This is a genomic window from Vibrio bathopelagicus (assembly GCF_014879975.1).
Taxonomy (GTDB): Bacteria; Pseudomonadota; Gammaproteobacteria; order Enterobacterales; family Vibrionaceae; genus Vibrio; species Vibrio bathopelagicus.
On the sequence record NZ_CP062500.1, the window covers coordinates 1,672,472 to 1,730,142 of the forward strand.

General features: G+C 42.3%; 52 protein-coding genes and 3 pseudogenes (1 of these 55 cut by a window edge). 30 read left to right on the plus strand and 25 right to left on the minus strand.

All coding sequences use genetic code 11. The features are described 5' to 3' along the window. Both IHV80_RS07295 and IHV80_RS07300 read right to left on the minus strand, forming a co-directional pair. A protein-coding gene (locus tag IHV80_RS07295; protein WP_102437562.1) for an amino acid ABC transporter permease crosses the window boundary here: on the minus strand, window positions 1–765 show its 5' portion. 441 nt of this gene lie to the left of the window's left edge; only the first 765 of its 1,206 coding nucleotides appear in the window; the start codon lies at window positions 763–765; its stop codon lies beyond the left edge, outside the window. Window positions 766–836: 71 nt separating this feature from the next. After that, complete coding sequence (locus IHV80_RS07300; protein ID WP_004733634.1) at window positions 837–1,865, minus strand: amino acid ABC transporter substrate-binding protein; 1,029 nt, start codon at window positions 1,863–1,865, stop codon at window positions 837–839. Window positions 1,866–2,346: 481 nt separating this feature from the next. Here IHV80_RS07300 and IHV80_RS07305 point away from each other — a divergent pair. After that, a pseudogene (locus IHV80_RS07305) lies at window positions 2,347–3,286 on the plus strand (NAD(P)-dependent oxidoreductase). A 202-nt stretch (window positions 3,287–3,488) separates the two neighbouring features. Here the strand turns inward: IHV80_RS07305 and IHV80_RS07310 are convergent. After that, window positions 3,489–3,971: a YajQ family cyclic di-GMP-binding protein gene (locus IHV80_RS07310; RefSeq protein WP_004733632.1), complete on the minus strand. Its 483-nt coding sequence runs from the start codon at window positions 3,969–3,971 to the stop codon at window positions 3,489–3,491. A 12-nt stretch (window positions 3,972–3,983) separates the two neighbouring features. Then, window positions 3,984–5,042: a 3-deoxy-7-phosphoheptulonate synthase gene (locus IHV80_RS07315; protein WP_192890610.1), complete on the minus strand. Its 1,059-nt coding sequence runs from the start codon at window positions 5,040–5,042 to the stop codon at window positions 3,984–3,986. Between the two features lie 207 nt (window positions 5,043–5,249). Here IHV80_RS07315 and IHV80_RS07320 point away from each other — a divergent pair, with 207 nt between their 5' ends. Then, complete coding sequence (locus tag IHV80_RS07320) at window positions 5,250–6,137, plus strand: putative PEP-binding protein (RefSeq protein WP_192890611.1); 888 nt, start codon at window positions 5,250–5,252, stop codon at window positions 6,135–6,137. Between the two features lie 135 nt (window positions 6,138–6,272). After that, window positions 6,273–6,758, plus strand: coding sequence for a PaaI family thioesterase (locus tag IHV80_RS07325; protein WP_017082222.1), 486 nt, complete (start codon window positions 6,273–6,275; stop codon window positions 6,756–6,758). A gap of 82 nt (window positions 6,759–6,840) precedes the next feature. Here the strand turns inward: IHV80_RS07325 and IHV80_RS07330 are convergent, their stop codons facing one another. Continuing rightward, a complete protein-coding gene (locus IHV80_RS07330) occupies window positions 6,841–8,196 on the minus strand; it encodes a hypothetical protein (protein WP_192890612.1) in 1,356 nt (451 codons plus the stop codon). Between the two features lie 28 nt (window positions 8,197–8,224). Between IHV80_RS07330 and IHV80_RS07335 the strand changes: the two genes are divergently transcribed. Beyond that, complete coding sequence (locus IHV80_RS07335; protein ID WP_192890613.1) at window positions 8,225–9,133, plus strand: CvfB family protein; 909 nt, start codon at window positions 8,225–8,227, stop codon at window positions 9,131–9,133. Window positions 9,134–9,441: 308 nt separating this feature from the next. Here IHV80_RS07335 and rsmF read toward each other — a convergent pair whose 3' ends face one another. The 4 genes from rsmF to IHV80_RS07355 all read right to left on the minus strand — a co-directional run bounded on the left by rsmF (window position 9,442) and on the right by IHV80_RS07355 (window position 16,831). Continuing rightward, window positions 9,442–10,863: a 16S rRNA (cytosine(1407)-C(5))-methyltransferase RsmF gene (gene rsmF / locus IHV80_RS07340; RefSeq protein ID WP_192890614.1), complete on the minus strand. Its 1,422-nt coding sequence runs from the start codon at window positions 10,861–10,863 to the stop codon at window positions 9,442–9,444. Between the two features lie 150 nt (window positions 10,864–11,013). Then, entirely contained in the window at window positions 11,014–13,671 is a 2,658-nt protein-coding gene (locus IHV80_RS07345) for an MlaD family protein (RefSeq protein WP_192890615.1), read from the minus strand. Beyond that, a complete protein-coding gene (locus IHV80_RS07350) occupies window positions 13,658–14,968 on the minus strand; it encodes a PqiA/YebS family transporter subunit (RefSeq protein WP_192890616.1) in 1,311 nt (436 codons plus the stop codon). Before IHV80_RS07350 ends, IHV80_RS07345 begins: the two co-directional genes overlap by 14 nt. Before the next feature lie 66 nt (window positions 14,969–15,034). Then, a complete protein-coding gene (locus IHV80_RS07355) occupies window positions 15,035–16,831 on the minus strand; it encodes an ABC transporter ATP-binding protein (RefSeq protein WP_192890617.1) in 1,797 nt (598 codons plus the stop codon). A gap of 89 nt (window positions 16,832–16,920) precedes the next feature. On the opposite strand from IHV80_RS07355, the gene IHV80_RS07360 reads away from it, so the two are divergent. The 14 genes from IHV80_RS07360 to rmf all read left to right on the plus strand — a co-directional run bounded on the left by IHV80_RS07360 (window position 16,921) and on the right by rmf (window position 38,567). Next, complete coding sequence (locus IHV80_RS07360) at window positions 16,921–17,412, plus strand: GAF domain-containing protein (protein ID WP_065104250.1); 492 nt, start codon at window positions 16,921–16,923, stop codon at window positions 17,410–17,412. A 97-nt stretch (window positions 17,413–17,509) separates the two neighbouring features. Continuing rightward, on the plus strand, window positions 17,510–18,133 hold the full coding sequence (gene proQ / locus IHV80_RS07365) for an RNA chaperone ProQ (RefSeq protein ID WP_192890618.1): 624 nt from the start codon (window positions 17,510–17,512) through the stop codon (window positions 18,131–18,133). 17 nt (window positions 18,134–18,150) lie between these two features. Then, window positions 18,151–20,145 carry a carboxy terminal-processing peptidase gene (gene prc / locus IHV80_RS07370; RefSeq protein WP_192890619.1) on the plus strand — a complete coding sequence of 665 codons (1,995 nt, stop codon included), beginning with the start codon at window positions 18,151–18,153 and terminating at the stop codon, window positions 20,143–20,145. Between the two features lie 266 nt (window positions 20,146–20,411). Then, window positions 20,412–21,095, plus strand: coding sequence for a hypothetical protein (locus tag IHV80_RS07375; protein WP_192890620.1), 684 nt, complete (start codon window positions 20,412–20,414; stop codon window positions 21,093–21,095). Window positions 21,096–21,313: 218 nt separating this feature from the next. Next, window positions 21,314–23,920 carry an aminopeptidase N gene (gene pepN / locus IHV80_RS07380; protein WP_192890621.1) on the plus strand — a complete coding sequence of 869 codons (2,607 nt, stop codon included), beginning with the start codon at window positions 21,314–21,316 and terminating at the stop codon, window positions 23,918–23,920. A 325-nt stretch (window positions 23,921–24,245) separates the two neighbouring features. Next, a complete protein-coding gene (locus tag IHV80_RS07385) occupies window positions 24,246–24,464 on the plus strand; it encodes a DUF2835 domain-containing protein (protein ID WP_004733645.1) in 219 nt (72 codons plus the stop codon). A gap of 228 nt (window positions 24,465–24,692) precedes the next feature. Next, window positions 24,693–29,534, plus strand: a complete 4,842-nt coding sequence (locus tag IHV80_RS07390) for an NAD-glutamate dehydrogenase (RefSeq protein WP_192890622.1) — start codon at window positions 24,693–24,695, stop codon at window positions 29,532–29,534. A gap of 371 nt (window positions 29,535–29,905) precedes the next feature. After that, window positions 29,906–30,916 carry a quinone-dependent dihydroorotate dehydrogenase gene (gene pyrD / locus IHV80_RS07395; RefSeq protein WP_004733647.1) on the plus strand — a complete coding sequence of 337 codons (1,011 nt, stop codon included), beginning with the start codon at window positions 29,906–29,908 and terminating at the stop codon, window positions 30,914–30,916. 194 nt (window positions 30,917–31,110) lie between these two features. Then, window positions 31,111–31,659 carry a cell division protein ZapC gene (locus IHV80_RS07400; protein WP_004733648.1) on the plus strand — a complete coding sequence of 183 codons (549 nt, stop codon included), beginning with the start codon at window positions 31,111–31,113 and terminating at the stop codon, window positions 31,657–31,659. Window positions 31,660–32,195: 536 nt separating this feature from the next. Further along, entirely contained in the window at window positions 32,196–34,316 is a 2,121-nt protein-coding gene (gene rlmKL, locus IHV80_RS07405) for a bifunctional 23S rRNA (guanine(2069)-N(7))-methyltransferase RlmK/23S rRNA (guanine(2445)-N(2))-methyltransferase RlmL (protein WP_192890623.1), read from the plus strand. Between the two features lie 67 nt (window positions 34,317–34,383). Then, window positions 34,384–34,602, plus strand: a complete 219-nt coding sequence (locus IHV80_RS07410) for a glutaredoxin family protein (RefSeq protein ID WP_032500367.1) — start codon at window positions 34,384–34,386, stop codon at window positions 34,600–34,602. After that, window positions 34,580–36,496: an ABC transporter ATP-binding protein gene (locus IHV80_RS07415; RefSeq protein ID WP_065104257.1), complete on the plus strand. Its 1,917-nt coding sequence runs from the start codon at window positions 34,580–34,582 to the stop codon at window positions 36,494–36,496. Before IHV80_RS07410 ends, IHV80_RS07415 begins: the two co-directional genes overlap by 23 nt. A gap of 9 nt (window positions 36,497–36,505) precedes the next feature. Continuing rightward, window positions 36,506–38,233: a DUF3466 family protein gene (locus tag IHV80_RS07420; RefSeq protein ID WP_192890624.1), complete on the plus strand. Its 1,728-nt coding sequence runs from the start codon at window positions 36,506–36,508 to the stop codon at window positions 38,231–38,233. Between the two features lie 160 nt (window positions 38,234–38,393). Further along, window positions 38,394–38,567 carry a ribosome modulation factor gene (rmf, locus tag IHV80_RS07425; RefSeq protein ID WP_017074275.1) on the plus strand — a complete coding sequence of 58 codons (174 nt, stop codon included), beginning with the start codon at window positions 38,394–38,396 and terminating at the stop codon, window positions 38,565–38,567. 251 nt (window positions 38,568–38,818) lie between these two features. Here the strand turns inward: rmf and fabA are convergent, their stop codons facing one another. Both fabA and IHV80_RS07435 read right to left on the minus strand, forming a co-directional pair. After that, window positions 38,819–39,334, minus strand: coding sequence for a bifunctional 3-hydroxydecanoyl-ACP dehydratase/trans-2-decenoyl-ACP isomerase (fabA, locus tag IHV80_RS07430; RefSeq protein ID WP_029223508.1), 516 nt, complete (start codon window positions 39,332–39,334; stop codon window positions 38,819–38,821). A 70-nt stretch (window positions 39,335–39,404) separates the two neighbouring features. Then, window positions 39,405–41,057: an AAA family ATPase gene (locus IHV80_RS07435; protein WP_192890625.1), complete on the minus strand. Its 1,653-nt coding sequence runs from the start codon at window positions 41,055–41,057 to the stop codon at window positions 39,405–39,407. Between the two features lie 188 nt (window positions 41,058–41,245). Here IHV80_RS07435 and matP point away from each other — a divergent pair, with 188 nt between their 5' ends. From matP to IHV80_RS07455, 4 genes are all read left to right on the plus strand, one after another. Continuing rightward, window positions 41,246–41,701, plus strand: a complete 456-nt coding sequence (matP, locus tag IHV80_RS07440; RefSeq protein WP_017106977.1) for a macrodomain Ter protein MatP — start codon at window positions 41,246–41,248, stop codon at window positions 41,699–41,701. A 20-nt stretch (window positions 41,702–41,721) separates the two neighbouring features. Next, a complete protein-coding gene (locus IHV80_RS07445; protein ID WP_192890626.1) occupies window positions 41,722–42,030 on the plus strand; it encodes a DUF3634 family protein in 309 nt (102 codons plus the stop codon). Between the two features lie 104 nt (window positions 42,031–42,134). Continuing rightward, window positions 42,135–42,446 carry a hypothetical protein gene (locus tag IHV80_RS07450; RefSeq protein ID WP_192890627.1) on the plus strand — a complete coding sequence of 104 codons (312 nt, stop codon included), beginning with the start codon at window positions 42,135–42,137 and terminating at the stop codon, window positions 42,444–42,446. 175 nt (window positions 42,447–42,621) lie between these two features. Continuing rightward, on the plus strand, window positions 42,622–43,842 hold the full coding sequence (locus tag IHV80_RS07455; RefSeq protein ID WP_192890628.1) for a hypothetical protein: 1,221 nt from the start codon (window positions 42,622–42,624) through the stop codon (window positions 43,840–43,842). 95 nt (window positions 43,843–43,937) lie between these two features. Here the strand turns inward: IHV80_RS07455 and IHV80_RS07460 are convergent, their stop codons facing one another. Continuing rightward, entirely contained in the window at window positions 43,938–44,540 is a 603-nt protein-coding gene (locus tag IHV80_RS07460) for a DUF2971 domain-containing protein (RefSeq protein WP_192890629.1), read from the minus strand. 1,327 nt (window positions 44,541–45,867) lie between these two features. On the opposite strand from IHV80_RS07460, the pseudogene IHV80_RS07465 reads away from it, so the two are divergent. The 5 genes and pseudogenes from IHV80_RS07465 to IHV80_RS07480 all read left to right on the plus strand — a co-directional run. After that, a pseudogene (locus tag IHV80_RS07465) lies at window positions 45,868–46,167 on the plus strand (M15 family metallopeptidase); the annotation flags it as partial. A gap of 5 nt (window positions 46,168–46,172) precedes the next feature. Then, window positions 46,173–46,544 (plus strand): hypothetical protein, encoded by a 372-nt coding sequence (locus tag IHV80_RS07470; RefSeq protein WP_404818323.1) that lies wholly within the window; start codon window positions 46,173–46,175, stop codon window positions 46,542–46,544. After that, window positions 46,541–46,699 (plus strand): hypothetical protein, encoded by a 159-nt coding sequence (locus IHV80_RS07475; protein WP_192890790.1) that lies wholly within the window; start codon window positions 46,541–46,543, stop codon window positions 46,697–46,699. Before IHV80_RS07470 ends, IHV80_RS07475 begins: the two co-directional genes overlap by 4 nt. Further along, window positions 46,692–46,826, plus strand: a complete 135-nt coding sequence (locus tag IHV80_RS25315) for a hypothetical protein (protein WP_264158426.1) — start codon at window positions 46,692–46,694, stop codon at window positions 46,824–46,826. Before IHV80_RS07475 ends, IHV80_RS25315 begins: the two co-directional genes overlap by 8 nt. A gap of 179 nt (window positions 46,827–47,005) precedes the next feature. Next, window positions 47,006–47,638 carry a hypothetical protein gene (locus tag IHV80_RS07480; protein WP_192890630.1) on the plus strand — a complete coding sequence of 211 codons (633 nt, stop codon included), beginning with the start codon at window positions 47,006–47,008 and terminating at the stop codon, window positions 47,636–47,638. A 90-nt stretch (window positions 47,639–47,728) separates the two neighbouring features. Here the strand turns inward: IHV80_RS07480 and IHV80_RS07485 are convergent. Continuing rightward, window positions 47,729–48,271 (minus strand): annotated as a pseudogene (locus IHV80_RS07485) (ISNCY family transposase); the annotation flags it as partial. A gap of 187 nt (window positions 48,272–48,458) precedes the next feature. Here IHV80_RS07485 and IHV80_RS07490 point away from each other — a divergent pair. After that, entirely contained in the window at window positions 48,459–48,833 is a 375-nt protein-coding gene (locus tag IHV80_RS07490) for a phage protein (protein ID WP_171733223.1), read from the plus strand. 114 nt (window positions 48,834–48,947) lie between these two features. On the opposite strand, the gene IHV80_RS07495 is transcribed toward IHV80_RS07490, so the two are convergent. After that, a complete protein-coding gene (locus IHV80_RS07495; RefSeq protein WP_171733224.1) occupies window positions 48,948–49,184 on the minus strand; it encodes a hypothetical protein in 237 nt (78 codons plus the stop codon). A 192-nt stretch (window positions 49,185–49,376) separates the two neighbouring features. Here IHV80_RS07495 and IHV80_RS07500 point away from each other — a divergent pair, with 192 nt between their 5' ends. Beyond that, entirely contained in the window at window positions 49,377–49,991 is a 615-nt protein-coding gene (locus IHV80_RS07500) for a Fic/DOC family protein (RefSeq protein WP_171733225.1), read from the plus strand. A gap of 692 nt (window positions 49,992–50,683) precedes the next feature. Here the strand turns inward: IHV80_RS07500 and IHV80_RS07505 are convergent. From IHV80_RS07505 to IHV80_RS07555, 11 genes are all read right to left on the minus strand, one after another. Then, window positions 50,684–51,130: a hypothetical protein gene (locus IHV80_RS07505; protein WP_102579540.1), complete on the minus strand. Its 447-nt coding sequence runs from the start codon at window positions 51,128–51,130 to the stop codon at window positions 50,684–50,686. After that, the gene (locus IHV80_RS07510) at window positions 51,114–51,461 is read right to left on the minus strand and encodes a hypothetical protein (RefSeq protein WP_076670880.1); all 348 of its coding nucleotides are present in this window, start codon (window positions 51,459–51,461) and stop codon (window positions 51,114–51,116) included. Before IHV80_RS07510 ends, IHV80_RS07505 begins: the two co-directional genes overlap by 17 nt. A 131-nt stretch (window positions 51,462–51,592) precedes the next feature. Then, on the minus strand, window positions 51,593–53,017 hold the full coding sequence (locus IHV80_RS07515; RefSeq protein ID WP_192890631.1) for a zonular occludens toxin domain-containing protein: 1,425 nt from the start codon (window positions 53,015–53,017) through the stop codon (window positions 51,593–51,595). Window position 53,018: 1 nt separating this feature from the next. Further along, window positions 53,019–53,363, minus strand: a complete 345-nt coding sequence (locus tag IHV80_RS07520) for a hypothetical protein (RefSeq protein WP_192890632.1) — start codon at window positions 53,361–53,363, stop codon at window positions 53,019–53,021. A 3-nt stretch (window positions 53,364–53,366) separates the two neighbouring features. After that, a complete protein-coding gene (locus tag IHV80_RS07525) occupies window positions 53,367–54,431 on the minus strand; it encodes a hypothetical protein (protein WP_192890633.1) in 1,065 nt (354 codons plus the stop codon). A gap of 187 nt (window positions 54,432–54,618) precedes the next feature. Beyond that, window positions 54,619–54,834, minus strand: a complete 216-nt coding sequence (locus tag IHV80_RS07530) for a hypothetical protein (protein ID WP_017089180.1) — start codon at window positions 54,832–54,834, stop codon at window positions 54,619–54,621. 19 nt (window positions 54,835–54,853) lie between these two features. Beyond that, window positions 54,854–55,081 (minus strand): hypothetical protein, encoded by a 228-nt coding sequence (locus IHV80_RS07535; protein ID WP_019350627.1) that lies wholly within the window; start codon window positions 55,079–55,081, stop codon window positions 54,854–54,856. A gap of 16 nt (window positions 55,082–55,097) precedes the next feature. Continuing rightward, window positions 55,098–55,439, minus strand: coding sequence for a DUF1293 family protein (locus IHV80_RS07540; protein WP_065099874.1), 342 nt, complete (start codon window positions 55,437–55,439; stop codon window positions 55,098–55,100). After that, on the minus strand, window positions 55,427–56,539 hold the full coding sequence (locus tag IHV80_RS07545) for a replication initiation factor domain-containing protein (protein ID WP_065606962.1): 1,113 nt from the start codon (window positions 56,537–56,539) through the stop codon (window positions 55,427–55,429). Before IHV80_RS07545 ends, IHV80_RS07540 begins: the two co-directional genes overlap by 13 nt. Next, a complete protein-coding gene (locus tag IHV80_RS07550) occupies window positions 56,529–56,729 on the minus strand; it encodes a hypothetical protein (RefSeq protein ID WP_061038267.1) in 201 nt (66 codons plus the stop codon). Before IHV80_RS07550 ends, IHV80_RS07545 begins: the two co-directional genes overlap by 11 nt. A gap of 2 nt (window positions 56,730–56,731) precedes the next feature. Next, window positions 56,732–56,935, minus strand: coding sequence for a hypothetical protein (locus tag IHV80_RS07555; protein WP_076670476.1), 204 nt, complete (start codon window positions 56,933–56,935; stop codon window positions 56,732–56,734). Between the two features lie 209 nt (window positions 56,936–57,144). Here IHV80_RS07555 and IHV80_RS07560 point away from each other — a divergent pair, with 209 nt between their 5' ends. Beyond that, window positions 57,145–57,516: a DUF3693 domain-containing protein gene (locus IHV80_RS07560; protein WP_192890634.1), complete on the plus strand. Its 372-nt coding sequence runs from the start codon at window positions 57,145–57,147 to the stop codon at window positions 57,514–57,516. The last annotated feature ends 155 nt before the right edge of the window (window positions 57,517–57,671 follow it).

Sequence of the window (57,671 nt, forward strand, 5' to 3'; positions counted from 1 at the left end):
TTTTAAAACAGGGTATTCAGCAGAGATAGGCATGCCCATTACAAAGTAAGTGACCAGTGGTAAACCGACAATTAATGCTGCAGCGATACGTACCATCGGTGTTTGCTGACCAGTTAATTTCTGCTTGTTGTTAGCCCAGATGTTGATAACAAACGTAGCGATGATACCGGCAATTAGTGATGCGATAACAATGCTGCTGCCTTGCTCCATGACAGGAGCCGGGAAGTACAGACCACGTACATTCAAGAAAATAGCTTCACCAAGGCTCATACTTTGACGAGCGGAAGGCAATGCTTGTAGAACGGCGAAATACCAAAAAAATATTTGTAGAAGAAGAGGGATATTTCGGAATATTTCTATGTAGACAGCCGCAAATCGGCTCACTAGCCAGTTTGAAGAAAGCCTAGCAATACCCATACTGAATCCGAGTACTGTGGCCAACATGATGCCTAGCACAGAAACTAAAGCGGTATTGAGAAGACCAATAAAGAAAGTACGACCGTATGAGAACGTTTCGTCGTATTCAATGAGAGTTAAGCCGATACCAAAACCAGCTTCTTGGGAGAGAAAATCAAAACCAGTGGCGATACCACGGGAGTCTAAGTTAGTGAGTGCATTATTTACAATCGTGTAAAAGAAAGCACAGAGTGCTCCGACAGCGAGAATTTGGAAAATAACTGAGCGAAAAGTGGGGTTGTAAAAAAGGTTGGCACTTTTGGGCTGTGGCTTTGCCTGAGCTGGAGAAATAGTTTCATTAGGTTTCATACTGCTATAACCTCAAATCCATTTAATAAATAGGGCGGAAAAGTCCGCCCTAATTGATGCTTGGAAATTTATTAACGGATAGGTGGAGCGTACATAAAGCCGCCCGCATTCCATAGTGCGTTTACGCCACGAGAGATCTGTAGTGGTGAACCTGTACCAACAGTACGTTCGAAGCTCTCACCGTAGTTACCAACTTGTTTAATTACTTGGTAACCCCAATCGTCACGAATACCTAGGCCTTTACCTTTAGGACCGTCAACGCCAAGAATACGCTTGATGTTTGGATCTTTTGACTTAAGCATTTCATCAGCGTTCTTAGAAGAGATACCGTACTCTTCCGCGTTAATCATCGCTGAAAGCGTCCATTTAGCTACGTTGAACCATTTGTCATCATCTTGACGAACAACAGGACCTAGTGGCTCTTTAGAGATGATTTCAGGAAGTACTTGCGCAGATTTAGGATCGGCTAGGTTCAAGCGAAGTGCATATAGGCCAGATTGGTCTGTTGTAAGAACATCACAACGACCGGCATCAAAACCTTTAGACGTTTGTGCTGCAGTATCAAATACTACTGGTTTGTAAGACATACCACTGTTACGGAAGTAATCAGCTAGGTTAAGTTCAGTCGTTGTACCTGATTGCACACATACTGAAGCGCCATCAAGTTCTTGAGCACTTGTAAGGCCAAGTTCTTTCTTAACCATGAAGCCTTGGCCATCGTAGTAGTTAACACCTACGAAGTTCAGACCTAGAGCTGTGTCACGATGTAGTGTCCATGTTGTGTTACGAGATAGTACATCGATTTCACCCGATTGAAGGGCAGTGAAACGCTCTTTCGCAGTTAAAGGTACATACTTAACTTTAGTCTTGTCACCGAGTACAGCCGCTGCAAGAGCTTGACAATACTCAACATCGATTCCTTCCCATTCACCTTTTGAGTTAGGGTTAGAGAACCCTGGAAGACCTGTACTTACACCACAAGTTAAAAAGCCTTGAGATGTGACTTTGTCCAGAGTGCTTTCTGCCGCTGACGCTGATGTTGCCATCATTGCAGTTGATGCAGCTACTACTGAAGCAAGAAGTGTTAGTTTATTTGTCATTTGTATCCTTCCTTGTTAACCAGGTGACACCTGATACTCGTGCTCATTTGAGTTTTTCTATATGTGTCGCGTTTTCTATGACCTTGTTACTCAAATCAAACTGGTTGCATTATGCAAATGAAACTGTGTGCGATTTAAACAACTGTTTATAAGGTTAGGAAAGGATCTGCATTTTCACAAATGTATAATTTAAAAAGAATTTTGAATGAAATCACAAATCCGAACACAATTAGAATGACCAAATGTTAAGTTAATGTAAATAGTGCAGCGCTTCACACTGTTGGTGCAACGAGATTTAGATTTTTATATTGACAATTGACTAGGTAAATATTCTGAATCAACATCACAATGATGAAACATTAAACTTCAGAAAGATTGAAATTTGGTGAATAAATATTTTTATTGCACTTGGAGAGTTATTAATATGCTCCAAATTTGGTAGCATGGCTGAATAGTTATTGAAGTCATCTCAAGGAAGAACATGCGTTATTTCCCAATGTTTTTAGATGTAGAAAATAAGCCGATCTTAGTGGTGGGCGGGGGCGAGGTTGCTTGCCGAAAAGTAGATAGCTTGTTAAGAGGGGGCGAACGTCACTTTAGTGTCTCCCAAGGTAGAGCCTTACTTAAAGCAGCTTGTTGATGATAATAAAGTCCATTGGGTTCAAAACTTTTACTCTTCACAACTTATCTCGAAAAACTACTTACAAGTGTGGGCAACCACAGACAACCCAAACCTAAATCATCAAGTACATAATGATGCAAAAAAAATGGGTATTCTTGTCAATGTGGTCGACGACTTACCCTATTGTGACTTCATCACTCCCTCAATGATAAATCGCGGAAGAATCCAAATTGCGATCTCAAGTGGCGGTGCATCACCTGTTTTGGTGAGAAATATTAGAGAAAAACTCGAAACCGTGTTACCTCAGAATATTGGTTTGATCGCAGACTTTGGTGCATCAAAACGCAATTCGATTAAAGAGTCTTTTCCTACTGTTGATGAACGCCGCAAATTCTGGGAGCGCTTTTTGTCTTCCAGTTTTATCAATCAAGTAACGGAACGCGAGCAACTGGAAACTTATTATCAGCAATCTTTGGCGGAACCTGTCGATAATAAAGGGCAAGTGACTTGGATTGAATTCGAGCAAGATGTAGAACTTCTCTCAATGAAGGCGCTGCGCTTGATGCAAGAAGCAGAACTCGTACTATCGCCAAAAGAGTGCCCATTTGATTACATTGATTTGTGCCGCAGAGACGCTGAGAGAGAAAGTTTTAGCGATAGTGGCGAGTTATCGACAAAGCTTGAGAAGGCAAGGGCAGAGAACTTACGCGTGTGCGTGTTTATTCCACCAGCAAGCGTTGAGTTCAATCTTTTAGTCGGCCGTGATTTGAAACTGTCTACAGCAAAGGTCATAAGCTAATAAAGTATGTGTCAGTTAACTGCGGCATGTTTAGGTTGGTTCTTGTAAGCTAATTTACGACTTGCGGTAGCACCAAAGATATAAAAAAGCCTCTGCTTTATTGAAGCAGAGGCTTTTTAGTATTTGAAATTCAAAGTGTTAATTCAACCCAACCAACTCTACAAACACATCCATCATTGACGGCTTGTAGTTCTAGAGCGAATTAGTCACGGAAATTGTCAAATTGGAAAGGTTGACCAAGTTCACCGCTACGAACTAGAGCCATAACAGCTTGTAGGTCATCACGCTTTTTACCTGTTACGCGAACTTTGTCGCCTTGGATAGAAGCTTGAACTTTCACTTTGTTGTCTTTAATTAGCTTAACGATTTTCTTCGCAACATCGGTTTCGATACCTTGCTTAAAGATAACCGTTTGGTGCCAAGTGCGACCTGTTTGATCTGCTGCTTTCGCTTCCATCGCGTTAGGATCAACGTTGCGCTTCGTTAAGTTGCTACGAAGAATGTCGCGCATCTGCTTTAGTTGGAAGTCATCTTGCGCTGTCAGTTTTACTGATTCGTCTTTGTAATCGAAGCTAGCTTCAACGCCGCGAAAATCGAAACGAGTCGATAGCTCACGGTTTGCGTTGTCTACAGCGTTACGTAGTTCTACTGCTTCTACTTCAGAGATAATGTCAAATGATGGCATTGTGTTCGTTCCTTAAGCTAAATTTCTATCTTTAATTGCAGTTGCAAGCATGTCTAGCATGGTTGCAGTATCTTCCCAGCTTAGGCAAGGGTCAGTGATTGACTTACCGTATTCTAGGTTATTGATATCCGTCATTGGCTGGTTACCTTCTTTAATGAAGCTTTCTGCCATGATGCCTGCAATTTGGTTCTTGTTAGATTTGATCTGGTCACATATGTTTTGTGCCACTTCTAACTGCTTACGATGCTGCTTTTGGCAGTTTGCGTGGCTAAAGTCTACAACTAAACGTTGAGGTAGATCGAATTCAGCCAGTTGCTTACATGCGTTATCTACAGATTCAGCATCGAAATTCGGGCCTTTATCACCACCACGTAGAATTACGTGACCGTATGGGTTACCAGAAGTACGGTAAACCGTCATACGGCCGTTCTTATCTGGCGAGTAGAAGTAATGTGAAGCATGCGCAGCACGAATTGCATCAATAGCAATTTTGATGTTGCCGTTAGTTGCGTTCTTGAAGCCAACTGGGCAAGACAATGCAGAAGCCATTTCACGGTGAATCTGAGATTCAGTTGTACGAGCGCCGATCGCGCCCCAAGTGATAAGGTCCGCAATGTACTGACCTGTGATCATATCAAGGAATTCAGTCGCGGTAGCTAGGCCAAGCTTGTTGATATCTAGCAGAAGCTTACGAGCTTTGTTCAAGCCTGTTTCAAGTGCGTATGAACCATCAAGGTTAGGATCGGTAATCAAACCCTTCCAGCCTACAACTGTGCGAGGTTTCTCGAAGTAGGTTCTCATTACAACGAACAGTTCATCTTTGTACTGGTCTTGAATCTGACTTAGACGCTCAGCGTAATCAAGTGCCGCATCTGTATCGTGAACAGAGCAAGGACCTACGATAACTAATAGGCGGTTATCACGACCAGTTAAGATATCTTCGATTTGGCGGCGAGAATTTTTAATGCGCTCAGCAACGTCGTCAGTAATAGGGTGTGCATTGCCTAGTTCGGCAGGAGTTGGCATAGGACCCAGAGCTTGGGTTCTCAACTCATCAGTTTTTAATGGCATGTGATAGCTTTTTTATTCTATTGCGAAGTGGTTAAGATAACGGAATTGAACAGAGGAATAAACTCTCTTGAGTCAAAGTTATCTCTGTTATTGCTAATATTCTAATTTTTATCAGCAGGCCAGCGTCAAATAAGGGATTTTCACTTGTATTAACAGGCAGCTATCGGTATTTTCGTTTGAACACAACATAAAAATGCTGGAGCAGCAATGACTCAAGAAAATCAAAGCACTTTGCACCCAGAACTTGTTTTAGGTGATGTGCTGCCTTCTTATAACGATAATAATAATTCCAACCACTTGTACGTTTCCCTGTCTGAATTGGTCATGGATCGTGTGTTCTATCATCCAAGTATTGAAAGCCACTTAGATACGCTGTCTGATATTGAGAAAACCTCTTTAGACGCTATTCTTGGTGATAAAAGTGTTGATGAACATTTTGTTTCAACCTTAGTTGTTGCTATTCAAGCCGCAGTTCAACCAAACCATAATTCGGTTCGTGTTGCATTGAGCAGTGCCGACAGCTATGGGTTCCGCTCTTTACTTGGCGGCAACTGCGAAGTTGAAGAAGTAAACCCGGCACTGGGTGTACGGGGCGTAGCGCGTTATGCGACACCTGAATACAGCAAGGCTTTTGCGCTAGAGTGTCAGGTGATTAAAACTCTGCGTGAACAAGGCATCAACGTTGAAATCGTTGTTCCTTATGTTCGAGCTCTGAGTGATGCCGCGAAAATCATTGATCTGCTAGCTGAGCAAGGTTTACCACGCGGCTTAAATGGCCTAAAAGTGCTCTTCTCGTGTGATGTCCCTTCTGCGGTTCTACTTAGTGAACGACTTCTGCATTACTTTGACGGTGCGGCGGTGAATGTTGATAGTCTGACTCAATTTGCGTTGGGTGTTGATAAGCAGAATGAAGCTCAGCAACATGCGTTTGATCCACAGAATGAAGCTGTGATTACGTTGATTTCTAACATCGTAAAAGCAACTCAACACGCGAAGAAGCCTGTGCTAATCGTGACTCAAGGTTTGGTCGATTACCCAAGGCTCCAGGGTTATATTGCGGATCTGGAAGGTGTTGATACCGTTATTACGGCTTAATCTTCCCTTGTTGCAAGAGTTTGAAAATGAAGAGATATCATGGAGACGTGATATCTCTTTTTTGTAACATTTTTTTGACATCTCTATCGCTAACGGATTAACTGGTCTGATGACTGATTTGATTAGGTAATCCAAATGTTGACCCCTCTACAAAAAGCAAATTTCTATTTGAGCATGTTTGGCTTTTTCAAAGTGCCATTGATCTGGTTGTGTCGCCCAAAGCTGCTCGCACTGGACAACCAACATGTTGAAGTGAAAATTCCTCTTAAAAGGCGAACGAAGAATCACCTTAATAGTATGTATTTTGGTGTGTTGGCCGTTGGTGCTGATGTCGCAGGTGGCTTTCTTGCAATGAGTAAGTCGCAGCAACAAGGTGAAAAAATCTCGCTGGCATTTAAAGAGGTGACGGGCAATTTTTTGAAGCGCCCTGAGGGAGATGTGCATTTTACGTGTAACGATGGAGAGCTAATCAATACCATGTTGGCTGAAACTATGTCGACTGGAGAGCGTGTAAATCAACCTGTAACGATTATCGCGACTTGTCCATCTCTACATGGTGATGAACCGATGGCTGAATTCACGCTAACGCTTTCTATTAAAAAAGTGCCTTCTAGAAAATAGCTAAAAGCTTTGTGGAAGCAGTAAGAAACGGTTAAGGAATGAAAGAGCGGTATATGGATTCTATATCCACATACCGTAAGTACTATGACTCTTGAGTGATCTGCTCAATATCAACGATTTTTGAACGGTTCATTACGATTTTCCAACGGTAATAAGTCGGTTCGTTATCATGATTGTTCTCTTTGATGATCAAGTTCAGCAGGTGTCGTTTTTCTACCGACTCACGACTTACTTGACCTTCATTTAGTCGATATACGTTGTTTGAACCCTTATCCATCAAACGAGTGAGAGCTCTTAGACTGACGGACAATGTTTCACGCGTCTCTTCGTAACCACTCATAAATGTCGATGTCGACATTTCGGTTTGAGAGCGATAATGCAAAATTTGTTCTTCGCGCTGAACAACTCGTTTTTTACGAATCAACTGAATTTTGTCCGCTAACTTAGAGAAATTGGCGTAATCCAACCATTCAAGTTTGTGACCGACTGATTTATTCGTTGTCGGGTCAAAGTAGCGACGCTTCCACTTTGGTTTTCCTTTGCGGAGCCAGCGCCAAAGTATATCCCTTAAATCATCCTTGAAGATTTCACGCAAAGCGTAGATGAATGACATGGACACGATGAAAGACGCGGTAATCTCTCCTAGGAAGTCACGAGCCAATATGACGGTCGTGGTAACCACCACCATAACCAAGCCCGTTGCAATGCCTTTAACGGCTCGCTTCACGTTCTTACCCATTGATGTCGTCTTTTCTTTGAGGACGATAGGGTGCTCAATCAAACGACGCAGCAATCGCATTTTGTTGCTCAAACGAGTGACATCTTCTCGAACCTTGGCCGAGTTATATCGATTAAGCTTGCGGTGGGCGGTTTCTTTATCACAAAGCGTTAATAGGCGTTCTTTGATGGTTGAATACTCACTGCCGCGTGGCATGTGTGAGACCAGTGATAAAAACTTTTGTTCTGTGTACCAAGATAGGTAGTTATCTATATTGGCATAGTAACGTTTAAGGTTTTCTTCATAAGGAATACTTCGGCGCAGTTTCTTTAATATATCGAGAGCCAGCTCGATGACTTCATCAACTTCATCTGCCGTGACATTGTCACTCTCATTTTTATTCAAGCTGCTTACGGCTTTGTCTAACGCGATAACATATTGATAAGCGAACAAACTCAAACTGACACGATATTGCGTGATGGAGAGTCGACCACGTTTTGCTAAACGGCTGTGTACCAGAGGTAGCAGTGTTTTATCACTGTAGTAAGCGCGTTTCTGAGTAATTGAGCTGTAGAAAAATGCGCTTTCAGAAAGGACTTCAGGCGTCAGTCCGAGTTCACCGGGAATGAATAGATAAACGTCCATGTCGAGCTTTTTTGTCTTAGCCATCGCATGGTTAATTTTAAGTGTTATCGCATCTTGTTTATCAACGGTGATCAACGATGTCTCCTAGAATATAAAAATATGAATGAAACTAGCGAAAGCATATCAGAGATCACGTATAATCTCCGCCAAATTTAAAGTAGAGACAACCTTGATGATTAATATTGGTCAAATAAACAACTTAGAAGTAGTAAAACAAGCAGACTTCGGTGTATTCCTTGACGCTAGCGATTATGGAACCGTGTTGCTGCCGAAACGATTTACTCCTGAAGGTGTTGAAATTGGTCAAAAGCTAGATGTTTTCTTATACATTGATTCTGACAACCAGATCGCTGCAACCACTGAAAAACCTATCGCTCAAGTAGGCCAGTTTGGCTTGATGACGGTTGAAGGTGTAAACAGCACCGGTGCATTCATGAGCTGGGGTGTGAAAGGCAAAGATCTTCTGGTTCCTTTCAGCGAGCAGCGTGGCCGTTTGAACGAAGGCCAGTCAATCTTAGTATATGTGTATATCGATAAAGCATCGAGCCGTATTGTTGGTACAACTAAGTTCAACAAATGGTTAGACAACACTCCAGCGACTTATAAGCAAAACGAACAAGTTGATCTTATCATCGCAGAGCGCAGCCAGTTGGGTTACAAAGCGATCGTTAATGGCGAACACTGGGGAATGATTTTCCCATCAGACATTATTGGTAAGCTATTCATTGGTAAATCACTCAAAGGCTACATCAAAAACATTCGTGAAGAAGACGGTAAGATTGACTTGTCTCTTCAAAAAGTCGGTGTTGCGAAGATGGATGACTTGAGCACTAAGATTCTAGATCTGCTTGAGAAGAAAGGCGGCTTTTTACCACTGAACGACAAGTCTTCACCTGAAGCGATTTTCACGGCATTCAGAACCAGTAAAGGTACGTTCAAAAAGACCATCGGTGGTCTGTACAAGTCAGGTAAAATCTCTATTGATAAAGAAGGCATTCGCTTAGCTGAATAAGCGATCCTCTCGGTCAAAAAAAAGCCCAAACCTTCCTGTTTGGGCTTAGGGGAAAGGGCTCCGAAGAGCCTACACTAATCGTTGTAATTCTTTGTCTGATAGACTGAAGTCTAGTTTAAATTTCGCCACATGCGATTTTCTATAACGCAAATAGTGACTTGAATTGATATTTATGTAATTAAGTGTTGATTCGACATTATTTTTAATCGCACTGAGTTATCTGATATGAATAGAAAAAGCCCAAACAATTTTCGTTGTTTGGGCTTTTTGTTTATTCGCATGTTTTAAGCAGTTAAGCATAAGCACAATTAGAACAGGTTCTTATCACGTACTAGTTCTCGCGGTAAACCGTTCTTCACTCGGTTGCCAACCCACTTACCAAGGCCAATGATCGCGCCGTTGTATTTAACCAGCACTTCGCCTTTACCTGACAAGCCTTCTGGGCGAACATCTCGTCCCATGAACCACTCACGCGCGTCTTCAATGTTAAGCTCTACAACGTTGGCTTCGTTGCCCGTCGCGAGTGTTGTCGCTACCTGATGCTGCCAGCGGTAGCCTTTTTTATGAGTCTCAGCGATCTTAATGCCCATACGAGAGAAACGGAACTCGCCAATCATCGGCTCTAGTGCTTCAGGGAATAGCCAAACGTCTTTGTCTCGAATCCATACCTGAGTGTCACTTGGTAATTCGATATCTAGTGCGCTTAGAAGTTGTTCAGCGACTTCTTGTTGCGCTTTCTTATTGGCTTTTTCAAATGGGAATTTACCCAAACGTTTTTTCACTTCTGGTGGTGTCACAGAAGCGAGTTTACGGATACGTGCAACGAAGAAACCTTCCGAGTCATAAACCTGCGGGAAGATGTGAAGAAAGCCTTCCTCGGTCGTCGTCGCTTTTGCATTGTCGAACAAGTTTTCTAAAGATTCGAACTCAACTGCATCACCAAAGGTCTCTTTTAGATGGTGACACACTTGTTGGTTCTCTTCGGTACTTAGCGTACACGTTGAGTAAACCAGCACGCCGTTAGGTTTGAGAGCGTGAAAAGCACTTTCAATCAGATCTTTTTGAGTGTCAGCAATATCGACCACAGACTGATACGTCCAGTTTTTCATCGCGTCAGCGTCTTTACGAATTGTACCTTCGCCAGAGCAGGGTGCGTCTAACAGTACGGCATCGAATTGCTCTGGCAGCCAACCGCCGAAGACTCTGCCATCAAAGTTACTCAGTGCTGCATTACGCACGCCACAGCGCTCTATGTTAGCGTGAAGGACTTTCACTCGGCTTGCTGCGTATTCATTAGCAACCAGTACGCCACGGTTATCCATTAAGGCCGCTATTTGAGTCGTTTTCGACCCTGGCGCAGCAGCGGTGTCTAACACGGCTTGATAATTCTCTTCACTTTGGAATAGAGCTGACGGTGGCATCATAGAGCTGGCTTCTTGAATGTAGAATAGGCCAGACATGTGCTCCGCTGTATTGCCTAAAGGCGCTTCACTTTCATCTGTAGTGATCCAAAAACCCGTTTCACACCAAGGTACTGGTTCCAGTTCCCAACCTTTGTCTTTCGCGCGTACGAGGAAGTCATCAACACTGATCTTCAGTGTGTTCACTCGAATACTTTTACGAAGTGGCTTTTGACAAGAAGCGACAAACGAAGCCATATCTAGATGGCTTGGCATGATGCCTTCAATATGAGTCAGGAATTCTTCTGGGATATATACGTTAGCGTGCAAAAGGGTATCTCGATTTATAGCGTTAATGCGCGCAGTTTAAAGCAAAATGAGATTGTCCTAAACCAAATTTGCTTTAAACAATAAAAATGCAGCCGTTTGGCTGCATTTTAAGTTAAATCATGTGTGTTTTCAGTGTGGAAACTTAGTTCACTAAGGGCGAGGTATGGCGGTTCTCCAAGATTTCCATTCATCTTCGGCTTGAGGATATAAATAGAAAGATTGGTCTTCTTCTGCCAACGGTTGGAGTTCATTCGTTGGTGGCGTAGAGAAAGTAATCCCGCCTCTTAACAAGCTATCTACTGTACCGGCCTTGATATTTGCACCCGACAAACCGATAGAGACATCAACCCCAGACACATTCCAAAAAACGCTGTTTGAGCGAATCAGATAGGCGTATTCAGGTTTGATCTGAATGGTTGAGATAATACGGTCTGCAAATTCACCCAGTTTCACGTCAATCACAGAGCCAATCTCTAGCTCTCTGAATAGAATCGGTGTGCCTTCAGATACGGAACCTCTTGTTTCACTCTGCAACGTAAACACTTTGCCTTCAGGTTTAACTGGGCCTTGGCTAAGCTTAAATGCCGTGGTTTTGTCGCCTTTTCCTGGTTCAACATTGATGTGTTTAGAGAGCAGTGCCGATACGTTTTTGATACCGTTTAGGCCGATCTCCGGTTCTGCTAACCAAAAGTGGCTGTTTGCGACTGCAATTTTCTCAACGTATTCCGGTAAAACGCGAGCGGTAATTTCGATCCCACCTTTGTCAAAGTTCGGAATCACGAGAGTCACTTCACCAACCGTGACACCCTGATATTTGATCGCCATGCCTTTGCTGACTTCTTGGTCGCCAGAAGAGGTGATGGTAATCGCGCGGCCAAACTTTCTCGCAGATTTCGAATCGGCGTATAGCTTCCAAACGTTACCAAGCTTGTTGTCGATTCCTGGTAGTGAATCAAAGGCTATACCACCTTGAATCAGCGTTTTAACCGGAGCAGCTTTAATGCTGATACCTGATAAAGAGGCATCGACTTCAACTCCTGAACGATTCCAAAAAACCGTGTGTTTGTTGATCAAGTGTGTGTAACGGTTTTCGATCGTTACTTCTATTCTTACGCCACCATCCGCTAGCTGAAAGTTAGAAATACTGCCGACTTGAAGGTTGCGGTAGAGCAGAGGGCTTCCTTTCGAGATAGAAGGCAGTTCACTGGCAAACAATGACATCTTTTTAGAGCCGGTTTGATTGAACTTGGCGATCTCTGCTAATGACTTACTTTGGAATAATTGATAGTTAGAGCGAGACTTACTGTTGCCTTCACTCACAAAGCTAATAGAACCACTCAACAGCTGTTTGGCTGGCGGTACTGTAACGCTTAAGCCTGACTCTGTAAGCTCTGCAGTCGCGCTGCCTGTAACGAAGAAGCGGTTATTACTTTTGATAAGGTGTGCATATTGGTTGTCGATCAGCGCATCCATGAATACTTCATGCTTGTCGCTACCGGTTCCAACACTTTCAACTAACCCAACATCAATGATTGAACCAACCGCTATGCCTTTGTAAAGCAATTGGGTTCCGACATCCAAACCAAATGAATTGCTAGAGGTTAGACGAATCGCAACAGACTTTTCTTGCTCCTGACTGAACTCGTTCTTGCGAATAGCGGTAAACCGACGAGATTTTTCACCTTCACCAGGTACTAATGTCAGGAAGTTACCTGTTACCAAGTTAGCAATGTTCTTCATACCTGTTAGCGACAGTTCCGCTTCTTCCAGAACGAATTTACTTCCACTGTTCAAAAAGTCACTGAATGCAGGTTGGATAGCGGCAGAAGCCACCACGTTTTCACGGCCTTTGCTCAGTGATAAATCGGTAATCTGACCAATTTCGATGCCTCGGTACATGATAGGCGCACCGGTTGCGCTGATCTTGTTGTCGTCTGGCACTGCGATCTTGATTGAGATACCACGACCCGCGGTCTTTAGATCGGGGTAGAGTTTGAATTCAGTGTTCATCTCAACTGGCTGGCCTTCTCCCGGGGAGTCAACCGCAATCGAGCCGCCAAGTAGGGCACTTAAGCTCTCTAATCGTACGTCAACACCTGAGAAGCCAATGCTCGCCCCTAAGCCGCTTACATTCCAAAAACGGCTTTGGTCGGTAATGATATGACTGTATTCGTCTTTGATGGCTGCTTGAATAGTTACCGACTTAGCATTTTCATTGAGTTGATAGTTATAAACTTCACCAATCGGGATCTTGCGGTAAACAATTTGTGAACCAACAGATACGCCGCCAAGATCTTTGGTGGTCAACGATATATTGAGACCTTCTGAAGCCAATAAGTCAGAAGGTGACGATTCCAAGGCGTGAAACACCGTTTCTGGTTTCTCTTTGGTTTCACTAGGGTGAATCGCAATATAGTTACCGGAAACAAGGGCGTCTAAACCCGAAATGCCAGAGAGGCTTGCCGTTGGTTTGACTAGCCAGAAACGCGTTCCCTTCGAAAGAAGCTTTTGAGCCTCAGGGTAGATGTCGGCATCAACATAAATGCTTGATAAGTCTTTGGACAACGTGATGTCGCGAACCATACCCACCTCTAAACCTTGATAGCGAATCGTGGTTCGTCCTGCGACTAACCCCGCGGCATCCGAGAAGTAGATTTGCACACGTTGCCCTGCATCATGTACTGACTTCATAACCAGCCAACCAGCAAGTGCTACGGTAAGAATCGGCAGAATCCACAAAGGTGAGATCCCTTTGTTTTTTCTGACTTCTGGTGAATATGACGTTTGTGATTGGTTATTGTTGTTCATTCACTGACTCATCTTTAGAGGTGTGGTTATCCCAAATTAGCCTAGGATCTAAGCTTTCTGCTGCCAGCATTGTCATAACAACAACGACACCGAAAGCCACAGCACCATAACCTGGTGTAAAGTTTAAAATTTGTCCACGGTCGACCAATGTCATCATGATCGAAATAACGAAGAGATCCATCACCGACCATTTACCTACCCATTTTACAATGAAATAGATGGTCATTCTTTGCCTGTGATAGCGTGCTCGTTTCATTTGAATACAAAGCAATATGTACGTAAGTCCGAGAATCTTGGCTACTGGAACCACGATACTTGCAATAAAAATAATCGCAGCGATGCCGTACATATCAGTATTGATGAGTGAAGCGACACCCGAAATGATAGTGTCTTCTAACCTTTGCCCGTTGGTGATTACGATTGAAATTGGAATCACGTTCGCTGGTATTATGGCAACGGAAGCCGCAAATAACAGTGCCCAAGTCTTTTGTATAGAGTAGGGCTTGCGGTGATATAAGTCATGGTGACAACGTACACAAGCATCACCTTCAGGCTGAGATAGGTGGCAGTTGTGACAGTGAATATTTTTGTTCTCTGCAAAAGAGTAGTCTGATTCTTTCGCCCAAGCTTCCCAGTAACGTCGCACACTAATGCGGCTTACCAGTAGAACGCTGAATAGCTGCAGTAGAATCAATCCAATTAAACCAGGGCCAACAAAAATATCGGAATAGTCTTGTAGTTTGAAACACGAGATGGCCACACTCACCAAAAAAACATCCAACATCATCCAATGCTTTAAGGTTTGGATAATCGCTAATGAGTAACGAAATGATGTGAAAATTTTAAAGCGTAATGATACGTGTGTGATCAGTACCGAAGTACAAACAAGGAACGGCGCGATAGAGCTGCAGAATAAAATGAGTAACCCAAGCAGTGGGAAGCCTTCTCCCATTAAGGTGAATACACCCGATGGCAGTGTGGCTGGTATCATGACGCCAATGAGGCGGATACTGATGAATTCAAAGAAATGAGAAGGGATAAATAACAATAAGCAAGTGATTGCGATGGCTAGATTTCCAGAGAGGCTAGGTGTGCCTCCGCGGTATAACTGAGTTCCGCATCTAGGGCAGTAAGCTGACTTCCCATGTGGGATATCCATCTTGTCTATTGGGAGTTCACAGCCTTGGCATAGTCGTACAGAACTGCTGTCGCACAAGTGCTTACCTTGTGATTGTTCGGATGATGGCTGATCGCTCGGTAATGGCTCAGCGGTGACAGGATTAGAGGGGGAGGTCACAAGACCTCCCTAGTTGAAGCGTTGGTCAAAACATAGAAATGACTTAACTTACTAGAACGACAAACATCAGGCGTGCGATTGCACACTGCCATAGAGTGTTTGATAAAGTCCTTGTTGTTCAACCAATTCACCATGTGTTCCCGTCTGTGTGACTTGTCCATCTTCTAAAACATAGATCAGATCAGCTTGTTTCACTGCTGATAATCGATGGGCCACAATCAAAGTTGTGCGATCTTTCAAAAATTCGCTTAGTGCTTTGTGCAGAGCTGACTCTGTCGCTGTATCAAGTGCTGATGTTGCTTCGTCTAGAATAACAAACTTCGGATTGCTCAACACCATACGGGCGATGGCCAGTCGTTGTCGTTGACCACCAGACAGTCGAACGCCATTCCTACCAATTTGAGTATCCAAACCGTTACTTAGCTGCTTAATCACATCTTGCATCTGAGACACTTCAAGCGCACGCCATAGCGACATCTCATCGTATTCGGCGCCGAGGGTCAGATTATGCCTCAATGTGTCATTAAAAAGTATAGGTTGCTGTAAAACAACGGCAATTTGATTACGAATTATATCAAAACTGATGTCGTCCGTTGTTTCACCGTTATAACGAATACACCCAGAGTCGGCTTGATAAACCCCAATAAGCAACTGTATTAATGTCGATTTACCTCCACCACTGGCACCGACTAGAGCGACCTTTTTTCCAGCAGGTATGTGTAAGGATAGCCTATTTAAAACAGTGTTTTCTAATGTGTAAGAGAATGTAACGTCTTCTATGTCAACTGTCACTTCTTGATGTTCATTAAACGGGTTCACTTTGCTGATAGGGCGCTTCTCTTCTTCTAACTGAAGAAGATCGTTGATGCGTTGCAGTGCGGCCTTCGCGCTATACCAAGAGAATTGAATGCCTAACAATTCTTGAACCGGGCCCAACATAAACCATAAGTAACCAAATACCGCGAAAATCTGACCAATGGTTAAGTCGCTAAATAACACCATCAACATTGCAACAGCACGGAACAGTTCAAAACCTAATAGAAATAATAAAAAGGACACTCGCCCCGCGGCTTCCGATTGCCATGCGTATTTATCGGCATCGATTCTTACTTGGTTTGCTTGAACTTTAAGTTCATCAAGAAAGATGCGCTCTTTATTAGCTGCACGAAGTTGATAGATGCCATCTAACGTTTCAACTAAGCGATTCTGAAAACGCTCAAAAGACTGGTTCTCATATTTCTTGAGGTGTTTAACACGGCTACCGAGCTTACGAGAAAAATAAATAACAACAGGATTGACCAGTAGAATGAACAGCCCTAAACGCCACTCTAACCATAGTAGGACTATAGCGGTACCGAGCACCGTTAAGAAGCTGATGATAAATTTAGAAAGGGTCGAGCCAATGAACTTATCAATAGTCTCTATGTCTGTAATTAGATGAGCATTAATACCGCCGCTGCCTTTGGTTTCGTACTGTCGGATGCTAATGCGGCCAAGTTTATCGATCATCTTGCTACGCATTTGGTAGGTGATCGTTTTGGAAACCAAAGTAAATTGACGACCTTGTAGAATATTCAACGCTTGGCTGGCAGATCGCATCAGGATAACCAACAAGAGAGTAAGAGCAATATAGCCAGTTGGCGTTTGCAGCGAGACTGGAAGTAGGTGATTCATCATCTCTAACCCTGAAGCTGGCTTATCAAGCAAAACTTCGTCGACCATGAGTGGCATAAGCAGAGGGATAGGGACGCTAATTAAGGTTGCAATAATGGCAACAAAGTTAGCAAACAGTAATTTGGACTTGTGTTTTTTTACTTGAGTTATCAACCAAGAACGGCTAATAGTGTCTTCTGAATTGTTCATTGTAATGAGAATAAGTCCTATTTAGTTTGATGGCCGCATTTTACTGCGTTCTCTTGATAATGGAAGTCTCAATTTAATTGGAAGTTAATATGAAAATAGAACATTACCAACGCTTAACCAAACAAGCCGTTGCATTAATTGAATCAGAAACCGATCTAATTGCGAATCTTGCAAATATTAGCTCACTATTGTTCATGGAATTAGATGAACTTAACTGGGCTGGTTTCTACTTAATGAAGCAAGATAAGCAAATGCAACAAGATGAGCTTGTGCTTGGTCCCTTCCAAGGTCAGCCAGCGTGTGTTCGAATTCCAGTAGGGCGTGGAGTCTGTGGAACTGCGGTTGCGACGAATACAGTTCAGCGCATTCATGATGTGCATGAGTTCGAAGGTCACATCGCTTGTGATGCTGCAAGTAACTCAGAAATCGTTATTCCATTCTCTATCGATGGTAAAGTTGTGGGTGTTCTTGACATCGATAGTCCAAATATTGGTCGTTTTTCTCAAATTGATGAAGACGGATTGACATTTTTTATGGCTGAAGTGGAAAAGGTGCTTAATTCGCACGCGAACAAGGCATAAATTATTCTCTTACTGTGGTTTTTCCCAAGCATCTCTCTATAATACGTAAAAATATTTTCTTAATGCTCGCGGAAAACCGCAAAAACCAGGAACCCACATGGAAAACACTGAAAAGTTAAAAAACAGCAAAGAAGTTATCGCATATGTTGCTGAATGTTTCCCTAAATGCTTTACTCTAGAAGGTGAAGCAAAACCACTTAAAATTGGTATTTTTCAAGATCTTGCTGAACGTCTAAGTGAAGACGAAAAAGTAAGTAAGACTCAGCTTCGTGCAGCGTTAAGACAGTACACATCATCATGGCGTTACCTGCACGGCGTAAAAGCTGGTGCAGATCGTGTTGACCTAGACGGCAACGCGTGTGGCACATTAGAAGAAGAGCACGTAGAACACGCTAAAGCTACACTTGCAGAAAGCAAAGCGAAAGTTCAGGCTCGTCGTAAAGAACAAGCACAGAAAGCTCGTGAAGAAGGCAAAGCGAAAACTAAGGCGAAGAAAGCTCAACAGCCTCGTCGTCAAGCGCCTAAAGCACCAAAAGTAGAAAAGCCTGTAGAAACACGCGCTTTGAACGCCGATGAATTCATCGCTGGCAAAGAAGTAAATGTGAACATGGGTACAGGAAACATGGCTGCGACCATTGTTGAAATCAATAAGGAAGATGTACGTGTTCAGTTAGCAAACGGCCTACAAATGGTTGTTAAAGCGGAGCACTTGCGCGCTTAAAGGAGATACTCCTACGCATGAAATGCCGTTCAAAATTGACACTGATTGCTGCTAGCTTTTTTCTAGCAGCTTCAGCTCAGGCTCTTGAAGCCAAATTAGATCAGGACGATTTACCTTTACTCGCTCCTGAGGTCCAACACGAAACTGCTAGTAAACGTGTTACTTCTCGATTTACTCGTTCTCACTATAAACACTTCAATCTCAACGATGATTTCTCTCAGGCTATCTTTAATCGTTATTTAGAGATGCTGGATTATAATCGTAATATCTTCACTCAAGCTGATATTGACTCTTTCTCCTCTTCATCTGTGCAAATTGATGATCAGCTGAAAGCGGGTAATAACCAGATTGCTTTCGATGTTTATAATCTTTCTATGCAGAAGCGTTTTGAACGTTTTCAATATGCGTTGTCTTTGCTAGATACTGAGATTAAGTTTGATACCGATGAAAGTATTGAGCTCAATCGTAGTGAAGCGGAGTGGCCGAAAGATATCGCCGAAGTGAATGAGCTTTGGAGGAAGCGTGTTAAATATGACGCGTTGAACCTGAAACTTACTGGTAAAGAATGGCCAGAGATTCAAGAGGTTTTGGAAAAGCGTTACAACAATGCGATGAAGCGTATTACACAATCGCATAATGAAGATGCTTTCCAAATCTACATGAACGCATTTGCGCGTGAAGTTGATCCTCACACCAGTTACCTTTCTCCAAGAAATGCAGAACAATTCCAATCAGAGATGAATCTATCTTTGGAAGGTATTGGTGCTGTGCTTCAGATGACTGATGACTATACCGTGATTCGCTCGTTAGTTGCTGGTGGCCCTGCGTCAAACAGCAAACAATTGAGCGATGGTGACCGCATTGTCGGTGTCGGCCAAGATGGCGAAGAGGTTGTTGATGTTATCGGTTGGCGTTTAGACGATGTAGTACAGCTGATTAAGGGCCCGAAAGGGACCAAAGTTAAGCTACAAATCTTGCCGGAAGGTAACGATGCAAAAAGTCACGTTGTCACAATTGTACGCGACAAGATTCGTCTAGAAGACCGCGCTGTTAAATCTGAAGTTATCGAGAAAGATGGCAAGAAGATTGGTGTTCTTGAAGTACCAAGTTTCTATGTTGGCCTCTCTAAAGATACCGATAAACTGATCAGTGAGCTTAAACAGCAAGGTGTTGAAGGTATTATCGTTGATCTTCGAAACAACGGTGGTGGTGCACTGACTGAAGCAACCGAACTCTCTGGTTTATTTATCAAAGAGGGACCAGTTGTTCAGGTTCGTGATAGCTACGGTCGTGTCAAAGTGAACAGTGATACTGACGGCGAAATCAGCTATCAAGGTCCATTAACGGTATTGGTGAATCGCTACAGTGCGTCAGCTTCTGAGATTTTTGCAGCAGCGATGCAAGATTACGGTCGTGCAATTATTCTTGGCGAAAACTCTTTCGGTAAAGGAACGGTGCAACAACATCGCTCTTTGAATCATATCTATGATTTGTTCGATAAAGAGTTGGGCTACGTTCAATACACAATCCAGAAATTCTACCGAATCAATGGTGGCAGTACGCAAAACAAAGGTGTAGTACCTGATATTGCTTATCCGACGCCAATTGATCCAGCAGATACTGGTGAAAGTGTTGAAGATAATGCTCTACCTTGGGACAGTATTGATAAAGCAAATTACTCAGTGTTACAGCGTAACGATGAAGAAATAGTTGCTTTGACTGCCCAACACCAAGCTCGCATTGCTACTGACATGGAATTTGGCTTTATCGCGCAAGATATTGAAAAATATAAAGCAGATAAAGACGATAACGACCTTTCTTTGAATGAAAAGGTACGTCAGCAAGAGAGTGATGATGCGGATGTGCTTCGTCTAGAGCGTATCAATCAACGTCAAAAAGCCGCTAAGTTAGAGGCATTTAAAACGCTAGATGATATTCCTAAAGACTACGAAGCCCCAGATGCTTATCTTGATGAGTCGGTTGCTATCATGCTAGACATGATAAAGAAATAAACTCTTATAACGTGCCTTGTTAAAGGTGACGGTTTTAAAAAGCGAGCTTAGGCTCGCTTTTTTTGTATCTGCGATTTGACAAAAATGGTGGTGTTTCTTTATGCATTAACGCTTCGGCATCTTCTGAATAGCTCATATTTAAAGCGTGTTTTTGCGAGTGATTATGTCACCCAGTTACTTCGCACTTAAAATTTAGTGACTTGGATCATATTTTTTCGCTTTCTAATCATTACGTGCCTAAGCTTAAAGAAAATAAGGGGGCGCTTATGAAATGGATTCTACTGGTTTTATCTTGTTTAAGTTTTGCTGCTTTGGGGAGCGAGGGTGCTCCGAGCGTTCAACAGTCAAAAAGCGATAGCAATCTATCTCACTTTGACCTGCCTTTACTCCTGGGTGATTGGTATTTAATGAATCCAGAACCTGACAAAGGTACTGAAAATTTTAGAGCTATTAAGCTGACTCTCGATTCAAACTACTCATTTACCATTGATATTCAAAAGAAAGATTACAGCGTCGATCACTGGGAAGGTTTATATAACGCCAATGAAGACACGCTCATTCTGGGTTTGAATACCTCAGAACCACAAGTTTATGCTTACAGTAGTAACCATAACATGCTGAACCTTAACGGTGTTTTGTTTACCAAAGCACTTCCAAATGCTCTGGCCGGGATTTGGTCGAGCGCCGAACTTTCTGGTAGTGACTTACGTGCAAGTAACATTCAAAAAATGGACTTAGTGCTAGAGCCTGACTTCGTATTTATGTTCCGTGTCTCTGATGAAGTGGGCAGTGAAGTGATTCGTCGTGGAGTGTATTACACCGAAGGGGACCAGCTAGTTCTGCTTTATGAGAACGGTGAACACGGCACTCGTTACACATTAAACAGTGATGTGTTGACGCTTCAAGGTGAAGAAGGAGACATGTTTGCGGTGCTTAATCGTATTCGATAAGTGCGAGTTTTAGCCCTAAAATTGAACTCGTTGATAATATGGTTTGTTGCTTGTTTATTAGGCGTTCCTGTCTGATTTGATTGATAAAATAGTAAAACATGGAGGCATTTTCCTACAATGCCTCCTTTTTTTAATATTCCCCTTGTTTTATTGGCGCTCAACCTTTAGATATATACAGTTCAAAAATAATTACGTATAACGATCAAAAGGAACCCGTCATGGCACATACACCTCAAGCCAAGTATCGTAAAGATTATCAATCACCATCTCACACTATTTCTGAAATCGATCTTACTTTCGATTTGTACGATTCAGCATCCATTATTACCGCTATTTCTAGTGTTAAGCAGGAGAAAGAAAGCTCGACATTAGTACTTGATGGTGAAGGCTTGAAGTTAGTCTCTGTTTTGGTTGAAGGTAAGGAGTGGACGCAGTACGAACAGTCTGAAACTCTACTTACTTTGAATGAACTTCCGAAAGATTTCACACTAACAATCGTTACGGAAGTTGACCCTGAAGGGAACAGTGCTCTTGAAGGCCTGTACAAGTCGGGTGGTGCTTTCTGCACTCAATGTGAAGCCGAAGGTTTCCGACGTATTACTTACTACATGGATCGCCCAGATGTGTTGGCGAAATTCACGACAACGGTTATCGCAGACAAAGCCGAAAATCCATTCCTACTCAGTAATGGTAACCGTGTCGACGAAGGCGAAGCTGAAAATGGCCGCCACTGGGTGAAATGGCAAGACCCACATCCAAAACCAGCGTACCTGTTTGCTTTAGTTGCGGGTGACTTCGATGTACTTCGTGACGTATACACCACACAATCTGGTCGTAATGTCGATCTAGAAATCTTTGTCGACAAAGGCAACCTAGACAGAGCTAACCACGCGATGGTCTCTTTGATTAATTCAATGAAGTGGGACGAAGAGCGTTTCAACCTAGAGTACGACTTAGACATCTACATGATCGTAGCCGTTGATTTTTTCAACATGGGCGCGATGGAAAACAAAGGCCTGAACGTATTCAACTCTAAGTTTGTTCTGGCAAACGACCAAACAGCAACAGATACAGATTACCTAGGTATAGAAGCGGTAATCGGTCACGAATATTTCCACAACTGGACAGGTAACCGAGTTACTTGTCGCGATTGGTTCCAGTTGAGCTTGAAAGAAGGTTTAACGGTATTCCGCGACCAGGAGTTCTCGTCTGATCTTGGTTCTCGCGCAGTAAACCGCATCAATAATGTTCGTATTATTCGCGGCCCACAATTCGCAGAAGATGCGAGTCCAATGTCTCACCCAATTCGTCCAGAAAAAGTGATAGAAATGAATAACTTCTATACTTTAACAGTGTACGAAAAGGGCAGTGAAGTGATCCGTATGATCCACACATTGTTGGGTGAGGAAGGTTTCCAAAAAGGCATGAAGCTGTACTTCGAACGTCATGATGGTACGGCGGCAACATGTGAAGACTTCGTAGCGGCAATGGAAGATGCATCGGGCGTTAACCTGTCTCAGTTCCGTTTATGGTACAGCCAGTCTGGTACGCCGACACTGTCTGTTGAAAGCCATTACGACGCAGAGAAAAAAGAGTACACGTTAACGACTCGTCAAGTGACAGCGCCAACTCATGAGCAAACCGAAAAGCAGGCTCTGCATATTCCTCTTGATATCGAGCTGTACACAGCGTCGGGTGAAGTGATTGAGTTACAATGTAACGGTCAGCCTATTCATAATGTATTAGATGTGAAAGAGGCGGAACAAACGTTTGTGTTTGAGAACGTAGACGAGCAACCAGTTCCATCTTTGCTGCGTGAGTTTTCTGCGCCAGTGAAACTTGAATACAACTATTCAGACGCAGAGCTAATCTTCCTGATGGTAAATGCTCGCAACGAATTCTCTCGTTGGGACGCGGGACAAATGCTGCTAGCGAAATACATCCGTAGCAACGTAGATAACGTTCAACAAGGTCAAAAGTTTGCACTTTCTTCTGAAGTGGTTGATGCATTCCGCGGTGTATTGCTTAGCGATTCATTAGAGCCTGCATTTATCGCAGAGATGCTTTCTCTACCAAGTCATAACGAAGTGTCGGGTTGGTACGAGCGTGTTGATATCGATGCTGTCGCGTCAGTACTTCATTCAATGAAAGTGACGTTGGCGAAAGAGCTTGAAGATGAACTTGCTGCGGTTTACCACAGTCACGCCTTAGCAGAATACACGATTGACCATGATTCAATTGGTAAGCGTACTTTGCGTAAAGTGTGTCTAAGTTACTTAGCTCATACTGAAAAGGGTAATGACTTGGTTGTTGCTATGTACCAGCAAGCAAACAACATGACAGACACAATGGCCGCAATGGGCGCGGCGAACAGTGCACAACTCCCATGTCGTGAAACTTTAATGGCGGATTACAGCGATAAGTGGAAACACGATGGTCTTGTAATGGATAAGTGGTTCGCTCTTCAAGGAACGAACCCAAGTTCAAACGCACTTGAAGTGATCAAGGCGTCTATGTCACACCAAGCGTTTAGTTTGAAAAACCCGAATCGTACTCGCAACTTGGTCGGTTCATTCTTAAACATGAACCCAGTTCAGTTTCACGACAAGTCAGGTCAGGGCTATGAGTTTGCAGGAGAAATCTTACGTGAGCTTAACAGCAGCAACCCACAAGTAGCATCACGTTTGATCGATCCTTTGCTTAAGTTCCGTAAGTACGATGATCAACGCCAAGCATTGATTAAAAAGCAACTTGAGATTTTAAAGGGTATGGATAATCTAGCTAAAGACTTATTTGAGAAAGTAACGAAAGCACTCGAGGCTTAAGTTCGCGCTTATTCAGGTAACTGTTTACTAATAACGAGAAGTCATCAGTGGTAGAGGTCATCTGCCACTGATTTTTTGTTTTTGGGTGCTCGATTTTCAACCAGGATTGGTTGCTTAGTTAAAAATCGTTGTTTAAGCTAAACCCTTTGTTTAAACAGAATTTGCTGTTTAAGGAAGTCAAAGTCAAAGTAAGGTTAGCCTCCTAGACAAGCTTTCAAACTGAGACGTTTCCACCTTTAGACAATTTTCGTCGTTCAGGGTTTCCACTGTTCAACATCGTTTTGTGCCAAAAAATACCGGCACTGTATATTTATACAGGTATCGTATGAATCGCTATATTTTCCAACTTAACATCTCATATCAACAGTTTTTGGCCAGCTATTCTGGTGCCGCAAGTAAAGTTCAAGTGATAACGACCACTGGATTGCGTCTACAGTTACCTGCAACTCGGTTCAGACCATTTCTTACACAAATAGGGGTTAGAGGGCAGTTTAGACTGACAACTGACCAAAAAAATAAGTTTATTAAGTTGGAAGCTCTGTAAACCTTGGCGTGCCTAGTGAGTTAAAAGGAATCTTAATCACATAATCAAACATTTCACCTCTTACCACCTCCAAAACAATTAACTATTTCTCAATAATGCTTTTACAATAAATGAATGCATTACCTTTGCTTAACTCGTTAGTAGGAAAGAGCTCAACGGCTCAATTCAAACACCAGCTTAAGTAAGCCCCCTAATAATAAAATATAATTCTAATTGTGGAGTGTGACTATGACCGCACGTGAAACTGTGGTTCCAGTTTTACTTGAAAAAGTGTACAAACTGATTCAAGACAAACTTGACCTTGCTCATCGACCTCTCGTAACTCAACTTGCTCAACACTTGTTTAGTAACGTTTCTCACGACGACCTAACTCAGAGAAACGAATCCGATTTATACGGTGCTGTAGTTAGCTTATGGCATCACATCAATGAAAAGAAAGCCGACGAAATTTCTGTCCGTGTTTTTAACCCGACAGTAAGCCGTCAAGGTTGGCAATCGACTCACACTATCGTTGAGATAGTGGTACCAGATAGCCCATTCCTCGTTGATTCTGTAAAAATGGCATTAACTCGCCTCGATCTCTCTTCTCACCTTATGCTCCACAACCCAACACAAATCTCCCGTTCTGATAAGGGAAGTGTTGTTGGTGTCAGCAACAATGAAGGTGTCTTCCAATCACTTTTCCATATTGAGGTTGACCGTCTAAGTAGCAAAGCTGAAATGACCGCACTTAAAACCGAGCTACTGGATATCTTTACCGATACTGGTCTTGTGGTTAATGATTGGCTGAAAATGGTAGAACGACTTGAAGAAGTCACCAATCAAGTTGAAGAGCAAAAAGAGACGATTCCAGTTGATGGCCAGCGTTTTGATGAAACTCTCGCGTTCCTTCGTTGGTTGGGCGAGCACAACTTTACGTTTATGGGTTACAAGGAATATGACCTTGTTTCTGTGAATGGCGACACTGAGCTACAACCGACCAAGGAGCAAGGTCTTGGTTTGTTCGCAAATTCAGATCGTGTACGTAACGTTAAGCTGTCTGAGTTTTCAGACTCGGCACGCTTAGAAGCAAAAAAACCGTATGTACTGATCGTAACCAAGGGCAACACGGCTTCACGCATTCACCGCCCAGCTTACAATGATTACATCGGTATCAAGAAGTTTGATAAAAACGGTAAGGTAATTGGTGAGCACCGCTTTACCGGCCTTTACACTTCTGCCGTTTATAACCAAACGGTTGAAAGCATTCCTCTAGTTCGCGAGAAAGTTGAGCGTATCTTAGATGCAAGTGGTTACCGTAAGGGTTCATACTCTTACAAAGCTCTGCACAACATTCTTGAAAACTACCCACGTGATGAACTGCTTCAAGCTCGAGAAGAAGAGTTACTTGAAGTTGGTACGGGCGTAGTACAAATGCAAGATCGCGATCTTCTGCGTTTGTTTGTTCGTAAAGACCCGTTTGGTCGTTTCTTCAGCTGTATGGTTTACGTAACAAAAGATCGTTACAACACCGAACTTCGTCGTCAAACCCAACGCATTTTAAAGCAATACTTCGGTTGCGAAGAAGAAGTCGAATTCACGACATACTTCTCTGAAAGCCCACTGGCAAGAACGCACTATATTGTTCGTGTTGATAACAACAACATGGATGTGGACGTGAAAACAATTGAGCAAAATTTAATGGAAGTATCGTCTACGTGGGATGACCGCCTGTCTGAATCAATCGTTGCTAACTTCGGTGAAAGCAAAGGTCTACCGTTATCGAAAGAGTACATGCGTGCATTCCCACGTTCGTACAAAGAAGACATGATGCCTGGTTCTGCGGTTGCAGATATCGAACGTCTAGAAGCTCTGAGCGAAGACAACAAACTTGGCATGCTTTTCTACCGACCTCAAGAAGAGGCGGCAGACTCTAAAGCCGTTCGTTTGAAATTGTTCTACCACAGTGATGAGCCGATTCACCTGTCTGATGTTATGCCAATGCTTGAAAACTTTGGCCTACGCGTTATTGGTGAGTCACCTTATGAAGTGCGCAAGACCAATGGGGTGACTTATTGGATCCTTGATTTCTCGATGCTGCATAAGAGTGACCAGACGATTGATCTTCGTGAAGCTCGCGATCTATTCCAACAAGCCTTTGCTGCGATTTGGGCGGGTGAGTTAGACAGTGATGGTTTCAACCGCTTGGTATTGGGTGCAGGTCTTTCTGGCCGTGAAATTTCAATTTTACGTGCGTATGCGCGTTACATGCGCCAAGTTGGTTTCCCATTCAGTCAACAATACATTGAAGACACATTGTCTCATTACCCAGATCTAGCGAAAGGGTTAGTGAGCCTATTCGGCAAGCGTTTTGATCCTAAATTGAAGGGCAGCGCAAAAGGCCAACAAGATCTTATCAAGAAGATCACTGAACAGTTGGATCATGTAGAAAGCTTGGATGATGATCGTATCATTCGTCGCTACATGGAAATGATCACAGCAACGCTTCGTACTAACTACTATCAGTTAGACGACAACAAACAGTCTAAACCTTGGTTGGCTCTGAAAATGAGACCAAGCGAGATTCCAGACATCCCAGCGCCGGTTCCTGCGTTTGAGATCTTCGTTTACGCACCAGATATTGAAGGTGTGCATCTACGTGGCGGTAAAGTCGCTCGTGGTGGTTTACGTTGGTCAGACCGTCAAGAAGATTTCCGTACTGAGATTCTAGGCCTAGTTAAAGCTCAACAAGTTAAGAACACAGTAATTGTACCGGTTGGTGCAAAAGGTGGTTTCGTTTGTAAGCGTCAACACATGATGTCTGGCCGTGATGAGATATTCGCTGAAGGTCAACGTTGTTACAAGCGCTTCATCCGCGCACTACTAGACGTATCAGACAACATCATTGAAGGCGAGGTTATCCCACCTAAGAGTGTTGTTCGTCACGACGAAGATGATCCGTACTTGGTTGTTGCTGCCGATAAAGGTACAGCAACGTTCTCAGATCTCGCAAACTCAGTATCTGATGAATACAACTTCTGGTTAGGCGATGCATTTGCCTCTGGTGGTTCTAACGGTTACGACCATAAAGCGATGGGTATCACCGCGAAAGGTGGCTGGGAATCTGTTAAGCGTCACTTCCGTGAAATGGGCATCAACTGTCAAACAACGGATTTCACCGCCATCGGTGTAGGTGATATGGCGGGCGATGTGTTTGGTAACGGCATGCTGTTGTCTAAGCATATTCGTATGCAAGCTGCATTCAACCACATGCATATCTTTATTGACCCGAATCCAGAATCAGCATCAAGCTGGGTAGAGCGTGAGCGTTTGTTTAACCTACCTCGTTCAAGCTGGGAAGATTACAACAAAGACCTTATCTCTCAAGGTGGTGGCATCTTCTCTCGTCGAGCGAAGTCTATCTCTTTGACGCCTGAAATTCAGAAAATGCTGGGTACTAAGAAAGCATCAATGGCACCGAATGACTTGATCAAAGCGATCTTGTCTATGCAGGTTGATCTTCTTTGGAATGGCGGTATCGGTACATACGTTAAGTCTTCAAACGAGACTCATACTGATGTAGGTGACCGTGCAAATGACGTACTTCGTATCGATGGCCGTGACCTGAAAGCTAAGGTTGTTGGTGAAGGCGGTAACTTGGGTATGACTCAACTGGGTCGTATTGAATATGCACTTACGGGTGGTCGAGTTAATACCGACTTTGTTGATAATGTTGGCGGTGTTGACTGTTCAGATAATGAAGTAAACATTAAGATCTTCTTGAATGGTTTGGTATCTAATGGTGATCTAACCGTTAAGCAACGTAACCAAGTGCTTGAATCGATGGAAGATGAAGTTGGCGAAATCGTACTAGACGACGCATATTGCCAAGCTGAGTCTATTTCGGTTACTGAGCATCAAGGTGTTGGCTTAGTAAAAGAGCAAATCCGCTTTATTCACACAATGGAAAAAGCAGGGTACTTAGATCGTGGTTTGGAATACATCCCAGATGACGAAACATTGCTTGAGCGTGAAAAGCAGGGTCAAGGCCTAACAAGACCAGAGCTTTCTGTACTTGTCGCTTATGGCAAAATGGTACTTAAAGAAGATCTTGTTAGTGATGATATCGCTAATGATGAATTCCATGCTCAACAGCTTATGCAATACTTCCCAACAGCGTTACGTCGTAACTATTCTCAGCACATGGATAATCATCCACTGCGTTCTGAAATCATCGCGACTGCACTGGCTAACCAAATGGTTAACGAGATGGGTTGTAATTTCGTTACTCGTCTGCAAGAAGAGACTGGCGCAAATATCGTTGATATTGCAAATGCTTACGCGGCATCACGTGAAATCTACGGTCTTGGTAAAGTTCTTAAGAGCATCCGTGAACTGGACAATGTTTCAAGTTCTGAAGCTCAATACGAATTGATCTACCATGTTCGCCGTACACTTCGTCGCTTGGCTCGTTGGTTGCTAAGAAACCGTACTGGTAAACAGTCAGTGAAAGCTCTGATTGAACTTTACCAGGGTGATGTTCTTACTATTACAGAGAAACTGGATGAAAACCTAGTAGCTTCTGAAGTAGAAGAGCATAACGCAATGGCACAGCTATGGATTGACCAAGGCGTAAACGCTGAGTTGGCTAATTCAGTCGCACGTTTGTCTAGTTTGTACTCAGCACTGGATATATCCACAGTAGCTCGTGAAACAGGTAAAACAGTACAACAAGCGTCTAAGCTTTACTTCAATCTTGGTGACCGCTTGTCTTTGCACTGGTTCTTGAAGCAAATCAATGGCCAAGCAGTAGACAACAACTGGCAAGCATTGGCACGTGCGGCATTCAGAGAAGATCTGGATTGGCAGCAACGTCAGCTAACTGGTCAAGTACTTAACTGCGGTTGTGCTTCAGATATTGATGTGATTAAAGCGCTTGATGATTGGATGGAAAGCAACTCGGTTTCTCTACATCGTTGGGAAAGCATCTTGAACGAATTCAAAGTAGGTTCGGTTCATGAGTTTGCTAAGTTCTCAGTAGCACTACGTGAATTGATGCTGTTGAATCTAAACTGCATGTCGACAGACTAGCGATTAGATAAAAACGAAAAGAAATAAGGGCAGGCCATTAGGTCTGCCTTTTTCGTTTGGCTGAATAGTGTTATTCGGCAGAACAGTGTCATTTGGCTGAATAGTGAATGATGTGTCCAATTATTTCGTTGAGTCACTTATGTTTGGTCAAGTTAGCTTTTAATTGGTCGAGTTAACTGATGCTCGTTACATGAATGGTAGTCAAATGGACGATTCGCCTGAGGGTACGGTAACGTTTGCTTAATAATAAACCTCTTTCGTTAGCAAACTCGATTATCTTACCCTTACAGTCAGTAATAGATTGAATAGTTGGGCAAATAAGTAAATAATATCGCCCCGTTTACACGGCGCTTTTTTCTATCGGAGGCACAATGCTTTACCGTCTAGCCAGAACTGGCTTTTTCCAACTTGATGCCGAAAAGGCACATGACCTTGCAATTCAAAATTTCAAACGCTTTACCGGCACACCTATTGATCTTTTGTATCGCCAACAACTACCTCACCGACCTGTAGAGTGCATGGGTCTTACTTTTAAAAATCCAGTTGGCCTTGCGGCCGGTCTAGACAAAAACGGCGAATGTATTGATGCATTTGGCGCAATGGGTTTTGGTTTTGTAGAAGTAGGGACTGTTACTCCTCGTCCACAAGCAGGTAATGACAAACCACGTCTGTTCCGTCTTGTTGAAGCCGAAGGTATTATCAATCGCATGGGTTTTAACAACCTAGGCGTAGATAACCTAATTGAGAATGTTAAGAAGTCGAACTATGACGGCATCTTAGGTATCAATATTGGTAAGAACAAAGACACGCCAATTGAAAAGGGCGCAGAAGATTACATTATCTGTATGGAGAAGGTATACCAATACGCAGGCTACATTGCGGTAAATATTTCTTCACCAAATACTCCAGGACTTCGTTCGCTACAATATGGCGAAGCACTTGATGATCTGTTGTCTGAACTAAAAACCAAGCAATCTGAATTGGAAGCGAAGCATGGTAAATATGTCCCGCTTGCTCTTAAGATCGCTCCGGATCTAAGTGATGACGAAATTAGCCAGATTTGCGAATCATTGATCAAAAATAAGATCGATGGTGTGATCGCAACCAATACGACATTGGATCGCAGTATTGTTGAAGGCATGAAGCATTGCGACGAAGCGGGTGGCCTAAGCGGACGTCCAGTTCAATCTCGCAGTACTGAAGTTGTTCGTAAACTTCACGAAGAGCTGGGTGACCAACTACCGATCATCGGGGTAGGTGGCGTTGACTCTTACGTTGCTGCAAAAGAGAAAATGATGGCAGGCGCTAAGCTTGTACAAGTTTACTCTGGTTTCATCTACAAAGGTCCAGGCCTTGTTCGTGACATCGTTAAAAACCTGTAGTTCGTAAAAGCTTAAGCTATAATCCGACATCGTCTTGACAAAAGAGACACTGTAACTCACTGAGTTGTAGAGAAAAGCGATAAGAAAGAGGAATTCATTTCCTCTTTTTTTTTGTCTATCGCGCAGTAAAATTACTGTAATTGAAGGTAATTTTGCGTTTTACCTAACGGAATGGTTCAACAGTGTGAGACGAAATGATGCTTAAACCTAGCGATACATGGAGTTGGTATTACGATGAGCAGCAATGTTCGTTGATGCTAAACCTCGGAGAGGATATGATTTTTAAAACGAATCTGGTCCGTAATAAGCTGGTGGACTGCGCTTTTAAAGATAATGAATTCACTGTTGATGATGCATCTTCCTACCAAACCTTCAAAGAACAAATTTCTGGCTTAGAACTGTCTGAGCCACGACAAGCAGAGCTCGCACTTTATTGTGTGGCTGCAAAGCGTTTCCATAAGCCCGTACAGCCTAAAAGCTGGTTCTTCGACTCACAAGGCGCTGGCCATGAATATCCTCAAGAAGGGGATATTGTACAAATGAATAACGAGCATAGTCTTGGTTACTTCATTGTATTAGAAGTAGGAGAGTGTGCGAGCTTATGTGCATTTGTAGACTTAGAAGAGTTCCTCCTAACGCCTTCAAAAGGATTACGCTTTGGAGACTCGATTAAAGTCATGCACGATAGAATGACTGACGCAAATGCTATCCTTCATCAAACGCATATTGCGATGGTGGGCTAACCTCTAACCTCTAACCTAGAGCACTATTTCGACCAACTATCGCTACGAATAAACCTGTAATACCTTCCCCATAATCGGCTTAATAGCCGATTTTTTTGTGCCTAAAAAAGCGTATCTCAATAAATACGGCGTAGTTCATTCATTTGAATGACGTTGTTCACTTATTTAATTTGTAAAAAACGTATTTTTTTTAACCTCAATTTCGACCGATTCTCTCGCCATCGATAACGGATTTCCTCTGTTTATTCCCTGTTTGGGCTCTTTTGTTGCTAAGTTTCAACTTGAATTTTAATCTGGTATATACCAATTTAAGGGTGAATATAAATGCACTTAATGGTTTAGGCTTATCGATGAGTGTTATTTCTGTGAGATTGAGAGTTGTTGTGTTGTAAGGGGATGCGAGTAAGCGATCGCTTCATGACTGAGCATTTGCTAAGCAGTTAGTAGAAAGATTCAATGAAAAGACGAGTTTAGTGTGATGCTCTAGTAGCAAATTCAGGTATAATCGAACTCATTTTTATCAATAAAAGAACACTATGAATCAATATCTAGCGGTTACCTCAAACGGCCTTGAGAATTTATTAGTTGAAGAACTAACCCAACTAGGGATTACAAATGCAAAACCTGTTCAAGCAGGTGTTAAATTCAAAGCTACGAATGAGCAAATTTATCGTTGTTGTTTGTGGAGCCGTTTGGCTTCTCGATTTGTACGTGTCCTTTCAGAATTCACTTGTATGGATGACATGGATCTTTACCTATCAACCACAGCGGTTAACTGGGTAAATCAATTCCATAGCACTAAGCGTTTCGTTGTTGATTTCAATGGTACAAACAACGAAATCCGTAATAGCCAATACGGTGCGATGAAAGTAAAAGATGCCGTGGTGGATTGCTTTGAGAAGAAGTCTTTACCACGTCCATCTATTAGCAAAGAAAATCCAGATATTCGTATTCACGTTCGTCTGCACCGTGACAAGGCGATTCTTGGTGTGGATATGGTAGGTAGTGGTCTTCATCAACGTGGCTACCGTCCTGAATCCGGTCGCGCACCACTGCGTGAAACTCTTGCTGCAGCGATTCTTCTTCGTAGTGGTTGGGATGCAACGAAACCTTTCCTAGATCCTATGTGTGGTTCAGGTACGTTAGTAATTGAAGCGGCGATGATGGCTGCAAACATGGCACCTGGTGTGAAACGTCAGAAATGGTGTTTTGAATCACTAGAAGATTTCGAACCAGAGCTTTGGGCTGAAGTTAAAGCAGAAGCTAATGTTCAAGGCCGTCGTGGCGTTAAGAAAGTAGAATGTAAGTTCTATGGTTACGACAATGATGAACGCATGATCAAAACGGCGCGTGACAATGCACGTCGCGCTGGCGTTGAAGAGTTGATCGAATTCGAAGTAGGTGATGCAGCAAAGCTTAAACGCCCTGCAGAGTTCAATGATGGTGTGATTGTGTCAAACCCTCCTTATGGTGAGCGTTTAGGTACAGAGCCTGGCTTGATTGCACTGTACACTGCATTTGGTGCTCAACTGAAGGCTGAGTTTGGCGGTTGCAACGCTTCTATCTTCTCAAGTTCTGATGAATTACTTAGCTGCTTGCGTATGCGTGCAGACAAACAATTCAAACTGAACAACGGTGCATTACCGTGTCACCAGAAGAACTACTCAATTTCAGACCGTCCTATGTCTGAGCGTCCAACTGGCGAGCAAGAACAGCTGATTGCTCCTGATTTCGCGAACCGTCTTAAAAAGAACATCGGCAAAATCGGTAAGTGGGCTAAGAAAGAACAACTAGATTGCTACCGTATCTACGATGCTGACTTACCTGAATACAATGTAGCGATTGACGTATACCCGGGTCACCTTGTGATTCAAGAATACGCAGCGCCTAAAGATGTGCCGGAAGATAAAGCTAAACGTCGTTTAACCGATATCATCCGTGCGTCTATCCAAGTGACTGGCGTTGAAGCAAACAACGTAGTGCTTAAGGTTCGCCAGAAGCAGAAAGGTCGCTCCCAATACCAGAAGATGGCTCAAGACTCTTCTAACCTAGAAGTAAACGAATACGGCGTTAAGCTGATTGTTAACCTTCATGACTACCTAGATACAGGCTTGTTCTTAGATCATAAGATCACTCGTCGTCGTATTGGTGAGATGGCTGGTGGTAAAGACTTCTTGAACCTGTTTGCTTACACAGGCAGTGCTTCTGTTCATGCTGCAGTAGGTGGCGCTCGCTCTACAACGACTGTTGATATGTCGAACACGTATCTTGAGTGGGCAAAAGAGAACATGGAACTGAACGGCCGTGTTGGTCGTCAACACCAATTTGTTCAAGCTGACTGCTTACAATGGTTGGCGAAAGAGCAAGGATCTTACGATTTGATCTTTATTGATCCACCGACGTTCTCAAACTCTAAGCGTATGGATCAATCTTTTGATGTTCAACGTGACCACATCCAGTTGATGGAAGATTTAAAGCGTCTTCTAAGAGAAGAAGGCACGATTGTGTTCTCTAACAACAAGCGTCATTTCAAGATGGATATGGAAGGTCTGGAAGAGTTGGGTCTTAAAGCTCAGAATATCTCGTCTAAGACGTTGCCTCTGGATTTTTCTCGCAACAAGCACATTCATAACTGCTGGTTAATTACTCATAAGTAATTAAGAGATTGTATAAGGATATATAGTGCTGACTCTCTACAGTACAGAAGGATGCCATCTATGTGAGATGGCATTTAAACTCACGGAACAGCTGAATATAAGTCATCAGATCAATGTGGTGGATATCGCATTGGATGATGAACTCTTTTCCCGTTACGGGGTCACTATTCCGGTGCTCAAATTTGAAAGCTCTGATTTGTCTCAACACTCAGAGCTTAACTGGCCATTTGGCTTGTTAGAACTTAACGATTGGTTAAAGAAGAATGGCATTACTTACAATTCATAATGGGCAATTAGCGTTTGGCGATCACCCATTATTAGATGGTGCGGATTTCGCACTGCAAGAAAACGAACGTGTGTGTTTGGTTGGCCGTAATGGTGCAGGCAAATCAACGTTGATGAAGATTTTGTCTGGTAACATCATCATGGATGACGGCAAGATGCAGATCACACAAGATGTGGTTGTATCTCGTCTAGAGCAAGATCCACCGCGTAATGAGCAAGGCTCTGTTTACGAATACGTATCTGGTGGTTTAGCTGAGATAGGTGAGCTGCTTAAGGAATACCACAACTTACTTGATGTTATTGCAGAAGATCCTAGCGAAAAGAATTTGAACCGTCTTACTCGCGTTCAAGAAAAATTGGATCATGCCAATGCTTGGCGTTTTGAAGATCGCGTAAGTAATGTTCTTGCCGCTCTTAAACTAACAGCAAATACCAAACTGACGGAACTGTCAGGTGGTTGGCAACGTAAAGCTGCACTTGCACGTGCGCTTGTATGCGACCCAGACGTATTACTGCTTGATGAGCCTACCAACCACTTAGATGTAGCAACGATCGAATGGCTAGAAGCTTTCTTAAAAGATTTCCGCGGTTCAATCATCTTTATCTCGCATGACCGCGCTTTCATCAAATCAATGGCGACACGCATTGTCGACCTTGACCGTGGCAAGCTAAGCTCTTTCCCTGGTGACTACGACAACTACTTACTAGAGAAAGAAGAAGCGCTACGTGTTGAAGAGATGCAAAACGCTGAATTTGACAAAAAGCTAGCGCAAGAAGAAGTTTGGATCCGTCAAGGCATCAAAGCGCGTCGTACGCGTAATGAAGGCCGTGTTCGTGCTCTTAAAAAGCTTCGTGAAGAGCGTCAAGATCGTCGTGAAGTACAGGGTAAAGCAAACATCCAAATCGATACGTCTGCACGTTCAGGTAAAATCGTATTTGAAGCAGAGAACCTTAACTTTGCATTTGAAGGCAAAGAGATCGTTACAGACTTTAGTTTCAACATCATGCGTGGCGACCGTATCGCACTTATCGGGCCAAATGGTTGTGGTAAGAGTACGGTGCTTAAACTGCTTCTTGATCAACTTAAACCTGATTCAGGTCGTTTGCATTGTGGTACTAAACTTGAAGTGGCTTACTTCGACCAATACCGCGAAATTCTAGACCCTGAGAAGTCGGTGATTGATAACCTAGCTGATGGTAAGCAAGAAGTGACAGTAGGTGGACGTGAGCGTCATGCACTAAGCTACTTACAAGATTTCTTGTTCTCTCCTAAACGTGCTCGTACGCCTGTTAAAGCGCTATCTGGTGGTGAGAAAAACCGCTTGTTATTGGCTCGTATTTTCCTTAAATCGAATAACTTGTTGATTCTCGACGAGCCGACCAATGATTTAGATATCGAAACATTGGAACTTTTAGAAGATTTACTTGCCAACTATGAGGGTACGTTACTTCTCGTGAGCCACGATCGTCAGTTCGTTGATAACACGGTAATGACGAGTTGGATATTTGAAGGTAACGGTGTAGTTGAAGAGTTTGTTGGTGGTTACCACGATGCTCAGAAACAAAGAGCACAGGCACTTGAGTATCGTCAGGCTGAAAAGCCAGCAAAGGCGGAGAAAGTTGTTGAGGAAACTCCCAAAACTGCGCCAGTTAAAGCTAAACCTAAGAAGTTATCGTATAAGCTACAACGAGAATTAGAAACGTTACCTTTGCGTTTGGAAGAATTGGAAACCGAAATTGAAACTCTGCAGCAAGAAGTTAATGATCCAGACTTCTTCTCAAAATCTGTAGAGCAGACACAACCAGTTTTAGATAAGCTATCTGCAGTAGAGCAGGAGCTTGAAGTTGCGTTTGAGCGCTGGGAAGAGCTCGAGGCACTACAACAGGAAAGTTAAGAAGTAATAATGACTTGTACTAAATTTAAATTAACAACAGTTGCAGCATTAGTTTTTGCTGCAACTAATGCTAACGCTGCACTATATCAAGTAGTGGAAGTTGCCACTCCTAGTTCAATTACGGGTGCTTCAGAAACCTTTGGTGTAGCAATTCAACCAGCGACGGTAACCGGAGCAGAAAGTTGTTTTACTAACGGCACTGTTGGTGGTGTTGCATGTGGTGATTTTAAACTGGCTGGTGAAACTCGCGATACTGTTGAAGCTGTAAGTTATCGTGAAGAAGTTCCTTTCGCAATGGATGCTCCATTCCAATACATTCAAGAGCGTGATGATTTCGAAAACTATTGTTATCGAGAGCTGAGATACTCTACGTGTGAAAGTTGGGCGGATAATCGTTGGAATGATACGTGGAGCAAAGAAAGAAACGACCTGAATTATGTAAATGCGAAAGCGTTTATAGAAGGAGGTGATACTTTTGATACTCACAATACGGTTATTAATTCTCTGGATGATAATGTTCAACCATTAGGTATTAAGTCTGATGGTAACATCCGTAATAATGCGATGTTCACAACGACAGCTGGGCCTACTGGTACTTCCGAAACTCGTGCTTGGAAAGCGATAACTGCTAGCAACAACAAAGTCTACAATGTTGGTAGTGTGTCGGTAGATCAAGGCACAACGGATACTTCTAAGCCGGATAAGGCGTTTAGCTCTAAAGCTGCCATCTGGGACGCCTCTTACACTAAGGAACTTGATTGGGGAAATGGTGTTTCTGCTAAAGAAGATGAGTATTTTTCACAGGGCAGCATGAGAGGGATAACAGAAGTAAACAATCATTTCTATGGCGTTGGTTATAATACAGTTAACGGAAATGGTGATTTGCGTGATATGAACGCGAACATTTTTGTTAGTAGCCAGATTGATTTTACGAACAATGTTGATTTATCGACTGTAACCTGGGAAAACAAGTTTATCAGCGGCGCTGAGGTCAAATCTGGTTCTTCAAACGATGACGCTAGATACAGTAACTCTGTGGCTACCGACATTAACGAGAACTTGTTTGCCGTTGGTTATTCTAAGCGTAACGGCTATGTGCCAGAGAGTGGTAGTGCAGGCAACAAGATGTTTGTTGTGACAGATGCTTCGGCATCAACCCCGACTGCGACATACTTATCTGGTGGTATCTTCTTTGGTGGTTCGAGTGGTGAAGCGAAAGCGGTGAACAACTTTAACGAGTTTGTTGGTCAAGTCGATGCAGAAACGACTCGTGAAGTTGACGGTAGCGAGCGTAGACACCGAGGCTTTATTTATCCTTATAATGTTGCTTCATCGAAAGATGAGCGTCGTGTAGACATCTTCAATGGCCAAGCTTGGTGGTTAGATGATCTAACGAATGATGGCAACGCTTCTGGAGAAAACAATAAGTTCCGAATTATTGATGCTTCCGATATTAATGATGCAGGTGTGATCTCAGCAACAGCCATCAAGTGTACCGTTGGTGGAACAACACAACCGTACGATACAACGTCACATAACTCATATTGTGGCGGTGCAGCATCTAATGCAGTTGAAGAAGTTGTTGCGGTTAAGTTGATTCCTATCGCTGGTAAAGGTAAAGCCGATATCCAAACTCGTAGTGCTGATACAGAGAAAGTTGATCGTCAAGGCGGTAGCCTAGGTTGGTTAGCTTTGACTGTACTTGGTCTGTTAGGGTTCCGTAGAAAATTTAAATAATTTTATCTCTTGAGCCCGAGTTCACAATTCTGAACTCGGGCTTTTTTTCACCTTGAGAAAAGTTCAAAAGTGGTCGATTCTTAAAGTTGGAGTCAACAAAACTCCACGAAGTTGTAATCATTGTATGTTAGTAAACGAACACCCGTATGAGGACTGCACTATGAAGAGACAAAAGCGTGATCGCCTAGAACGAGCACAATCTCAAGGTTACAAAGCTGGTTTAAATGGCAGGTCACAAGAAGCTTGCCCATATAGCCAAATGGATTCTAAATCGTATTGGTTAGGTGGTTGGCGTGATGCCAAAGATGATAAGCATTCAGGTCTCTATAAGTAGATAGGGCGAACATATTCAAAGGTCAAGGCCCCATGTTGTATTAAACAACTGGAGCCTTGTTAGTTTCAGAGAGCCATACAACGCCTTCTAAACCGCGAATTGGCAGTTTATAAAGTGATTTAAGATTGTTTCGCTGGTGGACATATAATTGATGAGAGTTTCTTTGCCATATCATGATGCACTATAACTAAATGTGTTGGGGTGAAAATAAAGCAACCATTGGCTGCTTTATTAAAAATCTAACTATTAAACTAGAATGCTGATGTATCTTGGAAAAGACCAACTTTCAAATCTTTAGCTACATAGATTTCTTTGCCATCAACAAGAACGCGACCATCTGCAAGGCCCATAACTAGGCGACGGTTAACAACACGCTTCATGTGAATTTCGTAAGTTACTTTTTTAGCTGTAGGTAGGATTTGGCCAGTGAATTTAACTTCACCAACACCTAGAGCGCGGCCTTTGCCTTTACCGCCAACCCAACCAAGGTAGAAGCCAACAAGCTGCCACATTGCGTCTAGGCCTAGACAGCCAGGCATTACTGGGTCACCAGGGAAGTGGCAATCGAAGAACCATAGGTCAGGAGTAATATCCAGCTCAGCAAGAATCAAACCTTTACCGAAATCACCTTCAGTTTCTGACATTTTAGTGATGCGATCCATCATTAACATGTTTGGTGCTGGTAGTTGAGGGCCTTCTGGCCATAGTTCGCCTTGGCTTGATGCTAGAAGCTCTTCGCGAGTGTAAGAATCACGTTTGTTTTGCATTATCAATTACTCCGATTTTTGATAGGTGCATATTAGTGAACAGGTGTACGCTAAACAAGTCCGATCAGTACTAGACAAACCAGTTTTTAATGCGTCCAACAATTCCAATTGGGTGTTCATGTCTTTCAAAGTTTTCAATACGTTCCGCGATTTTACTCAGAACGCTTTCTTGTTCTTCGTCCCTAAATGGTGCGTTCATAATAAGAGGAATCGCTTCATCTACATTAGAGACAGACCAAATATGGAATTCATTGTTTTTGATGCTTTCAATTAGGTCTGGCTTCAGAGCAAGATGTCTTAAGTTAGATCTTGGAAGGATCACACCTTGTTCGCCAGTTAGCCCGTTGTGTTTACACACATGATAGAAGCCTTCGATTTTCTCGTTTAGCCCACCAACGGCTTGTACACGACCGAATTGGTCGACAGCACCGGTTACCGCTATTTGTTGATTGATAGGGTATTCCGACAAAGCACTTACCAAAGAGCATAACTCAGCTAGAGAAGCACTATCACCGTCGACTTCGCAATACGACTGTTCAAATACCACAGAAGCTGCATATGGCAAGGCATCTTCTAAGTTTAGCGAGCTACTTAAAAATGCTTGCATGATCATCATGCCTTTCGCATGAAGATTACCACCAAGTTCGGCTTTTCGCTCAACATCTGCAATATCACCATCACCAAAGTGAATAACACATGAAATTCGCGCAGGTTCACCATACGATATCGGGTGCCCCGGTACATCGATAACAGTCAGACCATTAACTTGGCCCACTTGTTCACCCTCAGTTTCGATAATGACTTGGCCATCTCGAATATCATCAAGGGCGCGCTCTGGCAGGTACGACTCTCGGTTGTACTTGTGCTGTTGAGCTTGTTGGATATGCTGAATGTCAATGTCACCATTGTCCGCTTCAACTAAAGCTTCGCTCAATAGCGCATTGTGCCAAATAGGGCATAAAGGGGTATAGCTCTGATCTTCCGTTTCTCTTGCGCCTGCCGTTAGAATACCAACCAAAGCTTCTTGAGTTATTGTTGGAAGGTTATAACGACGCTGTAACCACTTAAGATAGCCAAGGTATTGCGTTAGGCTGCCATTAGAGAGCTTAATATCTTGTTCTATTTCACTGAATAGGCAAAACCCTGTTTGGATATCGCTATCTAGATAATCAAGATCCCCAAGTTGAGCGCGGTCTCCGACAACAATCAGCTTAATGTTGTATGTCAGCGCTGCGATAGGTGTTTGGTTTAGATGCTCTGGAAAACTGCTAATTGGCTCAACAGCTTCACCGAGAAGCGCTGATTTCAATAATAGCCAGCTTCCTGGATTTGCAAGGATCAGATTGGCTGAAACAACCAAGTAACCATTGTTTGCTCTAGAAAGTAGGCCCGGCTTTGTTGCAACTACTTCACCATCTTTAGACTGAACTTGGTCAAATAAAGCGGCTGCATTTAAAGATTCGGTTTTTATAACGGGCTGAGCGTCGTTGTTTAACTGTGTCGTCAAAGATTCAACGATAAGTTGACGATAGATCGAATTGTCAGGCGCATTAACAAGTAGAACTCGTGAAAGATTGGATAGGCGTACAAAACGGGTTAGCGCATCTCTAAATCTATGTTGAATATCTGAGAATGTGAAAGGAGAGATGTCAGGAAATTGCTCTAGTTGAGCGCTATATTCATCGTACTGAGGCGTTACATGTCGCCAATCTACTTGAGTCATTTAAATGTCTGATTATGATAATAAGGTAGGGAGTATATAGAAAAAGCGGGGAGTCATATAGGTCTATGTTGTAGTTACTAAACACTAAGCTAATATAAGTATGATCTTGGTCTATTCTTTCAAGACAATAATTGTTAAGTGATCCAATATGGGTTACACTGTCACTAGGTTAACTCTCGAGATTAGACATGAAATATCAGCAGCTTGAAAATTTAGAATGTGGTTGGAAATGGAACTACTTGGTAAAAAAATGGAAAGAAGGTGATTCGATCACCTGCCATATTGATTCAAGTGAAGCTGATGTTGCCGTGCAAGCTTTGTTGAAGCTAGAACACCAACCTACAGGGGTTCTTGAGTGGATCTCAAATAACATGTCGCCAGAGCTTGATAACAAGCTTAAACAAGCGATCAGAGCTAAACGTAAACGTCACTTCAACGCCGAACAAGTTCATACTAAAAAGAAGTCTATCGATCTTGATTATCGCGTTTGGGAGAAGCTATCTCAACGAGCAAACGAACTCGGTTGTACGTTATCTGACGCGATAGAGTATTTGGTTAGTGAAGCATCTCGAAGTGAGCAGGCCAGCAAAACAGTAACCAGTCTCAAAGAAGATTTGAGTAAACTTCTTTCTGACGACAAATAACCAGCAATAGTGGTGACATTATGATGTATGTAATCTTAATCGGAGCCGTATTGGTTTTTTGGCTCGTCGCAATTGATAGACCCGTATTGAAGATAAAGTTCAATCAAGGTGCGATTGAACAAGTAAAAGGGCATTTACCTCCTAGTTTCAAGCACAATCTTCAAGAAATCGGTCACAACAATGCATTTCAAGGAGAGCTTAAGGTTTACGCAAAGCGTTCTGGTTATAACTTGAAGTTCACCAAAGACATTCCCAAGAATGTTCAACAACGTATTCGAAATGTATTTCCTCACAATGGCTTCAAATCTAAAGGCTCCAAGAAGGCATAACTTTTGAAACCATGGTTTGCTTACCAATTTCTAGTACTAATTTAACCTCATACTTCTCCTAATAACTAGCATACTGTTTTCAACATCACATAGTTGAAAACAGTATGAAATATCTCGTATTTTTGTTGTGCTTTACGTCTCCAAGCATACTCGCCGATGATGCATTAATTAATCCGGTAGCGAAGAAAATTAAATCTTCAATCCTCAAAGGGATGAAGAAGAGCTCGATCGAACTCGAAGGGTACTGTGACCTAATGATCGAAATGCGGCATTCAAAAGGCTATGCTCGAATTAAAAAGGTTAGGACTTCCGGTGATAGTCGTGTGTGCAAACAAGCTCGAAAACACTTGCCTGATAATCGAAAGTTTAAATACAGCTTCCCTGAAAAGTACATTCGTTTACACATCGAAGGTTAGTCAACGACCTTGATCTTTCAAAAGGCACATTTAATGCACTATAACTAAATAATTATAGATATCTTATAATTCTAGGTTCTTCGTATATCTTAAATATCTATTAATATTGACTTAATTATATGTAGCTAGGATATAATACGATGAATAGCTAGGATTAGGTCAAGGAAAGTTACGGTTGTTGTTAGCAAACAAAAATTACACTCCTGAAGTTATTGAAATATCGAGAAAAGTTTCAATTAACGTAGAAAAACATTTCAATAAGTGGTTAATCTCTCCAAAGTTTAAACTCAAACAAACGACAGTAGACACACTGTTAAGTTTGGAAAATCGCTATTGTGATAGCGTTATTTTCGATGAGAATGATCGAATATCTCACAATCAGCGAATTCTGTTGCGATGTGAACAAGACAGAGTCAGTGCTCGTCGTGAGAAAGTTGCTGCAAAGCAAAAGACGTTACGTTACGTCATAGATGATGTGTGTAATACAGCTTCCGAGTTGATGATCGAGAAGCTTGAACAAACACTGATGAGCTCTCTTTTTGCTGAACTTCCGGATTTTAACCATTTCGCTAGTATCGCTTATTCATCATCTTTGAACTTCTCCAAGTTGCATCAAATTTCAGCTGAAAGTAGGCCGCTTAGTTCAAGTCTTATTGAGTTTGTGTCGAATCCGGAATTTACAGACAAATACGGTAAAAAATCGAAAGTTGTGCTGGATCCAAAAGTAGCAGCGAGACAAATTGGCATAGAAAATTGCAAATTACTTTTTCCACTGCTCATGAGCCAGCAACTCATTAAATGGTCTGATGATAACATCAAGCCAATTGTTCCTAAGGTATGGCAACACCTGGTTGTTACAGCAAACTCTACCCGAATACGGTTAAAAGAGACGTCAGTAAAAGAGCCAGACGCTGGTATTCTTCTTGGAGTATTAAGAACGCTGCCGTTATTCGTCATTTGTAATCATTTTTCAGCGACGTTTGAAGATGCACTCGTTAAAACCATGCTTGGTTATCGGGATGCAAGTGACAAGCACGACGAATACTATGCGTGTACAGAGGTTATCCCGAACACACAGTTTCTCGAATCTATGATAGAGATCTTAGATACTAAGCTACTGAAAAAATTAGTCGATTACATAGATTGGAGCACAAACAACCAGTTTATTAAACGTGCACTCCTCGAAGAAGCTCACGATATCCCAGTTCTTGAACGAAGTGTGTATGGTGCTGCGCTTTCTCAGGGCAGAAAGTTCTCTATTTTTGAAGCCCTAGAGAATAGCGAGTTGTTTAATATTAAACATCGACCTTATTGGTTTTCAACGGTTCAGATGTCCGTAGCGACTATGGAGCAAATGCAGGCCAGAATACCTGGCAAGTTGACCAAAAACATGTAAAAAGGAGCCACAATCTAATGTGGCCCCTTTTTAGTGACAATGTAACTTATAGTGAGATTTTGGTTTGTTGAACGTATATCCGCTATCTATCTGATTTAATTTACAACCTCAAAAGTGCAGGAATTCTGTCTCGCAATTGCGTGTTTGACCGGTATTCCAAGGCTCTGACATATCATAAGGACCTTTAGCTTTCGATCTGGAGGAGCGTGCTCTGAAAGGATAACAGCGCTTAAGCACTCTTTATTAAGGTACAGCTTATTCCCAATGAGATCCTCATCATGTAAAACCCACCGATATTCTTCTTCATAGCGCCAATTCGAATGCTTAATTTTGAATAGTGCAGCGCCCAAATCCGATCCTTGTAAGTCGGGGGTAGACGGCAAACTAAATCGAGTCGGGTCATCTTCATATTGCACTTTAAAACAGTTGAGGTTTGTGTCTCCATCATAATGATTGAGGTCGTATTCAATACACATGCCTTTGAAGCTATCGCCATACTGAGACCAAAGTATAGGGTGATCACTCGATTGGGAGAAGCACATCACCTTGAACTCATCCTGAAAGGTTGGGTCAAATATGTGGTTCAATTCAAAAGGGTTGTTAAAGGTTTTAGCGTAATCAAACCACAACGAACACTCAGATATAGACTGTATGTTTCTATCATGAAGCGTTCTGAACTTATAAAGTTTAGGCAACATATCAAACACCTATTTTACAACATTGCCAGATATTAACATTTAACTATACGAATACAGTATGAGTGCATTGCATTTGATTGCTTAGTCACTTTATTTGTAAAGATAATTGCTTGATAGATCAAAATTTAAACACGAAATAGCGGCCTGTTTAAGATATTTATCTTGTGTGAATCTAATTCGTAGGGGAAGTGTTACTATGAAAAAGAGACAACGTAACGTTTTGTTGGGGGTTATCTAGAGTTATGTATGTAAAGGGGAGTAAATATCAATATTCAAGCGAATTAAATAGATATAGGGTGACTACCGCATGTTTAGAAGCGGTATCGTGCCATATAAGATAAGCCGTTTGGGGTAAACACTTATTGAGGCGATGTTGGGGCGCGCTAGTGGATAACAGGAATGGATATCTATGTTATTAGTGCCAGAGCGTTTGTCCTTCAAAGTATGAAGGGTCACGTGGCAAATTACGTAGTGTGAATTCATCTCTCAGGTAAAACTTAGCGAAGTTATTTCGTTTATTCCCTAATGCTGGTAAGTCTTTTAGCACCTTAACGATCCCTTTAACTTCTTGCGAGTCAAAACTATAGCCTTGGTCAAGAAGGAGCTCCAATACTGGATAAAGCTTTTTATATACCCGACTTGCTTCGGCTTTTGAATCTCGTCTTCTTTTCGTCTTTACTTGCAATGATTTGAGTAGAGAGCTCCTTCCTAAATAGCCAAGTATATTGGATACATTAATTATGACGTACGTAACGTAGATACTTAGAACAAGTTCGATGCAAAAGATAACGTAGTACTCAGTAATAAATATTTGGTCACTGTACAGGGTGACCGGGTAAACATTCTCTAAGATCGTCATGCCAACAAAACTAACACCGATCAAGATTCGATAATTAGAACTGATAACGTCCATATTCGTGAACCTTAAGAACAAACAAATAATGACAACGTATGTGATAAGCGTAGAAACGAAGGAAATGACTTGCTCACTAATACTCGCCACCATTACGTCAACATTAAAGAAAGTTGATCCAATGATTAGTAGTGCGCATAAGATAATTGCTTGCTTTTGGTCATTGTTTGTTTGCAAAGTATGGGCTCCGATTTAATACAGCGGCGGAGTATAGATGAAACTTGCGACTACTTTTATATCATTGATTTAAAATGGTTATTTTAACTGCCTAATTGGTGATATTGCTTGGTTTCTGAAGTCGAGAAGCCGTGGTTTTGATATCACTAGGTTTGTTATTTTCTCCAGTTTGCTTTTCGATTGATGAATTATGTCTTTCCCTTCAAAAATTTTTTTCTTTCCGGCAAGTAGAAATCATTCTCTGTTACGGTAGGTCTACGCACCGTGAAGCGCCAATACCAACTCTACTAGGAGGGCTTGAGCCAACTTGATCGCCACAAACGTCCAAGTCGCCATCAATCCGGCCATGCGATTTATTTCGTGGCTTACGATGAAAATAACAAGGTGACATGGGACTTTAAATATTATGAAGCGATTAGCAAAGCCTTTAAACAAGCGGCTAGGGAGCTTGAAGTCTCTATCATTTGGGGCGGTGACTGGAAGAGCCTAAGAGACGGCCCACACGTTGAATTGAATCGGTTGGTGTACCCATACTGAACCTTGTGACCGGTGGCGTTGCGACGTATAAGCAGCTTAATCAAAACAAAGCTGAGGCGTTAAAGTGTAAAGACGAGCTCGAAAATGAAAAGCATCAGGCTAGAGTACGGCGATTACAAAATGGTGAAGAGCAGGCCAGTAGCCTTGATGACATCAGCATTCGAGATAGGGGATTTAAAGATGAATTTATCCTGTTAGTCGTCTTCGTACCACTCATCTTATCTTTCATTCCCAATTACGCGCCATATGTCGAACAAGGCTTCAATGCATTGCAGAACATCCCTAAAGTCGGTGCCGTTGTTGTCGATACGCTAGGCATGCGTGCCATGGTGCGATACCTACTTGAATACTACGCATCACGATGGAAAACGAAGTGATGGCATTTCTTGATGCGTTAATCATTGCACTTATTACAGGTGGAGTCTCAAGCTTTGGCACGATTGCGGCTTTGAAAACAGACATCAACTGGATAAAACGAGTGCAACAAGACCAAGAGCAACGGATACGAAAATTGGAGGACCCCAATGGCTAAGAAAGGTTATAAATGTAAAGGCCGAAAGCAAAACGGCCAGTTAATGAAAGGCTACACACTAAGAAATGGGCGAGTGGTTAGGGCGAACACGACCCGAAAGCGTTACAAGAAACGCGAACCATACTAACTAATCTATAAGAGCTACTTCTAATCGAGGTGATTTTAAGTATTTAATTTTTTGATGTATTTCGAGCGATTAATCCGCTTGGTAAATGCTAAAATTGGGGCAATAAGTGCAAGAAGCTGCATAAAATGCAGTAGCTTGCTCCAATCCTATTGAGGTACCAAGAAGTTATGAGCATAGACATGAAGAAAGCACATCCGTTTCGTGACCTAACATTTTTTGTTTCTACAGTGATGGCTGTACTATTTTCGTTGGGTTATTTGCATGAAGGTATTTATTTGGAGTCGTTTGACTTTAATAGTTCTGAATTAATACCAGACCCTTCGACTGCAATTATATTTGGTTTTAGATACGCATTTTTGAACGGGTATATATCAATTTTTTCAGTCGCTATTTTATGTTCAATGTTCACTTTCTTCTTCGGAGCATTAAAAAATGACATACATGACACTATTGAAAATTACTCGCTTTTGAAAAAATTATCTGTTCGGTTTAATCAATGGAACAATAAAGAAATATCATCTTTTGGTTTCTATGTAGGGCTTGTCGTTTTAGCTGGTGTCGTCGTTTTTCACGCGACTACTGATGGAAAAAATCTTGCTGATTCAGTAAAAGAGCGAGCCGGAACTAAGTGCTTGATCTATATAGATAAAAATAAGAAAGGTATTGAGGGTAATGTCATTCGAATTCGAGACCGCTTTGTGGGTTTCTGGGACAAGGATAAAAAGATAGCCTTGATGATCCCTGAAAAGAGTGTATTCCTTATCTCTTATGAGAGTTGTCCTAAGAAAGGTAATGAAAGGCCACACGCTTAGAGATGGGCGAGTGGTTAGGGCGAATACGACACAGAAACGTTACAAGAAGCGCAGGTAAAGCTCGTTGATCAAAGGAGCCACTTTCTTATAAAATGCGGATTCTGTCTCACTGAATCTTAGGTTCATCAAACGGCCAGTCGCATCATCAATGAACACCAATAGGCAGCATTTGTCGCTGCGGCCTTCAAACTAGTCATGATGGGAGCCGTCAATTTGGATAAGTTCACCCAAGCAATCACGACGGTAACGAGGCTGATAGACTCGAGGCTTGCGTTGTGAATGTGGAAGCCACAGTCCGTCGGCGATCATCCATTGACGGAGTGTTTCTTTAGATACGGATAGATTGTGTCGTTCAGTCAGTTTTTCCAGAGCGAACGTTGGTGAGAAGTCAGAGTAATGCTCACGGATAAGTTTCAGTATCTCAATTCTGAAATGTTCTGAGTAGCGTCGATTACTTGGGCGTCCACGCGCTGCGTGTGTAAGACTTTGAGCGCCAAGAGAGACAAGTTTGTTTACCAAACGTCGGATATGACGCGCAGACAGATTCAAAATGATAGCAGCGTCAACTTGGCGTAGTCGTTTTTCACGTACGTCAGTAAGCACCTTGAATCGATGAATATCTTTTTCACTCATAGTAATAAGCATCCGGATAACTCCTAAGCAGACCAATATAGGTAAGCTTAGGAGGACATTTTAAAATGGCTCAAACCGGACATTACTAAATTGTTCTTACACAATGACTACGTATTATGTCTGATTATGTTTAATAGTGCATATCTTATAAATTCAGTGCAACCTCTTGTATTTAGAGGTTTTATCATTGAAGTATCGCGAAATGAGTAAGAATTACATTTTTCGAGAGTTAGAGTGTCAAATGACCAAGGAAGAAGTGGCTGAACTGTGTTTTAAATCTGTGAGAACTGTCACAGGTTGGGACGAGGGGAACCCAATTCCACCCGAGTGTAAAAGACTTATGCGGATGGCAAAAGGTCGCGAACTGAGCATTAGTGAAGATTGGATTCAGTTCAAAATGTTATACGACAGGATGGAGCTGCCGACAGGACAAGTAGTGAGGCCGCAACAGATATTGGCAGGCATAGCTCTATTAGGGATTCAATCAGAACTAGAAATTAAGACTTCAACACATTTGTTAGGGCTTGCTAGAGCGATAGCAGACATTAAGAAGAAAGTGTGACAAAAAGCTGATCCATTAAGTCGTATACAAAGAAACCCAGCTTTGGGATGAAAGAGTTGGGTTTCTGTTTTAACGCAGTCTGTGTCATGAATTTCTATAAGTCATATTCATAATCTAAGAGTTAAGTTTAACTTTATCTGCTTCTTTAATATCGGGATGTAAGTTTTGAATCACAATTGGATGAGCGCCTAAAAATGTATGACAACTTTTGCAATAAATCACTTCATAGTTTCCATTTGCTGGACCATATAAATACTCCGATAGTGAGATACCAATATCTGTGCTCTCACATTTAGGACATTTGGGGTGAAACCCTGCTTTAAAATGATATGGTTCTTCATAATTTGACATATTACTTTCCTTGTGTGCCTTTGAGATAAAAATTCAAGTCTAAACGTACATTCATGTTGTCCTGTTTGCCTAGACACTATATTAAAGGTGAGGCTTTCGCATAGTAAAGTACCACGCTTCGTGAATCGCTCTTGAACAGTTTGTCATGTGCTCTTACACTGAAGTCAATTTAATTTGCTTTAGTCCCTTTATATGCCCAAATATGACGTAGATACAGTCGAAACACAATACCAACCAGGCTCTAATGATCAGGTTCTCTTAAACAAACTTAACATTACTAATGTTACTGAAATGAATGATGTAGAGACATTACTTTTGGTCAAGCTTTATGAAAAGGTATTCTCGTGTGATGTCCCATCACTTAACGTGAGTTTTCAAACCATTATCGACTGGCATCGTCAGTGGCTAGGAAATGTATACCCTTGGGCTGGAAGCATTAGGAATGTTAGGATGTGGAAAAGTGATTTTGAGTTTACAGCGCCACTCCAAATCGAACGTCAAATCTGTAGATTTGAAGCTGACTACCTTTCACAATACTCGAATTTAGCAAACTTAAATAAAGAGGAGCTTGTTTCTTTTCTTGCTAGAGGTCACGTAGAGTTTATTTTGCTCCATCCTTTCCGTGAAGGAAATGGAAGAATCAGCAGACTCCTAATGGACTATACGAGTCAAGAAGCAGGGTATGGGTTATTAGATTATTCCTTGTGGGATAAACACAAGGATTTCTATATCGGTTCGATACATGCTGGTCTCAGCGGTGATTACCAGCATATGGAACGTCTTGTGCGTGATATATTAGATGGCTAATGACAAAGAATCGTACTTACGTTTATCTGATTTCAACTTGCGCTCTATAGACTGAACAGACTTTCCTGTCTCAATTGCCGTCGAACTTGCAACAGAACGAAAAATCATAGATTTAGTTACTTTTTTCTTTTCAACTCTCATTTAGAGCCCCGACACTTTCGTTATATTTGTTTTTAGATCCTATATCAACATTACAACATTATCAATGATAGAGTGATAAATGGTCATAGCATGCTAGTTAAACAGGAATTTTCACCTAGTTCTTTGTAAATTAACCTGAAACTATCTCATGTGATGGTCAGTTGTTAACTAGCGCGCAAGCTTGCAACTAGAGCAGGGTTGTGTGAGTGCTGATAGCTAAGTCGAATTTACCCCCGTGATACAACACGGGGGTTGCTGCCCACAGCGTCGCGCTCGCTGTTCAGCTCTCACGACTCACGCGAAGCTGTGAGCAGAATAGAAAAGAGTTGTTAGTAAGATGGGTTGCGGTAGCAAAAAGCCCCACTGATGTTGTGAGGCTCTGCTAGGGTGATCTTGGCAATGTGAAGGGCTAGTGATGTGGTTTCATCAAGTCAGCTACGCTTCGCTGCTTTTCGGGCATTTGGGGAAGTCATACCCAAAAACTGTATCGAGTGCCCTTATCCCTGCGGGGCTAGTGCACCAATAAGCGTTACTATTTTACGAGTTAAAATTTAAAGGTATCCCAATTGTTCAGCCGCTTTACGCAAGTCGAACAATTGAACATCTTTGGCAAGTTGCTCAAGTTCAATTTGATCCAAACTTTCAACCGACTCTTTACTCGGTGGCTCAAAGAAAATAAAGCCTTGTAGTAAGTTCTGAAGAGAAACAATCTCTTCGCTGTCCAAAACTTTTTTAAGAGATTCAGCTTCAAACTCACTACATTCATATAGCTTTAGATTATGTAAATAAACTAACACATGTTTTTGTTCATCAATTTTAAGTGACTGGAACCACTTTGACGAAGGGAACTGTGCGTTAGAATTTTTCATTTCTGCATCACATTGTTGCCATTTTTGATCCCAATCGACCAAGTAATCTAGCCTATCAGGACTGGTAGCGCAGCCGCCTAATAAAAGGGTGCTTCCCAATAAAGCTAGAGCTTTATAGTGCTGACTCATAAACACATCTCCAAAATTGTTGTTCTTTCCCTGATGTCATGATCATCATTCCTCCAGCAGCCTGCGATACCTTGTGTTTCGTTATCTTGTTAGTTGCCATCATTGCATCTCCCCACAATTCCCAATCATATTCCCTGATTGAAATAGCTCCTTCGAACGCTGCATTTCGAATCGAAGGCGTCCCAAAAAATATTTGATACACAGGAACCATTGAAACAGCGCTACTAAGTAAATCGCCATGGCTCATTATATCGCGAACTTCTTGAATGCTTCCTTTGCTCTTTGTGGAAAGAGTTAAGTTACTGATTGTACAATATCCTAATTTCGCCATTGTTAGTTCCTCTAGTCAACCTATTAAATTCTAACAACAAAGTGTGATTCTTTTTAACTAACCTCTTAGACAAAAGAATCAAATGCTCAGTCAAAACGAAATCGGCATTATGATTTGGTCCATTTCGAACCTTACATGCTGAAGATATCAACAGACCTTTGTACGTCTTCAACTCTACCACTCATCAAGTCGTTACTTTCAGAAGCGATAGCAACGCCACTCGATGTAGGTGGACACGTTAGAACTCTAGACACTGATTTAGAGTGCACTTGAATCAAACAATCATCAATCAATTCGAAGCGGTAGCCGTAGCGGTTCAATACAGCCGAGCGTATGTAAAAGGTGTCTACACCTTTATCTATCCTAAAGACAAAATCCGAATACTCACCAAAGCCCTTTGGATAAACAGTTCTACTTACTGACGTAAGGTAGACCGCTGTAGAGCCGTTGAATACAGGAAATGCATCAAAGAATGGATTCACAGCATCAGGAAGACTTTCAGTAGAAGCTTGAGAAGTAGCATTGCTAGAACCCACCCGAACAGAACTTTCCCCATCTTGGATAGGAACATTTTCAGATACTGAAACGTCAGTCGGAGTAGATAGAGTAGGCGAGTTGGTAGGGGCAGCTGGCGCATCAACCGTTTGAACTTCACCCACATCAGAATCAGATAGTACATAAGATAAATCCCATATAAATTTGCCAATGGCCACGACACCGATAAGGATCGCAAGAATGAATTTTGGAGACTTCAAAACCGAGATATCAGACTTAGTAGCGTTAAAGCCTCCGGTTCCTGTGGACTGATAAAGCGCGAACACATCAACAGGAACTTTCTTGGTTGTACTACTGGCCATGTCGGCCTTAGTGGAAGGAGCTGTCTTAGTGGATTTAGGAGGGTGATTAAAAATCCGAGGCTTACGACTTCGAAAGAACGTATCTGTTGAGCGGTGAGAATAAGCTTCACCGGCACACCCTTTTAACCAAGTGGGGATTGCAGTGTAATCCGGTGTGAGCATGACAATATCCCATTGGTATTTTCTATGTCGCATGAATGCACCGTAGAAGTCGAACGGGTAGAGCAGTCTGTTATTTTCATCGAGTTGGGTTCGTTCGCAATCATCAACGTCACCCACTTCAAACGAATCTGGGTCAACCGGAAGCCAACGAGAATAGAACAGTTCTGAAAAGTCTTTAGGCAAGTAATCCACGAACTCAGAGAACGGCTTTTGTAAAAACTTCTCTCGCTTAAATCCTGCTTCGGGACAATACAAATCCTGACACTCATCAATCACAACGAATGCGCCAAGGGGCATCCAGTTGAACCAGTTTTGCCAGAGCATTACCCCCTCAGAAGATCGTGTAAAGATCCTAATCAGTCGTGCTGAATCTGGAAACTTTTCACCTAACAATTCTTCGATAGATTCTTTGGGTTTCAAGCCCTCAATATTGGTGACTACGATACGACCCTCACGCAAAGCAGGGAGGATTTCGAACCATGTTACATAAGCGGTTTTATAAGCCCCGTTAGAGCCATGACGAAAGGAAACAGCCATATCACCACCCCATAATTCTAAGCACAAATGCCGTAGCAAACGCATCAACAATAATTCGAACTGAATCAACGATACCGAACTGGTGACAGGCAAAGCGTAAGTCTGACGGAAGCTTATTAAAGGCCATGTTTAACACTGTGTAGACCTCATATTCAGAAAGCAATAAGGAGGCAACGTTATAGGCCATTTCAAGCATTTGGATTTTTAGATAGATATAGAGCTTAATGAACCAAAACCATGCGTATGTGAACAAGTCTAAAAACAAGTCAGGAATGGTAGCAAAGAAGTCGTAAATACTGCCGAAGACAGTAACAATGTAATCAAGAGCGCTGTAGAAATATTCCATGATTTATACCTTAGAGCGACCAGAGGAAAGCAAGATAAAGCCAGCTAATAGAGCTGCAATGAATAAGATAACGGTGCGAATCATATTGGTATTGGTAGAGCCTAAAGAACTGAACAAGTTGAATCCAACATCAACATTCCATCGACTCAGAGAAAACGTTGTAGACTCGTATGAGCCGTCAGAGAATGACATTTGACCAAGTTTCAAAGGGGATTGTTTAATCTTACTTTCGAGTGTTTCTTCAAGGTCATCAATTTCAGTTTTTAGACCATCAACTGCTGTGGTGAGTACAGTGTTAGTCGCGTATCCATCACCTTGCCCTGGAGCGCTGAATGATCCTGATTTTCCAAAGACATCTTCAAGAACGTCTTTGATATCTCCCTTAGTGAGACCTTCACCATTATTAGAACTGCCGCCACCAGTAGAACCGTCACCACCAGTAGAACCGTCACCACCAGTAGAACCATCACCACCAGTAGAACCGTCACCACCAGTAGAACCATCACCACCAGTAGAACCGTCACCACCAGTAGAACCATCACCACCAGTAGAACCATCACCACCAGTAGAACTGTCACCGCCTTCAGATGTTTCTGAGCCATCACAGGAATCACCTGTATAGGTAAAAACACCATATGGAGGGTTAGCAGCAGGGAAAAAGAGATCTGACTTAGCTCGACAAGAATTTCGACAAATATTCACAACGTCACGCGTACCCTCAGAAAAAGAAACAGTCCCGAGCTCGTTACCTTTCATTTGTTCACAAGGATTCTCACAGAGTCCAGTGTCAGGGTTGAGTTCTGTACCTTCTGGACATGCACCAGTTCTAAATAGTGTGGTTGTATAAGACGATTTTCTACCGTAACGCTCAGTACACTCATTATCGTTATACCAAACAACGGTATGGCGGATATTGTTCGATTGAACTTTACGACCATTGCTTGTCTTGGAGTATCTCCCGTAATACTTGCCACTCGTAACCTTTTCGCAAAGCCCGTTACCTTTAGAAGTGATTCCCGCAATAGTGCCAGTTTGACCTTTAAGTACATCAATCTGACTTTGATACACGTAGATTGTGGCCAAGGAGTGTGATGAGGATGTAAGGCATAACAAGAGTAGTATGAGTCTTTTCATATTAAACCTAATAAAAAAAGGGAGCCTAAGCTCCCAATCAATCAACCTGCTATGACTCCGGTGTAAACCCCATAAAGGAATGAGGCACACGTTAGAGAGCCAAGAACAACGGAGATAATCATTACTTACGGAGCCAAGCAACCACCATCCCAAGACCAAAGCCCAGAGCAGCGATACCAATTACACCAGAAGTAGTAAGGCTGACCATAGATTTACCCGCATCAACAGCGGCAGTGATCGCGGTTTCATTTGCACCTTCAGCGAACGCAGAGCCAGAAGTAAGAGCGACAGAAGCAACAAGGATTTTATTGCTAACCAATTGACGTAATTTCAACATAATAATTTTCCTAAATGGATTAACGAAAGTGTTTTAATACACGGCCTAGAACATGACCACCAACAAAGGTTGCCAAACTCTGACCGACAACGAATTCATACAATGATTTGTCGAATTCAAGTAATGACCAATCAAATTGACCATCAACCAAGTGCGTTAACTGCTCTTTAGAGACCAAGACATACTCACAAACATCCCCCGATGATTGTTGCAAAATCCCATCAATAACAGTCACGCAAATAGACATAGCACCTAAGACCTAATTACTTAGCTTTCATAAAGTTATCGAAGTGCTTTTTAATTTCTTCATCGACAGGAACAAGCTTGGTAACCAAGATATCTAGAGGATCATTTGGGTTAGCACCAAAGCTAAGTTCGTAGTCACGGTTAGCAACGAAAGCACGCGTTTGGATAAGCTGACGAGCGTAGGCCACATCAATTTTCAACGCTTGTTTGTTGTAAGGGATGTCAGTCGAGTAACCGATACCCGTTTGCTGAAACTTCTCGTTATCGACTTCTTCAACGGCACGAAGAACAGACAATTCCGCAAATTCCATGTTGGATTTAGGGAAACGCTTGATAGCAATACCAGTTATTGTAGGCATATTCTTGACTCCAAAATTTCGATTTTCTGTTTAGTGTATTCGTCAGGAATGCCTAACGAGGTTTCAAAGTTTGCGCGTCTATGGTGCGTAGGAATGAGCATTCCGAATGCTTCCCCCAAGTCACCCTCAGTCATTGCAACAACTTCAGATAGAGCTTTGCCACATTGGCGACGAACCCAAGCAATACGAGCGAAGAACTCAAGACCCGCTTTTTTCTTGTTAAGCTCAATCTTCATTGGTTCAGCAGGGTCGATACTGGCCGAGAAGTCACACAGACCAGCAAAGGCCGAAGCAGGCGAGGCGAGTAGTGCCAAATCGCACTTCTTCAATTCCACTTCATTGCGGTACCAAATTACTTCAGGGTCAGCGATGTTTTGCTCGAACTTCTTGTTGTACACACGCCAGTAGATTGCAGAGGTACGAGAGCCAACAAGGACGGCTTCCTCTGATAATTCACCGGATTGTGAAACGCGCTTATGAGGAACCATTGTGGGACCACGTCCACGAGAAGCAGTGCGAAATGCTCCCTCATAAAAACATTTCTCAGCATACTTACAGTCAAAGATTCCGGTGTAGTCATCCACACAGAGATCTAAACGGGCTAGGCGAGTGATACCCAAAAGTGACAACCACCAGTGCACCTTTTTGTGTGTGGTGAAGTCGAACAACTTAGCGCAGCCCGTACCATTGATTTGCACGTAAACCGTATCGTTATTACCGCCAACACCAACCAAGCCACATTCAACCGTTCCCGTAGAATCGTAAATCACCATCGAATCTTCATAGCCATGTAAGCCACGGCCACGCATAGGAGAAATACGAAAGTTAAAGACTTTAGACATGAACTCATCAAACCTATCGGCTAAAACCTTGCGACATTTGTTACGGTGTGACTCAATTGATTTCTCTATCGCTTCTGGTGAGTTAAGGCGACCGTTAACGGTTTGCTTTTTAAACTCAGGAAACTGCATGTTGATAAAGTCTTGTTCGTTCGAGCTGTCCAAATGTCTAAGCGAGCCATACGAAAACGAAAAGGCTAGGTGATCCACTTGAACCGGACGAATCTCATCATGAAACTTATGTGGTTTTTTAGATGGCATGGAAAACACCTTTAACCAAAAGCTCTTGGTAGTTCTCATCAGTGATTTCAACAACCTGAAATGACACCATGCCGTAATGAACTTCCATGAATTGGAAGAACTCGCGCTGAGTCTTAAAGAAGTTATGACCCCAAGGAAAATAAGCGTTGATGCCGTGATTGGGTTCGTTGTCGAAGTAGATAGAATCCATGACTAATCACTCACAACATAAGAAGCTTGAGCCAAAGGCCAAGAGTCTTTGAGACGTTCAACAATACTGTGAGCATCAGATACAGAAAGAAACTTACTGTGAAAATGTTGACCAGTAGTGATCACAAAAGGCTTACCAGAAGCTGAAGTTCCAAAACCTGCAAAGTAACGAGGAAAACACCCAGAGACTAAAAGAACGTTAAACATAACAACCACCTTGACCTGATTATTGAGAGTGACTGTCTAAGCCGAGCTATGAGCGTCAAGGGCGAATAGCCCAGACCTAAACAGTCAAATGAGAACTTAACAGGAGTAATTCCGTTAATTCGGAATAATCTTAATTCCGTTTAATCGGATGTTCAAGATACGTAATTTCGGAATTTTTAAGCTAGAATCGAGGGAAAGGAGAAATTGCCATGTATCAAAGTAAACTGTTAGACGCCTACAAAAAGGCGCAAAACTACGTACAAGACAAGCAAATTGCACACGACTTACATATACAACCGTCTAGAATTAGTGAAATGCGTAAAGGAAGACGCTATATATCTGATAATGAAGCAGTTTTTCTTGCTGAGAACTCAGGTATCGATCCTGAGATAGCATTGTTAGGATGTCACGCTGACCGCAACGAAAATCCAGAGATTAAACAGATGTGGGAACACATTGCAAAAAAGTACAACGGGCTAGGATTAAAAGCGATTTCAATGACTTGCGCGGGATTAGCACTGATGGCAACCACCCCAAATAAAGCACTAGCCAACTGCGTATTATTAGCAGAGTTATGTTGAGGGTTTGCCTTTGGCCTAGAACGCGGCAAGGGTGGGCGAGAGACTTACTCATTGTCGGCTTGCCGTACATGTTAGGAACGAGAATCGCTTGCTAGCGATAGCCCGTAACATAACTACGCATAATACCTGCACTAACATTTCGAGTTTGTTATTGC

Coding starts and splice junctions, on each gene's coding strand:
- IHV80_RS07300 (WP_004733634.1), bottom strand. CDS start 1,865: ATGACAAATAAACTAACACTTCTTGCTTCAGTAGTAGCTGCATCAACT.
- IHV80_RS07310 (WP_004733632.1), bottom strand. CDS start 3,971: ATGCCATCATTTGACATTATCTCTGAAGTAGAAGCAGTAGAACTACGT.
- IHV80_RS07315 (WP_192890610.1), bottom strand. CDS start 5,042: ATGCCATTAAAAACTGATGAGTTGAGAACCCAAGCTCTGGGTCCTATG.
- IHV80_RS07320 (WP_192890611.1), top strand. CDS start 5,250: ATGACTCAAGAAAATCAAAGCACTTTGCACCCAGAACTTGTTTTAGGT.
- IHV80_RS07325 (WP_017082222.1), top strand. CDS start 6,273: ATGTTGACCCCTCTACAAAAAGCAAATTTCTATTTGAGCATGTTTGGC.
- IHV80_RS07335 (WP_192890613.1), top strand. CDS start 8,225: ATGAAACTAGCGAAAGCATATCAGAGATCACGTATAATCTCCGCCAAA.
- IHV80_RS07345 (WP_192890615.1), bottom strand. CDS start 13,671: ATGAACAACAATAACCAATCACAAACGTCATATTCACCAGAAGTCAGA.
- IHV80_RS07355 (WP_192890617.1), bottom strand. CDS start 16,831: ATGAACAATTCAGAAGACACTATTAGCCGTTCTTGGTTGATAACTCAA.
- IHV80_RS07360 (WP_065104250.1), top strand. CDS start 16,921: ATGAAAATAGAACATTACCAACGCTTAACCAAACAAGCCGTTGCATTA.
- proQ (WP_192890618.1), top strand. CDS start 17,510: ATGGAAAACACTGAAAAGTTAAAAAACAGCAAAGAAGTTATCGCATAT.
- prc (WP_192890619.1), top strand. CDS start 18,151: ATGAAATGCCGTTCAAAATTGACACTGATTGCTGCTAGCTTTTTTCTA.
- IHV80_RS07375 (WP_192890620.1), top strand. CDS start 20,412: ATGAAATGGATTCTACTGGTTTTATCTTGTTTAAGTTTTGCTGCTTTG.
- pepN (WP_192890621.1), top strand. CDS start 21,314: ATGGCACATACACCTCAAGCCAAGTATCGTAAAGATTATCAATCACCA.
- IHV80_RS07385 (WP_004733645.1), top strand. CDS start 24,246: ATGAATCGCTATATTTTCCAACTTAACATCTCATATCAACAGTTTTTG.
- IHV80_RS07390 (WP_192890622.1), top strand. CDS start 24,693: ATGACCGCACGTGAAACTGTGGTTCCAGTTTTACTTGAAAAAGTGTAC.
- pyrD (WP_004733647.1), top strand. CDS start 29,906: ATGCTTTACCGTCTAGCCAGAACTGGCTTTTTCCAACTTGATGCCGAA.
- IHV80_RS07400 (WP_004733648.1), top strand. CDS start 31,111: ATGATGCTTAAACCTAGCGATACATGGAGTTGGTATTACGATGAGCAG.
- rlmKL (WP_192890623.1), top strand. CDS start 32,196: ATGAATCAATATCTAGCGGTTACCTCAAACGGCCTTGAGAATTTATTA.
- IHV80_RS07410 (WP_032500367.1), top strand. CDS start 34,384: ATGGCATTTAAACTCACGGAACAGCTGAATATAAGTCATCAGATCAAT.
- IHV80_RS07415 (WP_065104257.1), top strand. CDS start 34,580: ATGGCATTACTTACAATTCATAATGGGCAATTAGCGTTTGGCGATCAC.
- IHV80_RS07420 (WP_192890624.1), top strand. CDS start 36,506: ATGACTTGTACTAAATTTAAATTAACAACAGTTGCAGCATTAGTTTTT.
- rmf (WP_017074275.1), top strand. CDS start 38,394: ATGAAGAGACAAAAGCGTGATCGCCTAGAACGAGCACAATCTCAAGGT.
- fabA (WP_029223508.1), bottom strand. CDS start 39,334: ATGCAAAACAAACGTGATTCTTACACTCGCGAAGAGCTTCTAGCATCA.
- IHV80_RS07435 (WP_192890625.1), bottom strand. CDS start 41,057: ATGACTCAAGTAGATTGGCGACATGTAACGCCTCAGTACGATGAATAT.
- matP (WP_017106977.1), top strand. CDS start 41,246: ATGAAATATCAGCAGCTTGAAAATTTAGAATGTGGTTGGAAATGGAAC.
- IHV80_RS07445 (WP_192890626.1), top strand. CDS start 41,722: ATGATGTATGTAATCTTAATCGGAGCCGTATTGGTTTTTTGGCTCGTC.
- IHV80_RS07450 (WP_192890627.1), top strand. CDS start 42,135: ATGAAATATCTCGTATTTTTGTTGTGCTTTACGTCTCCAAGCATACTC.
- IHV80_RS07460 (WP_192890629.1), bottom strand. CDS start 44,540: ATGTTGCCTAAACTTTATAAGTTCAGAACGCTTCATGATAGAAACATA.
- IHV80_RS25315 (WP_264158426.1), top strand. CDS start 46,692: ATGGCTAAGAAAGGTTATAAATGTAAAGGCCGAAAGCAAAACGGCCAG.
- IHV80_RS07480 (WP_192890630.1), top strand. CDS start 47,006: ATGAAGAAAGCACATCCGTTTCGTGACCTAACATTTTTTGTTTCTACA.
- IHV80_RS07495 (WP_171733224.1), bottom strand. CDS start 49,184: ATGTCAAATTATGAAGAACCATATCATTTTAAAGCAGGGTTTCACCCC.
- IHV80_RS07500 (WP_171733225.1), top strand. CDS start 49,377: ATGCCCAAATATGACGTAGATACAGTCGAAACACAATACCAACCAGGC.
- IHV80_RS07505 (WP_102579540.1), bottom strand. CDS start 51,130: ATGAGTCAGCACTATAAAGCTCTAGCTTTATTGGGAAGCACCCTTTTA.
- IHV80_RS07510 (WP_076670880.1), bottom strand. CDS start 51,461: ATGGCGAAATTAGGATATTGTACAATCAGTAACTTAACTCTTTCCACA.
- IHV80_RS07515 (WP_192890631.1), bottom strand. CDS start 53,017: ATGGCTGTTTCCTTTCGTCATGGCTCTAACGGGGCTTATAAAACCGCT.
- IHV80_RS07520 (WP_192890632.1), bottom strand. CDS start 53,363: ATGGAATATTTCTACAGCGCTCTTGATTACATTGTTACTGTCTTCGGC.
- IHV80_RS07530 (WP_017089180.1), bottom strand. CDS start 54,834: ATGTTGAAATTACGTCAATTGGTTAGCAATAAAATCCTTGTTGCTTCT.
- IHV80_RS07535 (WP_019350627.1), bottom strand. CDS start 55,081: ATGTCTATTTGCGTGACTGTTATTGATGGGATTTTGCAACAATCATCG.
- IHV80_RS07540 (WP_065099874.1), bottom strand. CDS start 55,439: ATGCCTACAATAACTGGTATTGCTATCAAGCGTTTCCCTAAATCCAAC.
- IHV80_RS07545 (WP_065606962.1), bottom strand. CDS start 56,539: ATGCCATCTAAAAAACCACATAAGTTTCATGATGAGATTCGTCCGGTT.
- IHV80_RS07550 (WP_061038267.1), bottom strand. CDS start 56,729: ATGGATTCTATCTACTTCGACAACGAACCCAATCACGGCATCAACGCT.
- IHV80_RS07555 (WP_076670476.1), bottom strand. CDS start 56,935: ATGTTTAACGTTCTTTTAGTCTCTGGGTGTTTTCCTCGTTACTTTGCA.
- IHV80_RS07560 (WP_192890634.1), top strand. CDS start 57,145: ATGTATCAAAGTAAACTGTTAGACGCCTACAAAAAGGCGCAAAACTAC.